At 69.0% G+C, this 57671-nt stretch carries 51 protein-coding genes and 4 pseudogenes (1 of these 55 running past the window's edge); 34 read left to right on the top strand and 21 right to left on the bottom strand.

The features are described 5' to 3' along the window. Window positions 1-326: 326 nt before the first annotated feature. On the bottom strand, window positions 327-1223 hold the full coding sequence (locus ABT006_RS10920; RefSeq protein ID WP_350705148.1) for a hypothetical protein: 897 nt from the start codon (window positions 1221-1223) through the stop codon (window positions 327-329). Between the two features lie 180 nt (window positions 1224-1403). Beyond that, window positions 1404-2126, bottom strand: coding sequence for a methyltransferase domain-containing protein (locus ABT006_RS10925; RefSeq protein ID WP_350705150.1), 723 nt, complete (start codon window positions 2124-2126; stop codon window positions 1404-1406). 55 nt (window positions 2127-2181) lie between these two features. On the opposite strand from ABT006_RS10925, the gene ABT006_RS10930 reads away from it, so the two are divergent. Then, window positions 2182-2568: a MerR family transcriptional regulator gene (locus ABT006_RS10930; RefSeq protein ID WP_350705152.1), complete on the top strand. Its 387-nt coding sequence runs from the start codon at window positions 2182-2184 to the stop codon at window positions 2566-2568. Here ABT006_RS10930 and ABT006_RS10935 read toward each other — a convergent pair. Both ABT006_RS10935 and ABT006_RS10940 read right to left on the bottom strand, forming a co-directional pair. Then, a complete protein-coding gene (locus ABT006_RS10935; RefSeq protein WP_350705154.1) occupies window positions 2563-2760 on the bottom strand; it encodes a dihydrofolate reductase family protein in 198 nt (65 codons plus the stop codon). The genes ABT006_RS10930 and ABT006_RS10935 overlap by 6 nt on opposite strands. A gap of 473 nt (window positions 2761-3233) precedes the next feature. Then, complete coding sequence (locus ABT006_RS10940) at window positions 3234-3710, bottom strand: M23 family metallopeptidase (RefSeq protein WP_350705156.1); 477 nt, start codon at window positions 3708-3710, stop codon at window positions 3234-3236. Between the two features lie 167 nt (window positions 3711-3877). Between ABT006_RS10940 and ABT006_RS10945 the strand changes: the two genes are divergently transcribed. After that, entirely contained in the window at window positions 3878-4183 is a 306-nt protein-coding gene (locus tag ABT006_RS10945; protein ID WP_350705157.1) for a hypothetical protein, read from the top strand. A 22-nt stretch (window positions 4184-4205) separates the two neighbouring features. Here the strand turns inward: ABT006_RS10945 and ABT006_RS10950 are convergent, their stop codons facing one another. From ABT006_RS10950 to ABT006_RS10970, 5 genes are all read right to left on the bottom strand, one after another. Beyond that, the gene (locus tag ABT006_RS10950; RefSeq protein ID WP_350705159.1) at window positions 4206-5159 is read right to left on the bottom strand and encodes a hypothetical protein; all 954 of its coding nucleotides are present in this window, start codon (window positions 5157-5159) and stop codon (window positions 4206-4208) included. Between the two features lie 343 nt (window positions 5160-5502). After that, window positions 5503-6093 (bottom strand): DinB family protein, encoded by a 591-nt coding sequence (locus ABT006_RS10955; protein WP_350705161.1) that lies wholly within the window; start codon window positions 6091-6093, stop codon window positions 5503-5505. A gap of 320 nt (window positions 6094-6413) precedes the next feature. Further along, on the bottom strand, window positions 6414-7289 hold the full coding sequence (locus ABT006_RS10960; RefSeq protein ID WP_350705163.1) for an alpha/beta fold hydrolase: 876 nt from the start codon (window positions 7287-7289) through the stop codon (window positions 6414-6416). Window positions 7290-7549: 260 nt separating this feature from the next. Beyond that, window positions 7550-8404, bottom strand: a complete 855-nt coding sequence (locus ABT006_RS10965; RefSeq protein ID WP_350705165.1) for a helix-turn-helix domain-containing protein — start codon at window positions 8402-8404, stop codon at window positions 7550-7552. A gap of 9 nt (window positions 8405-8413) precedes the next feature. Beyond that, window positions 8414-9274 carry an alpha/beta fold hydrolase gene (locus ABT006_RS10970; RefSeq protein WP_350705166.1) on the bottom strand — a complete coding sequence of 287 codons (861 nt, stop codon included), beginning with the start codon at window positions 9272-9274 and terminating at the stop codon, window positions 8414-8416. 317 nt (window positions 9275-9591) lie between these two features. Between ABT006_RS10970 and ABT006_RS10975 the strand changes: the two genes are divergently transcribed. The 5 genes from ABT006_RS10975 (at window position 9592) to ABT006_RS10995 (ending at window position 13381) form a co-directional block, all read left to right on the top strand. Beyond that, the gene (locus ABT006_RS10975; protein ID WP_350705168.1) at window positions 9592-10407 is read left to right on the top strand and encodes a hypothetical protein; all 816 of its coding nucleotides are present in this window, start codon (window positions 9592-9594) and stop codon (window positions 10405-10407) included. Between the two features lie 39 nt (window positions 10408-10446). Next, window positions 10447-11583: an NAD(P)/FAD-dependent oxidoreductase gene (locus ABT006_RS10980; RefSeq protein ID WP_350705170.1), complete on the top strand. Its 1137-nt coding sequence runs from the start codon at window positions 10447-10449 to the stop codon at window positions 11581-11583. 387 nt (window positions 11584-11970) lie between these two features. Beyond that, window positions 11971-12465, top strand: coding sequence for a DUF1062 domain-containing protein (locus tag ABT006_RS10985; RefSeq protein ID WP_350705665.1), 495 nt, complete (start codon window positions 11971-11973; stop codon window positions 12463-12465). Window positions 12466-12739: 274 nt separating this feature from the next. Further along, window positions 12740-13012 (top strand): hypothetical protein, encoded by a 273-nt coding sequence (locus tag ABT006_RS10990; RefSeq protein WP_350705667.1) that lies wholly within the window; start codon window positions 12740-12742, stop codon window positions 13010-13012. Window positions 13013-13114: 102 nt separating this feature from the next. Then, window positions 13115-13381, top strand: a complete 267-nt coding sequence (locus tag ABT006_RS10995; protein ID WP_350705172.1) for a hypothetical protein — start codon at window positions 13115-13117, stop codon at window positions 13379-13381. A gap of 36 nt (window positions 13382-13417) precedes the next feature. Here ABT006_RS10995 and ABT006_RS11000 read toward each other — a convergent pair. Then, window positions 13418-13642, bottom strand: a pseudogene (locus ABT006_RS11000) (hypothetical protein); the annotation flags it as partial. A 292-nt stretch (window positions 13643-13934) separates the two neighbouring features. Between ABT006_RS11000 and ABT006_RS11005 the strand changes: the two are divergent. Further along, window positions 13935-15221, top strand: coding sequence for an NYN domain-containing protein (locus tag ABT006_RS11005; protein ID WP_350705669.1), 1287 nt, complete (start codon window positions 13935-13937; stop codon window positions 15219-15221). A gap of 287 nt (window positions 15222-15508) precedes the next feature. Here ABT006_RS11005 and ABT006_RS11010 read toward each other — a convergent pair whose 3' ends face one another. Then, on the bottom strand, window positions 15509-18397 hold the full coding sequence (locus tag ABT006_RS11010; protein WP_350705174.1) for a hypothetical protein: 2889 nt from the start codon (window positions 18395-18397) through the stop codon (window positions 15509-15511). Window positions 18398-19269: 872 nt separating this feature from the next. Between ABT006_RS11010 and ABT006_RS11015 the strand changes: the two genes are divergently transcribed. Beyond that, window positions 19270-21573, top strand: coding sequence for a winged helix-turn-helix domain-containing protein (locus tag ABT006_RS11015; protein WP_350705176.1), 2304 nt, complete (start codon window positions 19270-19272; stop codon window positions 21571-21573). A gap of 548 nt (window positions 21574-22121) precedes the next feature. Here ABT006_RS11015 and ABT006_RS11020 read toward each other — a convergent pair. Then, window positions 22122-22508, bottom strand: a complete 387-nt coding sequence (locus ABT006_RS11020) for a VOC family protein (protein WP_350705178.1) — start codon at window positions 22506-22508, stop codon at window positions 22122-22124. Between the two features lie 69 nt (window positions 22509-22577). Then, on the bottom strand, window positions 22578-23426 hold the full coding sequence (locus ABT006_RS11025; RefSeq protein WP_350705180.1) for a helix-turn-helix domain-containing protein: 849 nt from the start codon (window positions 23424-23426) through the stop codon (window positions 22578-22580). 586 nt (window positions 23427-24012) lie between these two features. On the opposite strand from ABT006_RS11025, the gene ABT006_RS11030 reads away from it, so the two are divergent. Continuing rightward, window positions 24013-25191, top strand: coding sequence for a low temperature requirement protein A (locus tag ABT006_RS11030; RefSeq protein ID WP_350705182.1), 1179 nt, complete (start codon window positions 24013-24015; stop codon window positions 25189-25191). A gap of 357 nt (window positions 25192-25548) precedes the next feature. Here the strand turns inward: ABT006_RS11030 and ABT006_RS11035 are convergent, their stop codons facing one another. Then, window positions 25549-26208, bottom strand: coding sequence for a GntR family transcriptional regulator (locus tag ABT006_RS11035; protein ID WP_350705183.1), 660 nt, complete (start codon window positions 26206-26208; stop codon window positions 25549-25551). Window positions 26209-26408: 200 nt separating this feature from the next. Here ABT006_RS11035 and trxB point away from each other — a divergent pair. Beyond that, window positions 26409-27327: pseudogene (gene trxB / locus ABT006_RS11040) on the top strand (thioredoxin-disulfide reductase); the annotation flags it as partial. Window positions 27328-27437: 110 nt separating this feature from the next. Next, window positions 27438-27671: a thioredoxin family protein gene (locus ABT006_RS11045; protein ID WP_350705185.1), complete on the top strand. Its 234-nt coding sequence runs from the start codon at window positions 27438-27440 to the stop codon at window positions 27669-27671. 250 nt (window positions 27672-27921) lie between these two features. Here ABT006_RS11045 and ABT006_RS11050 read toward each other — a convergent pair whose 3' ends face one another. Beyond that, window positions 27922-28293 carry a hypothetical protein gene (locus ABT006_RS11050; protein WP_350705187.1) on the bottom strand — a complete coding sequence of 124 codons (372 nt, stop codon included), beginning with the start codon at window positions 28291-28293 and terminating at the stop codon, window positions 27922-27924. Between ABT006_RS11050 and ABT006_RS11055 the strand changes: the two genes are divergently transcribed. The 3 genes from ABT006_RS11055 (at window position 28277) to ABT006_RS11065 (ending at window position 31187) form a co-directional block, all read left to right on the top strand. After that, window positions 28277-29485, top strand: a complete 1209-nt coding sequence (locus ABT006_RS11055; protein ID WP_350705189.1) for an MFS transporter — start codon at window positions 28277-28279, stop codon at window positions 29483-29485. The genes ABT006_RS11050 and ABT006_RS11055 overlap by 17 nt on opposite strands. Before the next feature lie 73 nt (window positions 29486-29558). Then, window positions 29559-30314 carry a DsbA family protein gene (locus tag ABT006_RS11060; RefSeq protein WP_350705191.1) on the top strand — a complete coding sequence of 252 codons (756 nt, stop codon included), beginning with the start codon at window positions 29559-29561 and terminating at the stop codon, window positions 30312-30314. 6 nt (window positions 30315-30320) lie between these two features. Continuing rightward, a complete protein-coding gene (locus ABT006_RS11065) occupies window positions 30321-31187 on the top strand; it encodes a cytochrome c biogenesis CcdA family protein (protein WP_350705192.1) in 867 nt (288 codons plus the stop codon). 192 nt (window positions 31188-31379) lie between these two features. On the opposite strand, the pseudogene ABT006_RS11070 reads toward ABT006_RS11065, so the two are convergent. Further along, a pseudogene (locus ABT006_RS11070) lies at window positions 31380-31945 on the bottom strand (sigma-70 family RNA polymerase sigma factor). Between the two features lie 376 nt (window positions 31946-32321). On the opposite strand from ABT006_RS11070, the gene ABT006_RS11075 reads away from it, so the two are divergent. The 5 genes from ABT006_RS11075 (at window position 32322) to ABT006_RS11095 (ending at window position 37523) form a co-directional block, all read left to right on the top strand. Next, on the top strand, window positions 32322-32942 hold the full coding sequence (locus ABT006_RS11075) for a DinB family protein (RefSeq protein ID WP_350705194.1): 621 nt from the start codon (window positions 32322-32324) through the stop codon (window positions 32940-32942). 28 nt (window positions 32943-32970) lie between these two features. Further along, window positions 32971-34074, top strand: a complete 1104-nt coding sequence (gene mraY, locus ABT006_RS11080) for a phospho-N-acetylmuramoyl-pentapeptide-transferase (protein ID WP_350705671.1) — start codon at window positions 32971-32973, stop codon at window positions 34072-34074. 703 nt (window positions 34075-34777) lie between these two features. After that, entirely contained in the window at window positions 34778-35125 is a 348-nt protein-coding gene (locus ABT006_RS11085; protein WP_350705196.1) for a VOC family protein, read from the top strand. A 195-nt stretch (window positions 35126-35320) separates the two neighbouring features. Then, window positions 35321-36811: a WD40 repeat domain-containing protein gene (locus tag ABT006_RS11090; protein ID WP_350705198.1), complete on the top strand. Its 1491-nt coding sequence runs from the start codon at window positions 35321-35323 to the stop codon at window positions 36809-36811. Window positions 36812-36929: 118 nt separating this feature from the next. Further along, window positions 36930-37523: a GlxA family transcriptional regulator gene (locus ABT006_RS11095; RefSeq protein WP_350705199.1), complete on the top strand. Its 594-nt coding sequence runs from the start codon at window positions 36930-36932 to the stop codon at window positions 37521-37523. Window positions 37524-37697: 174 nt separating this feature from the next. Here ABT006_RS11095 and ABT006_RS11100 read toward each other — a convergent pair whose 3' ends face one another. Continuing rightward, complete coding sequence (locus ABT006_RS11100) at window positions 37698-38813, bottom strand: FAD-dependent monooxygenase (protein ID WP_350705201.1); 1116 nt, start codon at window positions 38811-38813, stop codon at window positions 37698-37700. On the opposite strand from ABT006_RS11100, the gene ABT006_RS11105 reads away from it, so the two are divergent. After that, entirely contained in the window at window positions 38716-39279 is a 564-nt protein-coding gene (locus tag ABT006_RS11105) for a hypothetical protein (protein WP_350705203.1), read from the top strand. The genes ABT006_RS11100 and ABT006_RS11105 overlap by 98 nt on opposite strands. A 373-nt stretch (window positions 39280-39652) precedes the next feature. Here ABT006_RS11105 and ABT006_RS11110 read toward each other — a convergent pair whose 3' ends face one another. The 3 genes from ABT006_RS11110 to ABT006_RS11120 form a co-directional block, all read right to left on the bottom strand. Further along, window positions 39653-41749 (bottom strand): MMPL family transporter, encoded by a 2097-nt coding sequence (locus ABT006_RS11110; protein WP_350705205.1) that lies wholly within the window; start codon window positions 41747-41749, stop codon window positions 39653-39655. A gap of 447 nt (window positions 41750-42196) precedes the next feature. Further along, window positions 42197-44062, bottom strand: a complete 1866-nt coding sequence (locus ABT006_RS11115; protein ID WP_350705207.1) for a multicopper oxidase family protein — start codon at window positions 44060-44062, stop codon at window positions 42197-42199. 131 nt (window positions 44063-44193) lie between these two features. After that, window positions 44194-44616 carry a DUF6220 domain-containing protein gene (locus ABT006_RS11120; protein ID WP_350705209.1) on the bottom strand — a complete coding sequence of 141 codons (423 nt, stop codon included), beginning with the start codon at window positions 44614-44616 and terminating at the stop codon, window positions 44194-44196. A 200-nt stretch (window positions 44617-44816) separates the two neighbouring features. On the opposite strand from ABT006_RS11120, the gene ABT006_RS11125 reads away from it, so the two are divergent. The 4 genes and pseudogenes from ABT006_RS11125 (at window position 44817) to ABT006_RS11140 (ending at window position 47218) form a co-directional block, all read left to right on the top strand. Next, window positions 44817-46064: a sensor histidine kinase gene (locus ABT006_RS11125; protein ID WP_350705211.1), complete on the top strand. Its 1248-nt coding sequence runs from the start codon at window positions 44817-44819 to the stop codon at window positions 46062-46064. Then, window positions 46061-46765, top strand: a complete 705-nt coding sequence (locus ABT006_RS11130) for a response regulator transcription factor (RefSeq protein ID WP_350705213.1) — start codon at window positions 46061-46063, stop codon at window positions 46763-46765. The genes ABT006_RS11125 and ABT006_RS11130 overlap by 4 nt, the downstream gene beginning before the upstream one ends. 7 nt (window positions 46766-46772) lie before the next feature. Then, a pseudogene (locus tag ABT006_RS11135) lies at window positions 46773-46976 on the top strand (hypothetical protein); the annotation flags it as partial. A 68-nt stretch (window positions 46977-47044) separates the two neighbouring features. Then, on the top strand, window positions 47045-47218 hold the full coding sequence (locus ABT006_RS11140) for a hypothetical protein (protein ID WP_350705697.1): 174 nt from the start codon (window positions 47045-47047) through the stop codon (window positions 47216-47218). Between the two features lie 113 nt (window positions 47219-47331). Here ABT006_RS11140 and ABT006_RS11145 read toward each other — a convergent pair whose 3' ends face one another. Next, window positions 47332-48546, bottom strand: coding sequence for a mandelate racemase/muconate lactonizing enzyme family protein (locus ABT006_RS11145; protein WP_350705215.1), 1215 nt, complete (start codon window positions 48544-48546; stop codon window positions 47332-47334). Between the two features lie 160 nt (window positions 48547-48706). Between ABT006_RS11145 and ABT006_RS11150 the strand changes: the two genes are divergently transcribed. The 9 genes from ABT006_RS11150 to ABT006_RS11190 all read left to right on the top strand — a co-directional run. After that, entirely contained in the window at window positions 48707-49819 is a 1113-nt protein-coding gene (locus ABT006_RS11150; RefSeq protein WP_350705217.1) for a substrate-binding domain-containing protein, read from the top strand. Between the two features lie 87 nt (window positions 49820-49906). Next, a complete protein-coding gene (locus ABT006_RS11155) occupies window positions 49907-51226 on the top strand; it encodes an ABC transporter substrate-binding protein (RefSeq protein WP_350705219.1) in 1320 nt (439 codons plus the stop codon). Between the two features lie 35 nt (window positions 51227-51261). After that, on the top strand, window positions 51262-52230 hold the full coding sequence (locus ABT006_RS11160; protein WP_350705220.1) for a carbohydrate ABC transporter permease: 969 nt from the start codon (window positions 51262-51264) through the stop codon (window positions 52228-52230). After that, a complete protein-coding gene (locus ABT006_RS11165) occupies window positions 52223-53083 on the top strand; it encodes a carbohydrate ABC transporter permease (RefSeq protein WP_350705222.1) in 861 nt (286 codons plus the stop codon). Before ABT006_RS11160 ends, ABT006_RS11165 begins: the two co-directional genes overlap by 8 nt. Window positions 53084-53195: 112 nt before the next feature. Next, the gene (locus ABT006_RS11170) at window positions 53196-54224 is read left to right on the top strand and encodes a Gfo/Idh/MocA family protein (RefSeq protein WP_350705224.1); all 1029 of its coding nucleotides are present in this window, start codon (window positions 53196-53198) and stop codon (window positions 54222-54224) included. Then, window positions 54221-55090: a sugar phosphate isomerase/epimerase family protein gene (locus tag ABT006_RS11175; RefSeq protein WP_350705226.1), complete on the top strand. Its 870-nt coding sequence runs from the start codon at window positions 54221-54223 to the stop codon at window positions 55088-55090. The genes ABT006_RS11170 and ABT006_RS11175 overlap by 4 nt, the downstream gene beginning before the upstream one ends. After that, window positions 55090-56634, top strand: a complete 1545-nt coding sequence (locus ABT006_RS11180) for a beta-N-acetylhexosaminidase (protein ID WP_350705228.1) — start codon at window positions 55090-55092, stop codon at window positions 56632-56634. Before ABT006_RS11175 ends, ABT006_RS11180 begins: the two co-directional genes overlap by 1 nt. After that, the gene (locus tag ABT006_RS11185; RefSeq protein ID WP_350705230.1) at window positions 56615-57016 is read left to right on the top strand and encodes a hypothetical protein; all 402 of its coding nucleotides are present in this window, start codon (window positions 56615-56617) and stop codon (window positions 57014-57016) included. The genes ABT006_RS11180 and ABT006_RS11185 overlap by 20 nt, the downstream gene beginning before the upstream one ends. Beyond that, window positions 57016-57671, top strand: partial view of a dihydrodipicolinate synthase family protein gene (locus ABT006_RS11190; protein ID WP_350705231.1) — the 5' portion only. It continues 403 nt past the right edge of the window; 656 of the gene's 1059 nt are visible here — the first part of the coding sequence; its start codon is at window positions 57016-57018; the stop codon falls past the right edge of the window. The genes ABT006_RS11185 and ABT006_RS11190 overlap by 1 nt, the downstream gene beginning before the upstream one ends.

Here is a 57671-nt window from a genome sequence, read left to right on the forward strand (position 1 = left end):
AGCGGCGGAACGGCCAACGAGAACGCACCGGGGTCGGCCGGCAGCGCGGCAGGCGTCATCACCGCTCAATGATCCGTCACGCCCATGCCGCTCACGGAACGCCCGGGTGCCCACGTGCGGCGGGATCCCATGGAAGATGCTGGTGTCCCGCCGATGGGGTCACCTCAAACGAGCGCCAGCTATGAACGAACGCTCATGCCGCGATCCGTGCGTCACACAGTGTCACCACAACAGATCAAGCCTGCGCCCGGTCCGGCCGAGTACGAATTGAGTGCACGGAGCCGCGCTCGTCGGTCAGGTTGTAGGCCCGGCGGCGCCGACCGGCGTCAGGCCATTCGCTCGGCGCCGTATCCATGGCGCATCCGGAATTTCATCGGATCGGTTCCGGTCGCCGCCACATGCGCGATCAGCAGAAACCTAAGCGATTCGGGAATGTCGGCGCGCCGCGAACCTGCCCACTCAAGGGACGTGAACAGCTCTGCGGCACCGTCAAGCTGGCCCGGCGTGAGCGACGCCGACGTCAACGCATCGAAGATCATTTCAGTCGGCTCGGCAAGCAGCATTCGGATGGGTGCCAGCTCATACCACGGCGTGCCACCCATCGTGGTCGTGTGGCGAGGCGGGAAGCCCGCCCAGGCCGCCAGCGTTCGAATGCGCTCGATGGGGTCGGGGTATCGCCTGGCCACCAGGTCGGCGAGCCTTTCCTCTGCGCCGGTTTCTCGGTGCGACGCCGCCTCGGCGGCGTTGGCAAGGGCCAGCGGCGCGGCCTTCACCCACCGGACGCGACGCGCCTCTTCCTCAGCCGCTTGGCGGGCCAGCATCTGCTGGACCTCGCGCGATCCGGTCAGGCCTCGGTCAGCCAGCCAGTCGGTCAGGCCAGGGCCGTTACGGAGGTCCGCATCGCAATTTCCGAGGCCTCTGATGCCGGTCTGGTGATGCAGCGTCCACCGGGCGATCTCGCGGCCGGCGGCATCCGACACAAGGATCGTCGGCCACCCCATACACAAACAGTGATCTCCCGTGCCGCCGTCAACGACAGCCAGCAGGGAAACCAGCTCGGCAATCTCCGTGCCCGATACCACGATCCGAGCAGCGTCGGACCGGTCGAGCTCGTCAACAGACGCCTCGATGATCAGCACTTCAGCAGCCTTGGCCAGCACACGTTCCACCAGAGCTGTGGTGGGGGCCCCGTCATCGCTGCCGAGTGTTGGCGCGTCAGTCACAGCGGCGAGCGTACCGTCCCCGCTGGGATCGCTCAGCGTGTTGGCACAGCCCAGCAGCGGGGTCCGGCGCAGCGGGGTCACGTCCCGGGGGAGTGGTGTGGGAGCCGACTTGCCACGGCGTGCCGCCGAGGTGGAGGCGGGTCATCGCGAGAGTCCCTGTGAACGACCAAGAACACGCAGTCAGGCTGTGCCCGCGGCGATGAACAGCGGCACCGTCAGCATGAGGTGGCCGTCGAGAGCGCGGCGTCGCTGTTCGTCGAGCCACGTGCGGGATTCGGCTTGGGTGACCGCACCGGTTTTCCGGGCGGCGTGGGCGAATCCGTGCAGCATCTCGACCGCGAGGGTGTCGGTGAAGACCAGGCTGTGCGTATCCGATTCGATCTCGCCGAAGCCGCCATCGCGTAGCAGCTCGTGGTATGTCCGGGCGATCGTCGGATGTGCGATCGTATCGGCCCGAGCCTGCACGATCCGTCTGGTCAAGGTCGTGTCGTCGCCCTCGATGGCCACGGTGTCCCAGTCCTGTCCGGCAAGCACGATCCGGCCACCGGGTGCGAGCACCCTGACGGCCTCACTGATCGCGGCGACCGGGTTGGACAACTGGTGGAATACCTTGTCAGCCCGGTAGCCCGTAACGTCCATGTCTCGGAACGGCAGCCGGTAGGCGGAAGCCATGCGGAAATCGGCGTGGGGGTACCGGCGACGTGCCACGCCGATCATGTCCTCGGCCGTGTCGACGCCGATCGCCCGGACGCCGTACCCGAACAGTTCCGCCACCGCCCTGCCGGTGCCGGTCCCGACGTCCACGACCGTGGTGCCGGGCCGCAGGCGTAACAGGTCGTACGAACGCCGTCGAAGCGCCACCAGGGCGGAAAGGTCGTCGGCCGAGTCGAGCCTCGCCGCCATCGCCTGTAGGTCAGATTGTTTTGACACGCCCGCTAGCCTGCTACCTAATGTCGACATGAAGTCAACCGTCGGAGTGAGCATCGGCGACGCGGCGGCCCGGTTCGGGATCGCGACGCACGTTCTTCGGCACTGGGAGTCGATGGGATTACTCGCGCCGAGCCGTTCCGGCGGCGACCGGCGCCGCTACGACGACGCCGACCTGTTCCGTATCGCCACCATCCTGCGGGCCAAGGAAGCCGGCCTCAGCCTCGCCGACATCCGTGCCGTCCTCGCCACCGACAGCCCCGTCCGTCGTCGGGAACTCCTGCGCCGGCACCGCCACGAACTAGCGCGGCGCATCGAGCGCGCCCAGGCAGCGATGGCCCTGCTCGACTGTGCCTCCGGCTGCACCCACCAAGACCTGGCGACATGCCCGCACCTTCGGGAGCACATCACTTCATAGCGCACGGCCGCAGCACGGAATGTCGCCGCTTTCGGTCGCCTTGAGGTCCGTGGCCACCTCGGCGGTCGGCTTGTCGATGATCGTCGTCCGCTCCCACGGCGCCGTGCCGAGAGTGGAGGAGAGGGCGTAGCGGCCGTCGCGGAGGGGGCTCATGTTGGTGACGACTCTGGGGTCGGCGGTCTGCTCGGTCACTTCGTGCTCCTCGTGTCGGTGTCGCGCCCCGGTGTCGTCGGTGCTAAGGCGAGACCGCCGTCGGAAAGCAGAGGGGAGAGCCGGTAGGCGAGGCGCTCACCCGGACGTACGTCGCTGACGACTCCCACCGTCCGCCCGGCGACCAGCTCGGAGCCGTCGGCGTCCTTGGCATCGCGGTACGCCAGGGCGATCCGCTCTGCCTGGAGGCTGAGCCCAGCGCGGTAGTCGGCCTTCCGCGGGCCACCGACCTGGTCCGCGGTGTCAGCGAGCCGGCTGAGCGCAGCCGTCAGCTCTCACGGGGGAGAGGGCCGGAGCGCTTGGATGCGGCGTTGGCCGGTGCGCTGGGAGGTGACCACGCCGGCGCGCTCAAGGCGCGGGCCAGCGAGACCATGCAGGCCACCTTCAGCGGCGACGGCCGGATCCAACCGGAGGGCCGTCGCCGGTGCCCGGAACCGGGGCAGTCGATCGGTGGATCAGCAGCCGGCGGTACGCGTGTAGTTCCGCGTGCCGAAGTAGAGAGCCAGGTTGCCGCTGAAGCGCACCTTGATGTCGTTGCCGTTCAGGCGCTGTTCGTAGTGCAGGTGGGATCCGGAGGAGCCGCCGCTGTTGCCCACGTACCCGATGGTGGTGCTGTAGCCGACGGACTGGCCGACTGAGACGTTGAACCCGCTGAGGTGGGCGTAGTAGGTGGTGTACCCGTTGCCGTGGTTGATCCGCACGTACCGGCCGTAGCTGGTGTCACCGAGGTTGGCGACCACGTCCACCGTGCCCGGGGCGCTGGCCTTGACCGGATCGCCGTGGTCGTTGGTCCGGTTGAAGTCGATCGCGTACTGCGGGCTGTGCGTGGTGCGGGTCTGACCGGACCACGTCTGGTTGCACGGGAACGGCGTCCGGAACGACGGCGCGGCGGCGGCGGGCGACGCCGGGACCAGGAATGCGGCGGTCGCCATCAGGGCGATGCTGAGGGAACTCGTCAGGCGGGAGCGCATCCGAACCTCCACGGTGATAATCGTCGATCCCTCTGTCGGATGATGTCAGAAAGTTCCGATGACCGAAAGACCGTCGCCGGCCCACGGCGGTCCAGCTCGTCGGCTCCGCTGAGCCGCCGGTGCGCTGGGTGGCCGGCGCTGACGCGGTCGCTGCCCTGGAGCAGAAAGACCCTGCTCGACCAGGCCGGCGCGCACCGCGACCTGTCCTCGTCGCTCGCGCACGACAACGCCTGAACGGCTACCTGCACACCGATCCGGAGGACATCGTCGGCGTCGCCATGCAACTGCGGCTGTACGACCCCACCCGGGCGGCGCACCGTGGCGGTGGCCGACAGGGTGGGGCTGGTGTTCAGCCGGGGCGACGCGCTCCGGTGCTCCCCGGCAGGCGTACGGTGACCGCCTGGCAGACCCTGGACCTGCGCACCCTGACCTGAGCCGGGCGGTGCCCCCGGCCGGTCAGACGTTCACGTGGAAGTGCACCGCGAAGTAGCCGGTGTTCGCCGTCGAGTTGGACGCCTCCACGCCGACCCACCCGTGGAACGTCCCAGTGTCGCCGATCACCTGGAGCTGCGGCTTGCGGTGCGAACCACCGGTGTAGCAGGTGCTCGACGTCAGGCAGGTGCACCAGTGCTCGTAGAAGTTCCGCCGGCCTGCTCCCGCGAGGTAGTAGCGGATCGGGGCGGAGGTCGCGCCGTTCGGGCAGGACGAACAGGTGGCGGTCGGGGGGCTGAGCCAGCTCAGGCAGTTCCCGTTGCATCGAGCGAACGACCGGAGGTCCATCCCGCTGGGGCCGGCGGCACCGGTGCTACCGCTGTAGCCGGCGTACCGGCCGGTGTACTGGGTCAGCGGGATGTTGCTGACCGGCGTGTACGCGTCGTTCGAGGCGGAACTGCCGAAGCCCCAGCCGACGGTGACCCCGTAGTTGGAGCCGACGAAGTCGAGCCGGGCCAGGTCGCTGGTGGGCTGGCTGACCGCCCAGGTTTCCTGGACGCCCCCGCTCCAGGTGATGGTGATGCTGTCACCGGAGTTGGTGTACGTGCCGCTCAGGGACTTCACGACGCCACCGGGCTGGAACCCGGCGGCCGTCCGCACCTCGCAGTCGTGGCCGGTGCAGCCGGTCGTCCGGACGCCCGTGCCGGCGGCCCCGACGACGGTGGCCCGGTTCCAGTACCAGAAGCTCTCGGTCACCGTGCCGTTGCCGAAGAAGTAGTAGGTCGCCAGCCGGACCCAGACCGGATCGGTGGCGGGCGCGCCGGCGGCGGGGATGGCCCCGAGTGCGACGCTGTAGATGCGCCGCCCGCCGGGGTAGTCCACCGCCTGCGCGGGCGCCGGCAGGACGACCGCGCCCATGGTCAACGCCAGCAGCGCGGCGGCGAGATACCGCCAGGTGATCCTCCGTCGACGACCCATACGTCATTCCCCTCATGACCGACCGGTCGACATATCGTATCTGATCGATACTGACCGGATGGTCCCGCGGCGCGGGACGCCCAGGGAGGCCGCGCCGGGTCAGGGGCCGAACGGGTCGGACCGACGTTCCAGGAGTTCGTGCAGGGTCTGCTGGCTGGTCTCCCGGACCTGGTCGGCGACCGCACCCTGGCCGTGGCTCAGTGCATGGCTGAACCGGATGCCGTACGTCCGGTCGTGGGGATGGGTTGGTGGTCCGCTCCTTGCCGCGCTCGCCAGCCGTGGCGTCCTAACCCGCCGAGGAGCGGCTGCTGAACTCACCGACTGCACCGACGGGACCGGGCTGCTATCCGAAGCGGTCAGCCAGCTTCGTCAGCTTGGTGACGTACGCCGGCCAGTCATAGTCGTGAGGGATGTTGGTGTTCTCCCGCCGCAGGCCGATCGCCGTGTCGTGCTGCTCGCGCATGATGTCGGCGTGACCGGCGTGACGAGCGAGGTCGCCGGTCACGTGGATGATGATCCTTTGCAGCGTCACGGCCTGTCGACCTGGCCGCCACCATGGCACCCGCCCCGGCGCGTCGAGCGGTAGCTGTTCGATCGTCTGATCCGCGAACACCCCGACACGGCGATACAGGTCGACCAGCCCATCCTTCGTCTCGTCCTCCCGCGCGTACCAGTCTGCCTGCGGGTCCTCCTCGAACGCCTGCATGGGAACCAGTTCCTCAGGCGTCGGGAATTCGCGCCCGAAGGTAGGACCGAAGTAGCCGGCTTCGACGTTGAGGCAATGCTTGAGGACTCCCAGCAGGTTGTTGCCGGTCGCGGTGCGGGGCAGTCTGGCCTCGCGTTCGCTCAGCCCGTCGAGCTTCCAGATCAGGTCTTCGCGAGCCGCCTGCAGGTAGTGGTGCAGCGCAGCCTTCGCATCGCCCAAGTCAGCCATGCCCGCCAGTCTTCCCTATGCGCCGAGCCGTCGTGCGAGGTGTCGCCTGCAAGATCAGCGCCCGGCTGGAGCGGTCGGCATCCTCATCGGTAGCCGTCGAGCCGGCGCTATACGGTCGCCAGGCGGGCTGCGCCACCCGCTCGTGCCGATGACAGTGCGTTCGATCTTGGCATGGGAGCTACAGCTGGCTGGCGGACGAACCTATCAGCGGAACGCCGCTCTCGTCACGCGCCGACCGGCAGGGAGAGCGTGTCCTGGACACCGCCGCTGCCCGAGGCAAGATCTGATTCGAGGCCGCCCACGTCAAGCGGCGAATCAGCTCAAGCGTTGTCGAGCACGAACGCCCGCATGAGCTCGGCGCACTCGGCCGCGTGCGTCTCCAACAAGAGATGCCCGCCGTCGTAGATGTGCGCGTCCATGCGCTCGAGGGCGCGGTGGTAGGCGAGGACCTCGTCAACGTCGAAGTACGGGTCGTGCCGTCCCCACAGCACGAGCGCCGGCGGCTGGTGAGCCAGGTGATACTCGGCGATCTCATCGAAGCGGGCGACGTGGCTGGCGTAGTCGCTGAACAGCGCGAACTGCGCGTCGATGTTGCCGGGTCGGCTCATGCGCTCCCAGTCGAGGTGCCACGACTCGGGAGGATGCAGCGTGCGCAGGTACTCGGGCAGCCCGGCGAGGTACTGGTCACGGGTGCCAGCGAAGTTCAACCAGTCCGGCAACTCGGCGCGCTTGTCGTCGGTCGGGTCGGCCCAGTACGCCTTGGCGCTGTCCCACTGCTCGCCGAGGCCGTCCTCGTGCGCGTTGCCACTCTGGACAACAAGGCCGAGGATGCGATTCGGGGCGCGGGTGGCCAGGTGGTATCCCACCGGTGCGCCGAAGTCGTGCAGGTAGACGAAGAAGCGCTCGACCCCGAGCTGGTCGAGTAGGTGCTCGATCGCCCGTGAGAGGTTCTCGAAGGTGTAGTCGTACTTGTCGACGGTTGGCGATGAGGACATGCCGAAGCCGGGAAGATCAGGCGCGATCACGTACGCGACGTCCGCCAGCGTGGGCATGACCTCCCGGAATGTGTGTGACGAACTCGGGAACCCGTGCAGCAGCAGTACGGTCGACCGGCCGGGGCGCCCGGCCTCGCGGAAAAACACCTTCAGACCGTTGACGTCAGCCTGTCGGTGGCGGACCTTCTGGATCGCCTGCATCGCGTCCTCCTCCTACGTCCGTTAACGAGGGTCATCCGCCATTGATGGCTCCGAGGTTTGATCAGCGAGGTGCCGACGATCATCGTCGCGATCCCCGCGATGGCAGTGGCATTGGCGCGCATCGAACAACAGCGTGGCACCGACCGCAGTGCCGACGGTCCCTGGCCCGCCCCACACCCCGCAGGCGATGCCCAGTGGCCGGGAGCCAGATCGTGGCAGGCAGGCTGTTCAACGATGTTCGAGGAGGTGTTCGCCACCCGTCACCGGGGGCTCCGGGTTGGCGATGAAACCGGCCACGCAACGTCGTCAATCGCGAGCCACGGCGCGGCGGCCACGGCCGTGGGCGTAAGCCCGGCAAACGCCCTGACCTCGCGGTGAAGGTGGGACTGGTCGACGTAGCCGCTCTCCGTGGCAACGCTGGCGGGGGCGTGACCCGCCGCGAGAAGGTGGGCGGCGTGGTCGAACCGTACCAGTTGGGCGGCGCGTTTGGGTGTGATGCCGAGTTGCGACCGGAAGCGGGACCACAGGCGCTTGCGGCTCCAGCCGACCTCGTCCGCCAGGCCATCGACCCGCACTCGCCCCCGGCTGGTGAGCGTCCGTCGCCAGGTGTAGGCAACTTCCGAGTCGATCGGTGGGCAGGCGCTCAGCCGTCGGCCGAGGATTTCCACCGCGATCGTGAACCGTTCGTCCCACGACGTGGCGGCGCGCAGCCTGCTCTCGGCTCGCACGGCGTCGTGGCCCCAGACATCGTCGAGGGATACGACTGTCCCGCTGAATCCGGCCGATGCGCCGAGCACCGCTGCCGCCACGGTCGGCTCCAGCCGGATCTGGAGGCACTCGCCGACCCCCCGGCCAGTTGCCCGAAGATCGCCGGGGACGAGCCCGATGACGACGCTACCGCGCTCGTGCCGGCCATGGGTGTTGTAGACGAGGCCTTCTCCCTCGCTCAGATCGACGAGCAGGGTTACGGATGGGTGTGCGACCATGGCGATGTCCACGGGCGCGGGGACCCGGTGGCGGAACCCGGCCATGCTGATCCCCGGCAGCCGACCTGACAGGCGCGGCACGGCAACCTCCACCGACGCCCAGTCGGGTGAGGTCCCGGTCGACAGCACGTGACCAGTCTATGCCTGGGGGAGCGCGGGCGGGGTTGGTGTTGCCGTGAAGCCCAGCAGCAGTTCGCTGGTCGCCTCGGGTGCTTCGAACATGGGGACGTGCCCGACGCCGGGCAGCAGCTCGACCCACGCGGTCGGCACCGCGTCGTACTGGTGCGCCGACGACGGGTCCCAGCGGGGATCGGCGGCGCCGAAGATCACCAGCACAGGGACCTCGAGGGCGGCGAGACGCTCGGGCACGCTCCGTTCGGCGATGTACTCGGTGTTGCGGCGCAGCACCGTCCTGAACACGCGGTAGGTGATGCCCTTGAGATCGGCGATCGCGTCGTCCGGGATGTCCACCGGCCGTGCGGTCGTAGCCCTGATCCCCTTGCCGATCATTGCGTCCGAACGCCTCGACCAGACGACCGGGCCGACAATCGGGCCCAACAGGACCCGAAGGATGGCCGGCTGTGGGAGGAGCGCCTCGGGACTCGGGCCGGTGCTGATCAGGGCGAGCGACCGCACCAGGTCGGGGCACTGTTCGGCAAGCGCGGTGGCGACGTAGCCGCCGCTGGAGTGTCCAACCACGGCGACGTGCCGAAGGCCGAGGTCGTCGAGCAGCGCCGCCACCCGGCTCGCCTGCGCGGGCACGTCGTATGACAACGCGGGCGGGGACTGGCCACAGCCTGGGAGGTCGACCCGGATGACGTGATGGTGGGCGGCGAGTGTCGGGACCATCGGGCTCCAGGAAGCGCCCGAGGCTCCCGATCCGTGGATGAGCAACAACGGCGGCGCCTGCAGCGGACCGTCGCGGACCACGTGCATCCCATGCGAGTGCTCAACGTCGTACTCACTCATGCAGGGGATGATGCATGGGCTGCCGGCCATCGGTCTTGGACAAATGTCGTCGTGGAACGGGCCGGGGCCGACCCTGAGCTGCACGCGGCCCGGTGCGAAGCGCTACGGCCCATCTGGCCACCCACCCAAACCACCGCCGTCCCCACCTGCCGCAGACCGCGTCGTGGAGCAGCCGGTCGGCGGCAGGTCGGGACGGTGGTGCCGCGGACAGTGCGCGCATCGACTGCGGTACGGCGGGGATCGTTCGTGCGGTTGCGCGAACCAGTTCGAGCAGCCAGCGACCGGCCGTCCCTGGCCCCTCCACAAGTGGCGTTCTGCCCGGAGCATGGCGCGTTAGTCTGCCGCGCATGGCCTACCGCGTCGGAGACGTGCTGCGTGTCTCCTGCCCGTTCACGCCAACAGTCGTCACCGGCGTCGACGAGGCACACGTCAGCGTCCGCTGGCCGTGGTGGGAGATCGACCCGGACGCGGAGGGCGTGCGCTGGAACGGCGAGGTGGCCCTGGGCCGTGCCGATCCGGGCGAGCTGTACATGACCGACCCGCCCTCTCTGCGCCTCGCCCCCGGCGATACCTGCCGAGTCGGTATCCCGGCACGGATCATCCACGTCATCGATGTTCACGAGTACGACCCGCCGCAGGATACGGGCTGGCTGCCCCGCCCGAGCCTGAGCCTGCTCATCCTGCGCGCCGGTGAGGCTCCGGACGCGGCGGCGGAGTTCCAGGGCACAAGCATCGAGCCCAGCGGCGGTGTTCCGTTCACGCTCGACCTGGTCTTCCGGCCGTACGCCTTCTTAGATACCGGCGACGACGTTGCCGACGCCGACGGCCGTGCGTGGCACTTCGATGGTCCCTGGACCTGGGCCGCTTACGACGGCGCGGGGGGCGTGTCAGCCTGGCCGCTGGCCTTGCTGACCGGCGGAGCGGATCCGGTAGCGGTCGCGGCCGCGACCGCCACCGGATCGCACGAAGCCGAAGTCGCCCGCTGGCGCCGAGCGGCCGGCTTGCAAGACGACGCCCCCAGCCCCGCTGAGCAGGCCACGGGCCCAGAGCTACCAGCGGCCGGCCCAGGTATCCGGATCTGCCGCAGACCACCGCGTCGTGGGGCGCAGCCGGCCGACGGGTGTCGACGGGCGGACGTGCCGATGACAGGACATCGCGGATAGGCGGCCGACATCGGGTCGTGTGCGACCATCGTGTCTTGCATGAGACGTCATGCCGACGAGGATGTCGCGGTTCCAGAGCCGGCTTATGGGTCGACGGAAGAGGATGAAGGCCACTTGGTGCAGGTCGTGGTCGTGGGAGCCGGGATCGTTGGTGCCGCGGTGGCGTACGAGGCCGCACGGGCCGGAGCCGAGGTTGCCCTGCTGGACAAGTCACTGCCCGCATCCGGAGTGACTGCGGACTCCTTCGCTTGGATCGGCGGCCCACGAGGGGGAGACGTTCCGGATCCCGGCACGGCCCTGCGGCGTCGGGTCCTGCAGGACTACCGGCGTCTGGAGGAAGAGGTACCAGGTCTGCGGGTGCGCTGGCGAGGCGCCCTGATGTGGGGCGAGGAACAACTTGACGACGGCTGTCTCGCGCCTGGCGAGCACGTCGTTGACGCGACGGAGGCCGGGTTGTTGGAGCCTCGCCTGAGGGTCCGGCCGATGCGCGCTCTGCACGCCGAGAGTCACGGCGCCATCGACCCGGTCGCCGCGACACAGGCACTGGTGCGTGCAGCGCAGGAGCACGGTGCACGGCTGATGGCCAACTCCGCCGTCACCGCACTGGATCTGCGTGACCGTCAGGTCAGGGGAGTGCGGACGTCAAACGGCTCCCTGCCCGCCGACACCGTTGTCGTGACCGCCGGTGTCGACGCGCCCATGCTGTGCGGGCCGCTCGGATTCGATCTGCCCGTCGCGCCGTCCCCGGCTCTGCTCATGCGCTTCACCGCACCACCCGGGCTGGTCCGCACACTGGTCGCCACCCCGCACCTGGAGGTGCGTGAGGCGGCCGACGGTCATCTGCTGGTTGCCGCCGGATACGACGGGGAGATCGACCAAGACGACCTCCGGCGCGCGGGCGAGATGATGTTGCGCCGGCTCACCGCCACCTTCGACGTCCAGGACGTCAACCTGGTCAGCGTGCGGCTCGGAACGCGGCCCATGCCCGCGGATGAGCTGCCGATCATTGGTCCCGTCCCAGGCGTGGGAGGGGTCTACATTGCCGTGATGCATTCCGGTGTCACCCTGGCCCCCACCGCCGGGCGGCTCATCGCCTCCGAGATCGTGGACGGCGTGGAGGCCGAGCAACTCGCGGGTCTGCGACCGGCCCGGTTCCGCTCACGTGACGAGTGGTGACCGCAGCGGCGGGCCGACGCGGCCAGGGCATGCTGTGCCAGGTGGTGTACTGGCGCAGCAGCCGACGCTGCTCGACGTCGGAAAACCGTTTGAGCCTTCCTTCCGCGTTCCATAGGTTGCCTGCGGCCCGTCTCAGTGAGGACAGAGGACAAACCGCGTGACCCCGCCTGCTCTTTAGACCTGACACCTTCTTCCGCTCACCTGTAGCCGACGCTCCCGTCGGTTCTGCCGGGCTGCCCTTGTGCGCCTGGTCATGCAGCGTTCGAGGCCGCGCGTAACCGGCCTCGCGTCAGGTCTAGAGAGATCAGGTCTAGAGAGATCATGTCTTCACAACCCCATACCGTGCTGCCCTGGGTCGTTCGTCGGACCAGGCTGCCGCTGCTGTCGATGCGGTGCGTGGACTGCCGGTCGGAGTCGGCCACCACCGGCGCGGGCAGGTTCCGCGTCAACGCCAACGGCAAGCTGCTGGACGTGTGGCTGCTGGTCCGCTGCGTATCCTGCGATCGGACGAGCAAACTCACCGTGCACGAGCGAACGCCGGTCAGATCCTTCGATCCGGCCGAACTCCGCGGCTACCGTGTCAACGATCCGGAACTGGTGGCGTCCAGGCTGTTGGATCCGCTGCTCGCCCGGCGCAACCGTTTCACCCTGGACTGGACGGGGGCCTGGCGGCTGGACACCCCGTCGGCATGGCTCGACGAGGCGTGGCCGGTCCGGGTGGAGGTCGTCTTCGAGGATTCGGTACCGGTGCGCCCGGAACGGCTCATCGCGCAAGGGCTCGGCCTCAGCAGGAACGAGGTGCTGCGCCGGATCAAGTGTGACATTCCGCTGCGCCGTCCGACGAGCGCCGGATTCACCTTTACCGTGATGGCCGGGGCTTAGCGGGGATGTAGCCGGGCGGGCCGTCCGGCCCGCCCGGCTTCACCCCCGAACCATGCCAATACCGGACGCGCAAGCAACACCCGTCACAGAACGGCGAAAGAACTCGTCGGGCAGGCTGTGTCCGATCGCTCGGTGGGTCGTGGTGGTCGGTGGGCAGACGGCCGGAAGTGTTCGTCCGGCAGGTGTCGATGGCCGGGGGTCATCGGTTGCAGCGGATCGGATCACCCGGACCGCGAAGGACCCGGTGAGGCTGCGCCGGGCGATCGTGGTGCTGATGTCCGCCCAGGGGCAGCCGGCCCCGGACATCGCCCACCTGCTCAAGACCAGCGAGGCCTACGTCCGGGACCTGATCCACGCGTTCAACGAGCGCCTCCAACGCCGCGGGTGGTGGACTGGACCCGGCAGCGACCGTCCCTGGCACCGCATCAGCATCGCTGCGGCGCGGGCGGGGCACTGTCCGACGGGAACGGGGGGCCGGTGGGCGCGGCGAGACGGAGATCGCTCCGGCGGTGGGCCGGTGTGCCCCGGTGGGTTCGGGTCGTCGTGATTGCCGCTGTCTGCCTCCTCGCCTACGGCGGGATCGTCCACCTGGGCGACCTGCTCGGCGTCCGGCCCGGGTGGCCCAAGCCCGTCCACTCCCACCTGGCTGATGGTCTACTTCACCTCGCTGGCCGTGTTCGATCCGCTCGCGGCGCTGTTGCTAGCGCTGCGCCGGATCGAAGGGCTGTTGCTTGGCTGTGTCGTCCTTGCCAGCGACGCGGCGGCGAACGGGTACGCCAACTACGTGCTGGACACCGTGCCGGGGACTACGCCCGGCCGGATCGGGCAGGTGGTGATCACGGCGCTCGCGGTCGCCCTGATCGCGGCGGCACCCAGGGTCGCGCCCTGGCTGCACCGGCCAGGACGCGCTGGCTAGCGTGCTATCCATGAACGTTCAACCGGGTCTGATCGGTCAGGCGGCTTTGGTGTGAGGCCGGCCCAGCGGTGTTGGCGTTCGCTGCCGACTCGGGGGCGTTCTCGGCGTTGAGCGGCGAGGACGTCGGGGTGACGGGCGTTGGCGTTGCGTCAGCGCAGGTAGGCGTGCAGGGCCCGGGTCTGGACGGTGTGGTCGCGGTGGTGGAGTTGGCGATTGCCGCAGTGGCCCGAAGTGGGCCTCGATCGGGTACGCCCAGGCCGAGATCATCGATGAGTTTGTTCGGCCGCCGATCGCCAGAAGGCCAGCCGCTCCGTCCGGACACACGAGTTGCCGTGCGGGAAGCAACTGGTGGTTGAGTGGCACTCCAGCGGTGCCGGACCCTCAGCGCCGAGGAAACAGCCATCCTTCGCGACGCGCTCATCCGTGCTGGCGGCGATGGCCCATCGAGTCGATACCACCTCGGCCCAGGGGGCCAGGCATCCGACGATCGCCAATCGACTTCGGCTTCCTCGGTACGTTGACGAGCCCTTCAGAGTGCGGAATCGTGAACGGCATGGATGAGCAGCCAGCCCTGCGGCTTCGGCGTACCGCCCTGTTTGTTGATTTCGAGAATGTTCATATTGGATTGCGCAACTCCAGCCCGGAGGCTGCCCGCATCTTTGCCACCGACCCCGGACGATGGGTGCGATGGATGGAGCAGGACCTCGGGCCCTTTCGGGTGGTGGAGGAGGATGAGGGCCCGCGTGCGCTGCTGCGCAGGATCTGCTACCTCGACCCGGCGGCGTCGCGGCAATACCGCGCCTATTTCACCCGTGCCGGTTTTCGGGTCGTCGACTGTCCCGCTTTAACCGCGATGGGCAAGAACAGCGCTGACATCCACATGGTCCTCGATATTGTGGATACCCTTGCGCATCCTACCCGGTTTGACGAGTTCATCGTCCTCTCGGCCGACGCCGACTTTACACCGGTTCTGCTGCGTCTACGGGAACACGACCGGCGCACCGCGATGCTGGTCAACGGTCCGACAGCGGCGGCCCTCCAAGCCGCATGTGACTTTGCGATCCCGGACACGATGTTCATCGAAGAGGCGCTCGGCGTGGACGGATCCGCGGATGACGAGCCCTATCAGCTGCGAGTCCCATCGCAGCCGTCAACGGACTCCCGTACCATTCTGGCAACCACCGACGGCCAATCCAACATGGCTCTACGGGCCCGTATGGAGCAGGTCGTTCGCAACCTCGTCCGCGAATCTCCCGCGCCGATCGACATGGCTACCGCCGCTCACGCCGTTCGGAAGGCCGTGGGCACCGTCGCCACCACGGGGTGGGCTGGACTCGGGACCTTCAAGCAGTTCATCGTCTCAATCCAGGACGAGCGTTTGGTGATGGACGAGACTCAGCCTGGCTGGCTACGAGACCCCACCCGGCACCAACCGGTCGCGCCGGTCGATGTTCCCGAAGTCGCCGAGCGGGTCCACCGGGTTGTCGGCGTCCCGCTGCTGAGCACGCAGGCCTACGCGGCGTTGTTCCAAGCAATCGTAGAGGAGGGCCGGGTCGATAAGGACCGGACCGAGGCCGATTCCGAACGCGCGATCCGTGTCGCCTGTGGTCGGTGGAGCCATGCCGTACCCCGCCAGGCCGTGCATTTCGTCCTGGTGGGCTTTCATTACGCGCGGGTCGACTGGCGGTCCGCCAGTGTTGTTGCGTCGGAGTTGGCTGGCGCTTTCGCAGATAACGTCCTCCGGTTGGCCGCGAACGCGCAGATGGACCTCACCGAGGAGGAACGAATTGAAATACAGACATGGATCGCGGGGGAGCGCCAGGCGGCTCCTAACCGGTGAGACGGTCCCTGGCGACTCGACGAGCTGAGCGAGCCGCCGTACGAAGAGGTACTCACGAAGGACGTCGTGACGAAACGTCAGGCTGCCGAACGGTCCGGACCGTACGGGTCTCGCGACCGAGGATGCGGTGAGGTCACCGGCGTCCTCTCACTGGGCCAGAAATGACGGGCCTCAGGTTTTCCCTCAGAAGATGGTCGCCCGAGAAGGCCGCCGCACTTCGCGAGCGGCTGCTCGGCTGATGCGGTGCCGGTCCAGCACGCGCTGGACCGGCACCGCGGTTCCGGCTACTACTTCTCGGAATCGTCGGCGGAATTTGAGCCGTTGCCGTTGCTGGCCTGGTTCATCATTCCGCCGAGGGCGCTGAGGCTGCTCGCGGCCTTTCCGGCCGGGACCAGCTTGGACGCCGCTTCGACGGCGATGGTGGCCATCTTCTGCTGGTGTTCGGCGGCGGTCTTCATGGCCTCGTTGGCACGAGCGCCGGCATCCTTGTCGTTGCTTGCTGCGGCCTCGATGCCCTTGCTGAGCATCTGACTCATCTCGGCCGCGCCGGCGATGTCCTTGAACAGGTTGGCGGTGGACAGGACCTGCATCGCCGCCTGGGTGGCGGCCGGGTCGGGCAGGGCCGCGATCGTCTGGAACTTGGCCTCACTCGCGCCGAGCTGGGCGACCTTGACGTCCACCTCCTGGTTGCGGGTGCCGGTGCTGACCGCCGCGATGTCGGTGGGCAGAATCGGGATCGGCGAGTCCTTCCAGTTCCAGAATCGGGTCAGGTCGATCTTCTCGGCGGCGTTGGCACGACCCAGGACGGCTTCGGCGAAGACGCCGTTGGTGGCGATTCCGACCTTGGCGGTGACCGACTTGCCCAGCATCGTGCTGTCCGCCGAACGCGCCTTGAGCCAGTCCTGCCGATCCTGCTCGCTGCTGAAGTTCCAGCGGAAGCCGAGATAGTTGCCGGTGGCCGCGACCGGTTTCGGGTCGAGCAGCATGCCGAGCGGGACCGCGTCACCCTTGCCGCCCGGCGGCAGGTAGGAGTAGTTGGCGAGGATGCGGCTCAGCGTCAGCTCGTCAGCGTTCGCCCAGACGGCCTGGCTGTAGTAGCGACGGTTGTCGTTGAGGTGGTCCAGGACGGCCTGCGGCACCTTCCCGCCGCGCAGATGAAAGCCGAGCGCGGCGATGTAGGTCCGGCTGCCGCTGCGGACGGTGGACCCGAGCAGCCCGCAGATCGCGGCGCCGCCGGCGTCCTCGGTCAGGTCCGGCGTGGTCGGGCCGGCGGCCGGGCCGAAGCTGACCACCCCGGTCTGCAACGTCAGGCGCAGCCCGGCGAGGCTGCCCCGGGCGGCCGTGCCGGTCCAATAGTCGATGGACAGCAGCTTCTCACCGGCCTTGAAGTCGTAGGATCCGTGCTGCAGCACGCCCGAGCCTCCGGTGTCGCCGCAGCGGTACGTGTGGCCGGGGATGACGAGCCGAACGCTGCGGATGCCGGCGTTGTCCCACCACACGTCGATCTTGGTAGGCCACCCCGACTCCGGCGGCGGCGGGTCGTCGAACGCGGTGAGCGCCTCACGCGGCGCGGTCAGCAGCCGGTAGAGCACGCCCTTGTCGTTCATCAGCCAGAACTCACCACCACCGGCCGAAACGATCTTGGCTGGGAGCGCTGCGGTCATGGGCGCGGTCCCGATCTTGCCGGGTGTCCATGTCGACGAGCCGGGCTCGACCATCATGATCTTCTTGTCGCCGGTGACGCCCCAGATGACACCGTCCGGCGCCGCGGTCAAGCTCACGATGCCCGGAGCGGGCGCCGGACGCTCGGTCCACGTCGTGCCCGTCCGTTCGAAGGTCTTGCCGTCCTTGCAGTACCAGACTCGCTCGCTGTTGACCACGGCAAGATCATCGACAGTGATGACGGACTTCTGCCAGTCGATCCCGACCTGCTGGTAGATCTCCGAGGCATTCCAATGGATGGTGGTGCCGTCGCTGCCACTGGCGACGCCCAGGCCGGCCGCGCCGTGCGGATCGGTGTGCCACGTCGTTCCGTCGAAAACCATGAGCCGGTTGTCGGGCCGGATACCCCAGACCTTGTCCTTGCCCGGCGCAATCCGCTTGAGGCCACTGGCGGGCAGGCCGGTGGTGGGCAGCGGATTCCACTGCCGCGCGACGGGATCGAAGCGCACCGGAGCCCCGTCGAGCTTCCGAACACCGTAGACGCCCATGGCCGACGCCGCGAGGTCGAGCAGGTCGATCCCTTCGAACAACTGATTGGCCGGCGCCTCCGTCGCGGTGCAACCTTCCAGCTTGCGTACGGTCGACTCGAGTGGATTGGCGTCGCGGATCCGGGTGGCCCACTCCTTCGGCGCCACGCTGGCCAGCACCTCCTTGTACCGCTGCAGGTTGTTGTGCGTGAAGGAGAGTTCCTGCAACGGGATGAACAGGCACCGCTCGGCGGTCACCGGCTTCGTCGTCACCTCGTAGACCTGCACGACCTCGTAGTACTGGACCGACAGGGCGTGCATGTGGTTGTAGTTGGTCACCACCCGGGTGGTGACCTGTTCCTTCTCCGATTGCGAGGTCTCCCGGACCACCGTCATGTGCCGGCTGCGAGCCGCGGTCGCCACCTGTTGGGTACGCGCGCTGATCTGCTGTGCGGCGTCCGAGGCGACCGAGCGGATGCCGGTGGACCGTACGACGTTCGTCGCGAAGCCGCTGTTGGACGAGTTGCTCCAGGTGCCGCCGAGATTCAGGCCGAACAGAGCCACCCCGCCGCCGCCGCCCTTGCTCGTCGACGTCGACGCCTGCTGCATCGAGGAGGTGCCGTGCTGCTGTTCCTGGGCGATCGTGTTGGCCACCTCGGAGATCGAGCGGTCCTGGGCGGTCCGGCTGGTGAGCAGGTCCTTCTCACTGGTCGCCTCGGTTCCGGTGCCGCGGGTGCGCCGCTCCCAGTCGACGACGGCGACCCTGGTGCTCTCCCCGGGCGCCAGGGCGAGACTGTGCAGCAGCCGGCCCAGCGTCACGCCCTTCACCGCCCAGCTCTGCTCGGTGGTGACGATCATGCCCTCGGCGGGGCGGTCGTAGAACGGCAGATTCTCCTCGCCGAGGTCGATGGCCCCGGTCAGTTTCCGGGGCGGTTTCGCGCCCGGTATGTCGGTCAGCACCACCGACTGGTAGCGGACGACCTCCACCGGATGATCGCCGCTGGCGGGTAGGAGGTCTGCCGGTGTTGCGCCGTCGAGGGGACCGGTCGCCGGCTGTGTGGGTTGCTGACCGTTCTGTGCTGCGGGCATGGATGAGCCTTTCCACGCGGGATCAACGAAGTCCGAAGCGGACTGTCAGGATCTTGCGAACCGATATTTGTGCAAGTCGAGAATGCGAACAGCCGGTCCGCCGAAGAATGATATTGAAATCGGAAGTCATGCTGGGCGGCGATTGAGTGGCCGTAAACATCAAGTGGCGCTCAAGTGCTGCGGACTGCCGGGCCCGCACAGCGTGTGGACGTGGTGCGCGATGCCGCGGCGGCGGCGAACAGCCTGCGTCGCATGGGTCGGACAGGACGCCAGATGGCGGTCAGAAGCACGGGACACCTCTCAGAAACTGTGGACAGTAAGAGATGGCTGAGGACCACCCGTCGACCAACTGCAAGGAGCACCGACTCGAAGCGTCAGAAACGACGGATCAACGCCATGGTGCGGGAGGGGAGGAGGATCGGGCCCGGTCGTTGGCTCGGCGGCGGATCGGCGGGGGTCGGACGCCACCCACAGGTATCGCATTCGAAGGGGTGATGGCGCATCACCCCACCCTGGATGCCCGAGGGGTGAAAAGGCGGATGATGCCCGCGTGGTTGAGGGCCCCCCTCGGACAGGTGTCGCCGGAGGCAGGAAGGTGCCCGATTGGGCTGTCAGCAAGGCGACAACGCCGGCATCGCAGCAGGCGGTGGTATCCGTTCCGTCCGTGGAGGCCCAACCCCTTGATTGACTGAGGCCACCCCCCTGTCGATACTGTGCGTGACGGATCGGGCACCGATGGTGCACGCCGGAGGTAGGGGGTGTGTCAACCGGTGCCCGAGAGGCTTCCCACCAACATGGGGCCGGGCTGGCCTGACGCGCGGCCGGCACGTCGACCCGCCGGTGTGGTGGAGGCGCTGATCGCGCCCAAGATCCATGTTCGCGCCGTGCAGCCCGAATGGGCAGGCCGCCCCAAGCTGCTTGCCGCACTTGACGATGCCGGTGCGGCGCGGCTGGTGACGTTGATCGCCCCCGCCGGGTACGGCAAGTCCACACTGCTGGCACTGTGGCACGCCCACCCGGGCCGCCGCCGGGCCCTGGCGGTGCTCGCCGTCGACGCGCGCGACAACGACCCCGTGCTGTTGTGGTCGGGCATCCTCGCCGCGCTGACCGCAGCGGCGCCGGGACCGCAGTGGACGACAGTGGCCCGGCTACTGCGCCAGACAAACCCGGACATCGACACCGCAGTGCTGCCCGCGGTGTGCGCGGCGCTCGCCCCGCAGGCCGCCACGACCGGGGTGACTGTGGCCCTCGACGACTGCCATCTGCTCACCGAACCGGCGTGTCACCGCCAGCTCGCCGCGTTCGTCGCGGCGCAACCGCCCAACTGCCAACTGCTGGTCGCCTCCCGCCGCAACCCACCACTGCGCCTGGCCCGGCTTCGAGCCAGCGGGCGCCTGCTGGAGATCGGTCCCACCGAGTTGCGCTTCGACGCTCATGATGCCGCCTGGCTGGCCACCACCGCCACCGCCGGGGTCGACCTGCGCGACGGCACCGCGCAGGCACTGATCGACGCCGGCGAGGGCTGGCCCGTCGCGGTGCACCTGGCCGCCCGCGCGATGCGGCACCACACCGACGCGGCAACGGTGCTCGCCCAGCTGACCGCCAGCCACGGCCACCTCGACGACTACATCACCGAGGAAATCCTCGACGGCCTCAGCCGGCGGCAGGCCATGGCCCTGGCCCGTACCGCGGTCCTGGAGCGGCTCACCACCGCCCTGGCCCAAGCGGTGGCCGGCGACGACCTGCCCGCCCTCGACTCGCGCCACCCAAACGGGCTGCTGCTGGTTCCGCTGGACACCACCGGTGAATGGTTCCGCCACCACCACCTGATCCAGCACGCCCTACGGCAGCGGTTGCACCGCGACGAACCGCACATGCTCGCACGCCTGCACCGCCGTGCCGCCGCCTGGCTGCTCGCGCAGGGCCGCACCGAAGACGCGATCGAGCACAGCCTGACCGCCGGCGACACCGCCACCGCCATCACGTCAATCGCCTCCGCCTACATGGCGGCGATCAACACCGGGCGGCGGGTAACCGTACGCGCGTGGCTTGACCGCCTCGGCACCGACACGGTCGCCGCCAACGCCCCGGCGGCCATCGCGGCCGCCTGGGTCGCCGCCGTCAGCGGCGACCGCCCGGCCGTCAAACACTGGCTGCGCATCGCTGAACACCTCGGCCACCCAGGACCGCTACCGGACGGCACGGCATCGGTCACCTCCGCCGCCGCCCTGGTCCGGGCCGTCTTCGGTTTCGACGGACTCAAACCGATGACCGAAGCCGCGCACACCGCCGTCGAGCAGGAAACCGACCCCACCAGCCCTTGGTACGCCATGGCCCGCACCGCCCTCGGCTGCGCTCACTACCTCGGCGACAAATCGCACGCAGCCCTCGAACCCCTCAGCCGCGCGGCGGCCAGCCACGCCGCTACCCCCATGGTGCGTACCCTCGCCACCGCGGTGCTCGCGCTCGCGCAACACCATCTGGGCCAGCACGAAATGGCCGCAGCCACCGCCGCCGCCGCAGAAGAGCTGGCCGAACGCTTCGGCCTGCAACAGGCGCCACAGGCCAACATGGCCTACATCGCCCAAGCCGCCGTCGCTATCCATCAGGGCGAGCACGACCGCGCGCGAACCCTGCTCGAGCCGACCCTCGCACTACGTCGGCGCACTCCCGGGACGAGCCCTTGGCCCACTCTCTGCGGTCTGACCCAATTGGCCGAGCTGTGCCTGAACACCGGCGATCACGTCGGCGCCGCCGCCTGCATCACCGAGGCCCGCGCTCTGATCGACGAGTTCCCCGACCCGCACAGCCCGCTGCTCGAACTCCTCGACCGACTCGACCGGCACCCCCGCCCAGCACAGCGAGCCGCCCGCCAACCCACCACACTCACCGCCCAAGAACACGCCCTGCTGCGGCTGCTACCCGCACCGATGACCCTGCGGCAGATCGCGGCGCATCGGCACGTCAGCCTCAACACCATCAAAACCCAGACCCGCGCCATCTACCGCAAACTCGGCGCCGCCCACCGGACCGCCGCCGTCACCACCGCCCGCCGCCACGGACTCATTCCCTGAATCCGCTGCTGAGCGCGACGTCAAGGTTGAACCTCGTGGACTGGCGCGGGACCGCGTGGATTTCCGTGTTTGACCTGGGTGTGGTCAGTTGGACGGGACGTCGATCCCGTCCGGGAAGGACCACGTCATGGCAGACAAGAAGACGACTGCTGCTCGGCTTTCCCAGCCGACGCCAGCGGACCCGGAGGCCGCCCAGCAGTTGCCGAGCGGGCCAAGGCCGATGGGGTGTCGCTGGTCGGGCCGGGTGGGTTCGAGCTTCGTGCCGCCGCCGGCCGGATCGCCGTCTGCGGGGACTGGCCGTACGAGCCTTCCGGCTCAGCGAGGACCTGCCGGGTATGGCAGGTCCTCGCTGAGCCTTCATCGGTACTTGGTCACCCCTCGCCACGCGCGACAGTTGTCAGTCGCGCGGGCGTCGGCGAAGCCGGCCTCGTTTGCGATGTTGATCGCGCCGGTGGTGTCGGAGGGGACTTCGGCGGCCGGGCCGTGGGTCTCGTCCTTGGCGGCGAGGAGTGGTCATAGCCTGTGTCCAACGGGTCGCCGGTCGGGCCTCAGCGTAGCTCGCCTGTGATGATCCAGAGATGGCCGAACGGGTCACGGATGCGACCCGACCGCTTGCCGTAGGGCCGGTTCTCGATAGGCACAATCACCTCGGCGCCGTGGGCGATCATGCGGTCGCCTACTCCGTCCGGGTCATCGACCTCGATCTCGAGGAGGACCGCGGATCCACCGATATCACCCGGTGAGAGCCACCCCCACGACGAGACGGCAGGCGAGACCCGGAAGGACCAACGACCGATACGGTGATCGACGACGGTGGGTCGGCCATCGTCGCCCGGTGGTGCCCGGAACACTTCCTCGGCGCCGAGGGCAACCTGGTAGAACACCGACGCAGCGTCCGGATTGGAGACGATCAGACGAGGGGAGAACGACTTCATGCCCCGATCATGGGATCGGGCGGCGGCAGAGTCTTGAACATCTGGGAACGAACCCGGCCACACCGGTCGTCAACCGCCCGCGCGCTCCTTGCCGGGTGGCCGATCATCGGCTGGCACACACCGCGTAGCCAGGCCCTCGGCGCGTAGCCAATCCATCGGGGTGCACGCGGCCATGGCCCGCCACTCGCGGGTGAGATGGGCCTGATCGGCGAAACCCGAGGCGGCGGCCACCGCCGCCAGACTGACCTTTCCGGCATTGGCGGCGGCCACGAGCCGGCCCCGGGCAGACTCGAAGCGAACGAGCCGTTGGTACTCCTTCGGCGTCACCCCGAACTCGGCACGGACCGTACTGCTCAGGTGCCGTCGGGAGTATCCGAGTAGCTCAGCGGCCTCCTGCACCCGGCTGGCCTCGGACAGGACCACCAGCGCGGCCCGCAGTTTGTCGTGGTTCGCGCGCTCGCCATGACGAGACAGGCCACCGACCAGGCAGCGCTCGACAAGTGCGCGACGGCGTGGCCAGGATCGGCAGGCCATCAGGCGCTCCGGCAGATCGGCCATCGCCGGGACGACATCGGCGAGGTCGGCGACCTGCCCGGCCAGAGCCGATGCCGGAAGACCCAGCAGTGTGCTGACACCCAGTGGGCTGAGCGTCACGTACACCCCGCGCGTGCACCGCTCTTGCCTCAGCTCGGCCGCATCCAAGTGGAGTCCGGCAACGACGGCCCGTAGCTTTTGGCGCGAGCCGGGCCGTCTGATCCACGCGAACTCGAGCGGGTCCTCCTCGGGAATCGTGATCGACACCGTGGACGATGGCAGCCCGCGATGAACGCCGACCGGACCCGGCCCAAGATCGTAGGCCGCCAGCGTCACCACGAACGGCGCCAAGACGGTGGACATGTGATCGGCAGGCACGGTCACCCTGCAACAGTACGGTGGTGGGGCCGTGCAACCGACGCTGGCCCGGTGGACGACGTAGTGGGCCCGGGCGCCGCGTGAGGCTTGAGCACGGCGAACGCCTGCCGGTAGAGAGAGTCGCGCAGCCGGTTCCCCGCCACGTGACGGGCAGGGCGAGGGCAACTGCCCGGCCGGCCCCCACGGTCGGGGAGGCCCACGAGCTGCGCGAAGCCGAGCAGGGCACTGAGGCGGGGGTTATCCCGGCGAAGGTGTCGGTGAACGCGCGGCCGACGGTGACCGCAAAGGCCAGGTGACACCCACCAGTCGTAAGGGGCGACGAAGTGTCGGTCCGCGCAGGTTTGGTTGCCCGACGCCACCCGACCCGGTGACAACACCCCCGGATCATCCATACGACAGGGGCAGAAAGTCATAGCGGGGCCGGGGAGTCCCCAACTGCAAACGATCAAGATGGTGACGGGGCGAGCCTCGACCGGTGGGTTCGCGCTCCGAGCCGGGAAACCATGGGTTCCTACTCCCACATCTGCGGTGTGATGTTCGTGTGTGGGGACGGGAGGGCTGGCGGGGACGCCGCGGTGGTCGGGCGGTAGGGATGCTGCGGGAGGAGGGCAGCGGGCAGCAGGCGACGTTCGTTGAGCTGTTCTTCGACCTCGTTATGGTTTTCGCGTTGACCCGGCTGGTCGAGCAGGCAGTGCCTGGGTTCGACAGTCAGAGCATCAGCGAGCGGTGGGCGAGTATCGGTCGTACGCTGCTGCTTTTCGCGTCGCTGTTGTGGTTGTGGACCATGACGGCCTACATCACCAGCCGTTTCGAACCGAGACGCGCGGGCACGCAGCTGGTGGTGCTGGGCAGCGCCCTCGGGCTGCTGATCATGGGCACGGCGATTCCGCAGGCGTTCGGACCCGCTGGGTTGGCCTTCGCGCTGCCGTTCGTGGCGGTGCAGGTCACCCGGGTGGCTGTCATAGCATTCGGTCTCGGCTCGCACGCGCTGCGCCGCCTGTACTCGCGAATTCTGGTCTGGTTCTGTATTGCCGCCGTGGGCTGGATTGCCGGCGCGCTCACCGAGGACGGGGCGCGGGTGGCGCTGTGGACAGCGGCCGTGGTGCTCGATCTGGGTGCCGCCCGGTTGGGGTGGCCGGTGCCCGGCCTGGGACGTGGGCGGGCCACCGTGTGGCAGGCTGGTGGTCGTCATCTCGCGGATCGGTATCCCCAGTTCCTGCTCATCGCGCTCGGGGAGAGCATCCTCGCCGTCGGGATCGTCTACACCTCTGGGCCGCGCGCCCGCTACGAGACGCTCGGGCTGCTGGTGGCGTTCGCCACGACAGTGCTGCTGTGGCGCATCTACTTCTTCCGCGCCGGGGCACTTCTCGGTGAGGCCCTCGACAAGTGCCGTGACCCTGCCAGTTGGGGGCGGCACGTCGGCTTCTCCCATGCCCTGATGGTGCTGGGGATCGTGGTCACCGCGATCGGTTTTGACCTGGTGCAGCACCACCACACCCACTACACCTACCCGCCGTGGCTGACGATGATCACTGGTGGGCCGGTGATCTTCCTGGCCGGCCGAGCCCGCCTGGAATACCTCGTCTTCGCCCGGGTGTCCGGCCGCCGGATCATCGGGATCACCCTGCTGCTGGCTCTCACCCCACTGCTGTCCCACACCTCACCGCTGGCGGCCGCCAGCCTCTCCGCCCTCGTCCTTTTGCTCGTCGCCGTACTCGACAAACGTCACGCCCGACAGCGGCCCCCCGAACACCCCAACCCGGCCGGCTGAACGACGACGAGCGGCCGGGTTGCTGGCGAAGCGCGTCCGTGCTGCGCCGTGTCTGTCTCAGGCGAGGCGACGAGCCGTCCCGAGTCTTCCTGGCGAACGTCCTGAGCTGAAGGGCGTCGCTGGCGGCTGCGACCGGGCGTGTCACCGGAATCCCGCTTGTTGGTCCTCAGCCTCGGGAGCGACGGACTCTTCCCCAGATGAGCGCAGGCACGAGCGTGACGATCGTGGAGAGCGGGACCTCACCACGCTCATCGGGACCCGGGTCGAGCAGGCGTCTGCGCGGTGGGGTTCTTGCGTGCACCTCACCACTGCAGCCTGGGGAAGCGGCGGACCCGCTGGTGGGCCGCACCGGAGTCGTCACGGTGGCGGGCACACGGGGTCGAGTGGTTTGCCGTAGTTGCCGCTGAGGTGGGAGCGGAGCGTGTCGCCGAACCCGGTGATGTCGCCGGTGCGTAGGGATGCGAGCAGGTGTTGGTGTTCGGCGATGATGGCCTCACACCGTGCGAGTAGGCGTTCCCCGTGGCTGAACAGGAGGAAGCGTTGTCGATCGGCGAGGCGGTCGTTGAGTTCCAGCATGACCTCGTTGCGGCTGGATTCCACGAACGATCGGTGGAACGCGATCGTCAGTTCGATGAAGCGATCCAGATCGCGTTCCCGGAACGCGCGTTCCTGTTCGACGACCGCTTGGTCAAGACGGTCTGCGAGCATCTCAAGCGCTTGGCTTGAGGCGCGTCGAACGGAGGTGACCTCGAGGATGAGACGGGCGTCGGCCAGGTCTTTGATCGCGCGGTCGCTGAGTCCTTGGACCAGGGCGCCGCGCTTGGGGTAGATCGTGATCCACCCTTCGTCCTGCAATCGGGCCAGGGCGGTGCGGACGGGGGTGCGACTTACGCCGATCTGTGCGGCCAGCGCCGCTTCCCCGAGCATGGTTCCGCTGGGGAACACGCCGCCGAGAATGTCGTCGCGGATCCTGCGGTACGCCTGGTCGGTGGCTGACTCGCCAGCAGCGGACGTCACTCGCGGCCCACCTCCCCTCGGAACATCTTGTTCCCGATTCAGTACAACTGGCATTCAGCCGGCATAGCATACCGGCCTGCCGCCCGATTGGCGGGAACGAGCCTCGGCATCTAGGATGCAAGTTGCGTCCTATCGGAATCCAACGCTGTCGGCAGGCGTTGTCCGGGAAGCACCCATCGGACGGGCGCGAGAGGAAGGGAGTGCCCGTGAGGCAGCTCATCATCATCGGCTCAGGGCCGGCCGGCTACACCGCTGCGGTCTACGCGGCCCGCGCGAACCTGCGCCCGCTGGTCGTCGCCTCCTCGGTCGAGGTGGGCGGTGAGTTGATGAACACAACCGAGGCCGAAAACTTCCCCGGGTTCCCCGAGGGGGTCATGGGCCCGGAGTTGATGACGCGGATGCAGGCCCAGGCGCAACGGTTCGGCGCGCAGGTGATCTTGGACGATGTCACGGCGGTGTCGCTGGCCGGCGAGGTCAAGACGGTCGAGCTCTGGAGCGGCCCTCGAGGCGCTTGCAGTGATCATCGCCACCGGGTCGGCGTACCGCAGGCTCGGCCTCGCCGATGAGGACCGGCTTGCTGGTCGCGGCGTCTCGTGGTGCGCGACCTGTGACGGTGCGTTCTTCCGTGATCGGGAGATCGCCGTGATCGGCGGCGGCGATTCCGCGATTGAAGAAGCGCTGTTCCTGACCAGGTTCGCGTCGAAGGTTCACGTGGTGCACCGGCGCGACAGTCTTCGGGCGTCGAAGATCATGCAGGAACGAGCGTTCGCGAACGAGAAGATCTCGTTCGTCTGGAACAGCGAGGTCGTCGGCATTGCCGGCGACGCCACCGTGGAGAGGCTGCGACTGCGCGACACCGTATCCGGCCGGGAGGGATCCCTGGCTGTGGCCGGAGTGTTCGTGGCCATCGGCCATGATCCGCGCGTCCACCTCGTCCACGGGCAGCTTCCCTTGACCGAACAGGGCACGATCGCCGTCGAGGGGCGCAGCTCCCGGACCGGGCTGCCCGGGGTCTTCGCCGCCGGGGACGTCATCGACCCGCACTATCGGCAGGCGATCACGGCCGCCGCTTCCGGCGCGACAGCAGCACTGGACGCCGAACACTTCCTGGCCTCTATGCCCGATGCTGTCCTCTCGCGTGCCGTGCAAGCGCGCGCGGATGCCTCCAGCCGAGCTGAACCGGACCCGACTCGCGAAGCCGCGGTCGTCTAGAGGAAGAAGGAACACCCATGTCCGCTGCGCGTCCCGTCACCGACGCATCCTTCCAGGCGGATGTCCTCGCCGCCGACAAGCCGGTCCTGGTCCAGTTCTGGGCTGCATGGTGTCCGCCCTGCCGTGCACTGAGCCCGATCGTGGAGCAGATCGCCGATGAGCACGTCGACAAGCTGAGTGTGTTCAAGCTGAATGTCGACGAGAACCCTGCGACCGCCGCGAGTACGGCAGCACCTCGATCCCCGTGTTGAAGGTGTTCTCCGCCGGGATGGTCACCAAGGAGATGGTGGGAGCGGCACCGAAGCGGGTCATCGAATCGCAACTGCTGGGTGACGTTCTCGCCTGATACGGGGCGGTGCGACCACGCGGGCCTGCCCTCCAACCCGTGGCACGCCCGCCACCACGTACGCGCCGCACGGTGTCGGCGTCGGTGCCGCGTTCTCCTCTGAGATCACCGGCGGCATCGACGCCGGCCGAGCATCAGTCGAAAGCTCACACTTTTCAGCCGCTTCCCCACCTCGGAAGTGTGCGATCCCTCGTGATCCATCCGGCATCGATCGCCCACTCGCAGCTCACCCGGATCAGCTCCTCGACGCCGGTATCGCCCTCGGCCTGATCCGGCTCGGTGTCGGACTCGGGCATGTCGACGACCTGATCGCCGACCTCAACGACGTCGTGCACCGGACCGGCGCCGCGTCTCACCTGCGGGCACCGCATCCAGCCGCTGCCCCGCCCGGAAATCCAGAACGTCACGCAGACAAGGAAGCACGTGCTAGAACCCCAATGCTCGGCCCGCGCCGACAGCGCCTCCCTCACCCGGACGGGTCCGACCATCGACGCCGTCCAACGACGCACGATGACAGTGCTCGTCATCGCGCAGATCATCGGCACCGTCGGCGTCGGCGTCGCACCCTCGATCGGTGTGCTGCTGGCAGGAGAGGTCACCGACAACGAAGCCTGGGCAGGGCTGGCCCGTACCGCCAGCACACTCGGTGCGGCGCTCCTGGGCCTGCCACTGGGGAACCTCGCCGCGCGCCGCGGACGTCGCGTCGCCCTCAGCGGCGGATGGTGGATGGCCGCCGCCGGCGGAGCACTGTTGGTCGCCGCGGCACAGTGGAGCATGGTCGTCCCGCTCTTCATCGGCCTCCTCCTGATCGGCGCCGGCTCCGCGGTGAGCCTTCAATCACGATTCGCTGCGACAGATCTCGCCGAACCCCGACACAAAGCCCGCTCACTCGCCCTGGTCGTCTGGGTGGGAACACTCGGCTCCGTCCTCGGCCCGAACCTCGGCGTGCCCGGCGAGCTCGTCGGTGCCGCCACCGGGCTCACCATCTTCGCCAGCGCGTTCCTCATCGCCGCGATCTGCCTCGCCCTCGCCGGCCTCGTCGTGTTCGTGTGGCTGCGCCCCGACCCTCTCCTCCTGCTCGATCAGCCTGCTCAGACGCCACTGAGCACTCCCGCGGGCAAGCGCCCCGGCCGCATCCGCCAGGTGCTCATCGAGCTCCGCACGAACCGGCGGGCCCGAGTGGCGATGATCGCGATTCTCACCGCCCAGGTGGTGATGGTCTCGGTCATGACCATGACCCCGGTTCACGTCGCCCACCAAGGCGGATCGATCAGCATCATCGGGATCACGATCAGCCTGCACATCGCCGGAATGTATGGCCTCTCCCCGCTCGTGGGCCTGATCGCCGACCGGCGCGGTCACCGGTTCACGATCAGCACCGGCATCGTCATCTTCCTCGCCTCGCTCGTGATCGGCGCCGTGAAACCCGACGACACCGCGTGGATCATCGTGTCGCTGATCCTGCTCGGGGTCGGCTGGTCGTTCGTCAACGTCGCCGGATCGGCACTGTTCAGCACCGCCGTCGCCACCCAGACACGTGCCGCATCCCAAGGAGGCGTCGACGCGCTCTCGAACCTCTGCGGCGCAACCGCAGCATTCGCCGCCGGCCCCCTGCTCGCTCTCACCAGCTTCTCGGCGCTGTCCATCCTCGCGATCATCACGCTCATCCCACTCACCGTCCTCATGGCCACCCGCGCACTCGCCCCGAAGGCATCGTGAGCGCGGCGCTCGCGCCCTGCCGCCGGTCACGGGGTGCCAGCCGCCCTTTGGATCCATCTTGTATCCTAGCGGGGTGACCTCTTCGACAAAGGCCTCACTGCAGGTGATGGAGGCGAAGTATCGCCGTTCACGACGGCTCAACCTCGCGCTGGGCGTGATCGCCGCGTTCCTCGGGGTAGTGGTGGCAGCTCAGTCGCTGCCCGGGCAGAGCCCGACCAGCGCATCGGCACCTTCGAAATCGGCGTCATCGGAACGGTCCGAGGAAGCGACAGGCGACCCGGTTTTTGTACGCCGGGACGCCGACGATCCGATGGCGATCGGCGAGGTCGACGCACCGGTCGTGCTCACGCAGTGGACGGACCTGCGATGCCCGTACTGCGCGGTGTTCAGCAGGGACGCTCTGCCCACGCTGATCAAGGAGTACGTCGACACGGGCAAGGTGCGCGTCGAGTTCCACGACGTGGCGTTCTTCGGCGAGCAGTCCGAGGATGCCGCGGTCGCTGCGCGGGCGGCGGCGAAGCAAGGCAAGTTCATGGAGTTCGTGACCACCGTGTACGACGCCGCACCGGAGCGAGGGCACCCGAAACTGCCCAGGGAGACGCTCATCGCGTTCGCCAAGAAGGCGGGTGTGCCCGACATCGACCGGTACACGGCCGATCTCGACGACCCGAAGCTTCGCGCGGCCGCGCAGGAGAGCACCCGATCGGCACAGCAGCTCGGCGTCAACAGCGTGCCGTTCTTCGTCGCCGGGACCACCGCGCTGTCGGGCGCGCAGCCACTCGGCACGTTCCGCGAGTTCCTCGACACGGCGCTGACGCAGGCGAAGTAGATCGCCATGGATCTCGGTCTGCTGGGTGCCTTCCTCGGCGGCGTGCTCACGCTGCTGAGCCCGTGCTCGGCGATGTTGCTACCGGCGTTCTTCTCCTATGCGTTCAGCAGTCCCGCCGCGCTTGTCGCCCGCACCGGTGTGTTCTATCTCGGGCTGGTCACCACCCTGGTCCCACTCGGGGTGCTCGCCGGGACCCTCGGCGCGTTCGTGAACCAGCACCGCTTCGTCCTGGTCACCGTCGCCGCGATCGTGGTGATCGTCCTCGGCGCGATCATGCTGCTGAACATCCCGATGCCGTTCCTGCCCGGTCGCAAGGCCACTGAGGGCACGTCGGTCGCCGCCGTGTACGCGCTCGGAACCGTCTACGGCCTGGCCGGGGTGTGCGCCGGGCCGCTGCTGGGCGCTGTGCTGACGTTCGCCGCCGTCGCCGGCAACGCGCTGTCCGGCGGAATCGTCCTGCTGATCTTCGCCGCGGGCATGGCGCTGCCCCTACTTGTGCTCGCCCTGCTGTGGGGGCGACTGCCGTACGTGAAACGCCTCGTCCGCCCGCGCGTGATCACCATCGGCCGGTGGTGGAACACCTGGACCGGCATCATCGGCGGCGCGCTCACGGTCGCCGTCGGAATTCTGTTGCTGGCCACCGGCGGCACCACCGTCCTCGGCGGCATCCTCGACGCAGCCGACCAGGCCCGCCTCGAGGGCGCCGTTCTGCAAGGCGCCAACAGGGTCCCCGACCTCCTCGTCGTCACCATCGTCATCGCCGCCGCCCTGACCGCATGGAGCCTCATGCAGGTGCGCCACAAACGCACCAGTACCCACAACGACGCCACCACCGCGTCCGCTGACCAGAAGCACGAGGCGCAAGAGGCATGACCTGCCCTACGCACCCAGCACCGAGGTCATGCTGGGCGCTTGGGCTCGGGGGAGACGTCGTTCGTGCGGGTGCCAACGCCGAAGGCACCCGAGCAACGGCCAAGGGTCGGCCCTCAGCGTCGTTCGCCGCTCATTTTCCGTGCGACCGTCTTGGCGGCGCCCCGGGTCGCGTCGCCGCAGGTAGAGCCCGGCTCAGCCTGCGGCGTCGCCCGGGTTCTGCCGTCGGCTGACCGGCTGAGTACTTATCGCGGTCACGAGATCCTCGCGGGCCCGGCCTACCGGGAGCGGATCGTGCCGACCGGACAACCGCACACCTCCGCCGCCTCGACGTAGGACAGCCCGAGGACCTGTGTGGCGACGAACGCCTCCCGTCGGCCCGCAGGCAGCGCCGCGATCAGGCGCTCCAACACCACCCGCCGATCGAAATCACTCTGCGAGACATCGGGTGTGTCGTAGGAGTCCGACATCGGCACCGTACGGGGCCGGGCCGACGCCGCCCGGACATGGTCGACAGCGACCCGCCGAGCGATACTGAGCAGCCACGTCAACGCAGACGAGCGCGCGGCGAACGACGGCAGCGACCGCATCGCCCGCAGATACGTCTCCTGCGCCAGGTCATCGGCCTCGTCCGGAGAGGCCAGTGCGGCGAGGAAGCGACGTACACGGTGCTGCGTCGCGCCGACGAAGCGGGCAGCGGCGTTCCGATCGCCGCGGCCGGCCGCGAGTGCCCACGCGGTGACGTCCGCATCATCGATCACCCTGACGTCTCCGTGTCCGGAGCCGTCAGTGCCGCCGGTCTGTTGGAACGACGACCAGCACGAGCAGGCTGGAAAGTGGTCTTGCCTGCCAACGCGCCGGTGGTGTCGGTCCGACCGCGGCGGGGCGGAGGATGCTCGTCGACAAGACCACTCTCGCAAAGCCGATCGAGGTGCACGGCAGTCGGGTGAACTAGGCTGTGAGGTGCAAAATCTGGTGTCTCAACTCCGCGAGGGCCCAGCTCACAGCTTGCCGCAGATTGAACATCGGGCCTGGCATTGCAAGATCGTCGTCTGACTGGTGCCGGCGAGTCGCGAACCACGGCGCGTTGAGGTCCGGGGCTGCTCCGCCCGCTGTCGGATGGCATGCTCGTGTCCCATGATCGATGACGTCGCGAAGGACTACCTGCATGGCCAGCTCAGGTCTACACGTCAGGCGCTGGTCTGGAAGCTCGACGGCCTTTCCGAGTACGACGTCCGGCGTCCTCTGACAGCGACGGGGACAAACCTTCTTGGTCTGGTGAAGCACTTGGCGACCTGGGAGGCCAGGTATCTTGGCGAGATCTTCGACCGCCCGTTCCCGGAACCGCTGCCGCGGTGGCAGGACGCGGACGGCAGCGACCTGTGGGCGACCCCGGGCGAGACCCGCGAGCAGATCATCGACTTCTACCAGCGTGCCTGGGAACATGCAGACGCGACGATCAAAGAGCTTTCCATCGACGCGCCTGGCCACGTGCCGTGGTGGCCGCGCCCCAACGTCAAGCTGTTCAACATCATGATCCACGTCCTTCAGGACACCACCCGGCATGCCGGACACGCCGACATCCTGCGTGAGCAACTCGATGGCCGGACTGGGGTGATGGCTGAGTACGAGGAGCAGATCGACACGGCGGCCCGGGAGGCGTACTGGGCGAAGATCGAGCGGGCTGCGCAGGAAGCGGCCGACTGCTCGCATCATGCCGACCTGTCCGACACGCATTGCCCGGTGGGGACGCCGTGAGAAATCCGGATCTCGTGGAGGTTCGCCCGTGAGGGCGGTCATCGTCGCGGCCGCGGTCGCGTTCATCATCTCCCTGTTCGGCACGCCGGTGGCGATTCGCGTCTTCACCGCGCTCAAGGCCGGCCAGCCGATCCGATCCATCGGGCTCGCCAGCAACCAGGGCAAGAAGGGCACGCCCACGATGGGCGGCGTCGTCTTCATCGTGGCGACTGTCTTCGCCTACGTCGCCGGGCATATCGCACTGACCACCCTGCCCGAGCGGCAGCTCGCGCAGGAGGGGCCGACCATGACGGCCCTGTTGCTGCTCGGGCTGTTCGTCTTCTGCGGCGCGGTCGGCTTCTTCGACGACTTCCTCAAGGTGCGCCGGCGCAACTCCGACGGACTGTCCGCCAAGGGCAAGCTGCTCGGCCAGGCGATCGTCGGCGGCGGGTTCGCCATCGCCGCGCTCTACGTGCCGAGCACCAACGGCCAGACCGTGGCCAGCGAGCACATCTCGCTCATCCGCGACATCAGCTGGCTGGACGTCGGCAAGGTGGGCGCGGTCATGGTCTTCGTCTTCGTGATCATGGCGATGTCGAACGGCGTGAACCTCACCGACGGCCTCGACGGCTTGGCCACCGGCGCGTCGATCCTGGTGCTCGGCGCGTACGCGCTGATCGGCTTCTGGCAGTACCGGCACTGGTGCGCCGACGACGCGTACGCCCGCGTTAACGACTACTGCTACCAGGTCCGTGATCCCCTCGAGATCGCCATGATCGCGGCGGCGGCGGCCGCTGCCTGCGTGGGCTTCCTGTGGTGGAACACGTCCCCGGCGCGGATCTTCATGGGTGACGTGGGCTCGCTCGGGCTCGGCGGCCTGATCGGCGGGCTCGCGGTGGCAACCCGCACCACGCTGCTTTCGATCATGATCGGCGGGCTCTTCGTCATCATCACGACGACCTGGGTGATCCAGATCGTCTCGTTCCGGACCACCGGTAGACGTGTCTTCCGGATGGTGCCGTTGCACCACCATTTCGAGTTGGCCGGCTGGAGCGAAATCAATATTGTGGTCCGGTTCTGGATCGTGGCTGGCGTCTGCGTGGCGGTCGGCCTGGGCCTGTTCTACTCGGATTACTTGGCGGTCGTTGGATGAAGCCACGCGACAAGCCTGTGTCGTGCCACCGACGCTGACGGCGTCGTGCAGACCGGTGAGCGCGGGGGCGGTGAGCAGGGTTTGAGCACGGCGAGCGCTGATGACCTCGCGTCGATGACGTGTTGGAATAGGTGAGGCAGCATCGGGCCGATGGTGCGCTCGTGGGCGTCGTAGCGGGCGACCAGGGGGATGCTGCCGGTGTGGTCGCGGAGGCGGGCGATGATTGCGGCGAGGACGCTGGCCAGTTCCGGTGTGACCAGCAGCAGTCGCTCACGGTCAGACTTGGAGGGAACGATCTACAACAGCGCGACGACCTCAGCGGTGCCCTTTCACACCGACGCGGAGTGGGTGCGGCTGCGTCGGGACAGCCCCAGGGGCATTGCGCAGTCGGATTACTCCTGGTCACCGTGTCGATGAGGTCGTGGGCTCGGCGGTTGGCGCGTCTGGTGGCTGTGGCGAGGATGGGTTCACCGTTGCTGCGGTGGTATCCGATGGTCCGGTCCAGATCCCGTGCCCAGTCCACGATCGCGACGGACGTGACTGCGCCAGCCAGCACCGCGCACACCGTCACTGCAAGGGGTAACCTGGGCGCGGGACCCGTCCGAAGGCGATCGGGTCGACCCCGTTAGGTTTCGCTGCCAGGTCTGGTCTTTCCTTCAGGGCCCGGCGCCGGTCGGGCTCGACATCGACTGAGGAGACAGACATGGCGGTAGGAGTGTTTGCGGGCATCCCGGTGCGTGACTATGGCAGCGCCCTGGAGTGGTACAAGCGGCTGCTCGGTGCTGAACCGGCCTTCTATCCGAACGAGATCGAGGCGGTCTGGCGGTTGGCCGAGGATCGGTACGTGTACATCATCCAGGATCCCGACCGGGCCGGTGGAGCTGTCAGCATGATTTGGGTCGACGACCCAGTCGCCGAGGTTGCGAGGATCTCCGGACAGGGCCTGGAGCCGGTCGACGTTGAGAAGCACGACTCGGTCTGGAAGTACGTCTTCCACGACCGCGACGGCAACGAGACCGGAATCGGCGGAGAGGTCTCGACGACCGGATGATCACGGGCCCCGCGCTGCAGGCGTGGTGACCTCAGACCGCCATTCCCCCGTCCCCCCGTCGTTCAATCGAGCGCCAGTGAATTGCCATGCCGTGTGCCGTTGACCCACCCGACGGGGAGCGGGGCGGGACCCGGGTGTCGAGGCGCTGCGCCGACGGTCGCCTCGGAATCCGACACAGCCGGGCCGTGGCAGGCGGTGGCGGACGCGATCGAACGGGCACACCACGACCAGATTCTGGGCTCGGGCTGGACTGGCTTCTTCGAGACCGCCCGGCGACTCGCCGTTGCAGGTGTGCCGTTGCAGGTGTCGCCGAGCGCGGTCTGGTGCCTGGTTGCCGCGATGGTGGCGACCAGGTCGGCCGAGGCCGCGCCATGGGCGCGAACGCTCGCCCGGCTGGCCGGGCATGTGCGTTGCCTGGACTGCGGCGTGGTGTGGGCGATCGCCGACGTCATGAGCGATGCGAATGACGCCGAGCCGGTCGACGTCGCCGACGATGCGCAGAGCCAGTACGCGGGCGCGCAGGGTGTGCTGTTCACGGTGGACCGAAACGACGAGGTCGACGAGCCGCAGTCCTGCGGGGGTGTCTCGTCGGCGACGATCGCCGACGGGGTCGCAGGGTTCCCGGCGCCCCCCGATCGGGAACTGCTCAGGACGCAGGTCGCGGTGCGTACGATGTGGCGCTCCGATGCCGGCCCGGTCGATGCGCTGACGCTGGTGGCGGGCCGACCGTCAGTCATCGCGGCGGCTGGCAGCGATGCGGCCAGGTTGTGGGACGTCGTTTCCGGGTCGCCGATCGGGCCGCCGCTCGACGGCCCGGCCGTGGCGGTGGCGTCGGTCGCGTTGCCCGACGGCCGTGCCGTCATAGTCGTAGCTGGCGACGGCGGCACTCTGCGTTGGTGGGATGCCTCGACCGGTCGACCACTGGACGGCCCGGTGGCCGCCGGCACGGCACAGATCGGGTCGCTCGCCCCAATCCTCATGCCGACCGACCCACATCCGGGAACCGTCGACTGGCTGGCAAGACTCCGCGACGGCCGTACCGTGCTCGCCGTCGGCGACACCGACGGCGCGGTCCGGCTGTGGGACCCGGTGACCCGCAACCCGCTGACCGAGCTGTTCCATCGTGCCGGCCGCCCCGTGGCCGCAATGACGGCAGTCGACTTCGTCAATCAGCCGCCGTGGAGCGGCACCGACGTCGTCACCGTGTACGGCGACTGCACCGTCGACGTGTGGGGGTCGACAGCCGTTCACGGCGGCCGTTCGACGATGGCACCCGACTCGCGCAAGCTCGTCGCGATCGGCCACCAACGCCTCATCGGCGTTGCCGTGTCACCTGAACGGCTCGGGTATCGCAAGCCGGTCCTGCTGGCCGACCGCAACGGCGCGGTATCGATCTGGGAGACCTTCGGCGTGCGGCTGGGCGACCCGTTGCCGCCCGACCTGGCCCACCGCGACGTGGTCGGCATCGTCGCTCTACCGGCGGCCGGCGACGGCATCGCCGTGGTGACAGCGAGCCGGGCGGACCGCAACCTACGGGTGTGGGAGCCGCTGCGTGGCAGCGTTGCCCTCGTGCCACTCGACATCCGACCGCGCTGCCTGCTCAGCGCTGGTGACGTGCTGATGATCGGGCACGACGACGGACTCCTCGCCCTGTCCCTCGCCAGCGGTCTCATCGAGGGACGGTGACCCTGTTGGCGTGTAGTGGGAGCTGACGGTGGGTTGGCCGGTGTAGTTCGGGCCGGCCGCCGCCGATGCAGGCCCGCTGTCCCGACGCGCGGCCGTAACGCACTGGCAGGCCGTCGAGTTGCTCGCCGCCCGACACCCCGATGTCGACACGGATGCCTCCGTGCTGTACATCGATCACGGTGACGTGTTGACCTCGGCCGGGACGGCGTCGGCGATCGATGCATGCCTGCACCTCGTCCGCAGCAGGCTCGGCGCAGCGGCGGCCAACCGGGTGGCTCGCAACCTCGGGGTGGCCCCGCACCGTGAGGGCGGGCAGGCGCAGTACATCGAGCGGCCCCTACCCCCGCACTCCTCCGACGACCCGATCACCGAAGTGCTGGAGTGGGCTCTGCGGCACCTGGCGGAACCCCTTACGGTCGAGCGGCTGGCTGGCGTCGCTCACATGAGCCGGCGCACCTTCATCCGGGCGTTCCAGGCATCTACCGGCGTCACCCCGGCCGTCTGGGTCAAGCGTCAGCGCCTCGACGAGGCCCGTCGACTGCTGGAGTCGACGGAACTGTCGATCGATCAGGTCGCTGCCGAATGCGGTTTCGGCAGCAGTGTCACGCTGCGGCGGAGCTTCGCCGCGGCCTTCGACACCTCGCCGTCGGAGTACCGCCGACGGTTCGACACCCGTACCGCAGGCAGTCGTGCCGGAGATCCGCGCCGGTAGTGCTCGGACGGAGGCCGGATCGAATCAGTCCCCGGGTCTCTCGCCGGCCGTCCGTGAACTTGGTCAAGGCACGAGGCACCTGGGCACGCCCGTCTCTGCCTGGTAGACCGCCGGTCTCAAGGCTCCGCAGCCGGTGAGGATCCGCAACCGGATCGGCCTGTGGTTGAGCGCCGCCTATTGTGCGTGCCAGGTGGCGGCGAGCAGTTTGGTGGCGAGCCGGGGCGGTGTCGCGCGCAGCAGGGTGTCGCGCAGCCACGCGACGGCGCCGGTCTGCGAGGTCATCCGTGATTGTCGGGATGCTGCGGCCATCAGTCGACTGGTACGGGGCCGGCGTTCGGCGTCGTAGCGGAGCAGTCGTTCGGGAACATCGGCCGGGTCGGCCTCGGTGAGGTGCCGGGTCAGTGCGGCCGCGTCTTCGAATGCTTGGCTGGCGCCCTGTCCGAGATCGGGGGTCATCGCGTGGGCGGCGTCGCCGAGCAACGCGATTCGGCCGACCGCGAACGACGGCAGGGGCGTGGCTAGGCGTGCGATCGCGTCGACGTAGATCGCGGTGAGCGGCGTGGCCTTGATCAGCGCCGGAACCGCCGGATGCCAGTCGGCCATCAGAGCCAGGACCTGTTGCCGCGCGTCGTGCGCGGAGGGCCGCGCTTCGGGCAGCACGGTGTCGGTGAACCAGTACAGATCGCGCTCACCGACCGGGAACAGTCCGAACATGGCGCCGGTCCGGCGGTCGATCATGATGCTGGCCAGCAGTTCGGTGACGTCGAGCCCCGGGGGCGTGTGCAGCATGCCGCGCAGATCCAACCGGCCGATCTGCCGTACTCCGGGATGGACGGGAAACAGCTGACGGCGCAGACTGCTGCCGATGCCGTCGGCCACGACCACCGCATCCGCCGTGGTCATCGGCTGGCCGTCGGCGACGACGACCACTCCGGCCGGATCAGGCTCCAGCCGTTGCACTGGCGCGGCGGTGTGCACCAGGTGGGCGGGCAGTGGTGCACGCAGTGCGCGGTGCAGTTCCGCTCGGCTCACCACGTGCGCGGTCCCGACCGTCCGTTTGGCGTGGACCGCGTCCGTCACCAACAGCGGCCGTCCGCGCCAGTCGCGTAATCCGCCGGTGGTGGCACGCATCGCCTGGCCGCGCACGTAGTCACCCAGGCCGAGCGAATCCAGCGCCCGGACTCCGTTGGGCATGAGCACCACCCCGGTGCCCGCCTCGCGAAGCTCGGCGCCGCGCTCGTACAGCGTCACCTCGTGTCCCTGTCGATGCAGCCCGACCGCCACGGACACCCCGCCCAGGCCACCGCCTACCACCACGACTCGCACGAACTCACCTTCACTACGATCGGGCCGACGCCACCACACCGACACGGCAGCCCCGGCGACGCGCGCAAGCCTCGCGGACCGACTGGCGGCCCTGCTGACCGACGCGCTGCTCACCGCAGCCACCACGCATCGGACCCGGTACCGAGCGATCTACGAACTCCAGCTGGAGGCGGTACGCCGGCCGGCCCTCGCCTCGGCTCTCGCCGGTCTGCAGGACAGCTCGATCGGTCTGACGGCCGACCACCACGGCGCCCTCGGCCTGCCCATCCCCGCCGAGGCGATTCCGACGCTGGTCACGCTCTACGGCGGCACGCTGTTCGTCCTGGTCACCACGCCGGTCGACTGCATCAACAGGCAGCTCGTCGAGCCGCTCGCCCGCGCCATCGTGCGCGGTGCGCTGCCCGATGTGGGCGGCTCGACGACCCGGTGAGCTGAGACAGCCTGCTGAGCCGGCCCAGAGTCGCTGCTCAGGGCAGCAAGCCGGTGGGGCGATCCCCTTCCACGCGGAGTGCTCAGTGGCGCCAACGGACGTCGAGCGCCGTCCGAGTGACCTGGTGGGAGGGTGTGAGCAGGTCGGGGCGGTAACGACCCCCTCGTCGTGGGCGTTCCTTCGCATGGCGTTGGTGCGGCCCCATTGCGACGTCGTCGACGTCGAGCAGCACCTCGTCGGTGCGTTGCCTGTTCCAGACCTGTCGCTTGGTGAGCCGACCCCCGAAGGACGTCCCGGGCGCCTCGTGGCGGGCAGCAGGTCGAGTGCGGGTAATCCCACCCGAGGGTTCCCCGCACTCGACCCGTGCAAGCGGTCAGACTCTGGCCTCTTCCCCGACCCTGGCCGGTGAAGCCGAGGCCGTCGTCGGTGTCCGGCGTCCGGGCATCCACCAGTTGGCCTTGCCGCATAGTTCCATCACCGCGGGGACGAGGATCAGCCGGACGATGGTGGCGTCGATGAGCACGGCGACGGCCATGCCGAGGCCTCCCTGCTTGACCGCGATGTCGGGTCCGAGCAGGGAGGTGGTGAAGACGGCGATCATGATGGCGGCCGCGGCCGTGATGACCTTGGCGGTCCGCGCCAGCCCTTGGGCGACGGCGGTACGGGTGTCGCCGGTTCGCTCGTACTCCTCACGAACCCGTGAGGAGAGGAAGACCTGGTAGTCCATGGACAGGCCGAACAGGACCGGGAACATCATCATCGGGACCCAGGTCGTGACCGGCATGGCGGCGGGGAACCCGAAGGCCGGGCCGAGCCATCCCCACTGTACGACCGCGACGATCACGCCGTAGGCGGCGCCGATCGACAGCAGGTTCATCACGGCGGCCTGCAGGGCGATCGTGACCGACCGGACCAGCGCGATCAGCAGCACCATGGAGATCGCGATGACGACCGCGATCATCAGGGGCAGGCGCGAGCCGGACTCCTCGGCGAGGTCGATGGTGCTGGCGTTCGGTCCGCCGACGTGGACCCATTGGCCGCCGGGTGCGGTGGGCAGCACGTTGTCGCGGAGCTCGTGCACCAGGTCTGCGGTTGCCTCCTCCTGGTACCCGGTCGTGGGGAAGGCAGTGAAGGTGACGGCCTGCCCGTCGTTGCTGACTCGGGGTGGCGTGGCGTAGGCGATGCCCTCGGCCTTGCTGACCGCCGCGACCACGGGACGCAGGTCGGCGTCCTTGGAGTCGACCTGGGTGGCGAAGATCAGGGGTGCTCCGTAGCCGGGACCGAAGCCCTCGGAGAGGATCTCGTACGAGATGTAGCTGCTCCGGTCGCGGGGCTGGACGCTGGCATCGGGCTGGCTCAGCCGCATCGACAGCGTCGGGGCAGCCAGCACCAGCAGGCTCACGCCGGCGAGGAGTGCGGCGACCAGTGGCCTGCGCTGCACCACGCCGGCCCAACGCTCGGCGAGCGTACGGCGCTCCTGGGAATTGGCACTGACGGGCCGGGTCCGGCGGGACGCGCGACGAGGCAGGCGCAGCGAGTTGATCCTGTATCCGGTGAAGCCCAGGAACGCGGGTAGCAGCGTCACCGCGGCGATCATCGTCACCAGCACGATCACCGACGTGGCGACGGCCACTCCGGTCATCAGCCGCTGTCCCATGACGACCAGGCCGAGCAACGCGATCACGACGGTCGTGCCGGCGAACAGTACCGCGCGACCGGCGGTGGTGACGGCCTTGACCGTGGCGCGCTCGGGTTCGTCGCCGTCCCGGAGGCTGTCCTTGTAGCGGGTCACGATGAACAGCGCGTAGTCGATGCCGACGCCAAGCCCGATCATCGCGCCGAAGGCCAGAGTGAAATCCGGTGCGGGGACCAGATGCCCTACCACCTTTGTCAGCGCGAGGCCGCTCACAATTGCCAGGAGGGCGGTCACGATCGGCAAGCCCATTGCCACCAGCGAACCGAAGGCGATGAACAAGATCACTGCTGCCGCCAGGATGCCCACGCTCTCGGCCGGACCCTGCGGAGGTGTCTCGGCCTTTTCCGCCATGTATCCGCCGAGCCCGAGCATGACGCTGTTGTCGGAGGCGTCCTTGACCATGTCCACCAAGGGCTTGACCTCGGTCTTGGTCACGTCCTTGTCGCTCAGCGGGATGGTCGTACGGGCGATACGACGGTCCTCCGTCACCAGGTTCTCGCCCTGGTAGGGGGAGGTCACCGGTCCGGTGATGGGTGAGGCGTCCAGATCGGCGATGACCTTCTCGATCTTCTGTCGGGCGGCGGGGTCGTCGATTCCCTTCCCTGCCTTGATCGCGAGGGTCAGCCTGTCCCCTTGCTGCTCGGGGAAGTGCTTCTCGATCAGAGCCTGCGCCTTGGCGGATTCGGAGTCTCCGCCGGTGAAGTTGTTGTCGGGCGCAGCGCCGTACCCGAAGCCGACGATCGCCACGGCGATCACGCCGACGATCCAGGTCAAGAGGACCAGGCGACGGCGCCGGTAACAGAACCGGGCCAGTCCCGCCAGAGCTCCATCCGTACGGGGAGCCTCGGATGTCATCATCTTCTCCTCAAATGGTCGAGCGTTGCGCTCGATCGTGCGGCCGGTGTCTTCCCCACCGTTCGCCGCGAACCGTCAATTTCCGTTCCGAGCTCATCGGTGTTCATTTCGGCGCCACGACGACAATGCGCGTCAGCAGTGGCGCCTTGCCTCCTGGTGCGTTTCTCGGGGACGAGAACCGCCGACTCGGCGAGGTCTTCCAGCACGCCGTTGATGAGGGCCAGGTCGGCGGGGGAGAGGGACGGGGCTCGACGGGGCCAGCCGATGCAGCTCGGCGTCGATGATGGCCCGGGTGTGCCGATGGACCAGGGCAAGGAGGTTCGACGTGAGATCGTCCGCGCGGACTGGCGGGCGGGCCGGGCCAGATCAGTGGCCATGGCCCGCGCTTCCGCCATGCGCACCGGCGAAGGGCGTGGTGACGCCGTCGTAGTGGAGTCGCAGCATCATGCCCTGATGCGCGTGGGGCAGGTTGTGGCAATGGTTCATCCAGATTCCGGGATTCGTGGCGCGGAAGGCGACCTCCCACGTCTCGCCTGGCCGGACGTCGAAGGTGTCCACCCACAGCGGACTGCCCGTCGACCGCGTCCCGTCCCTGGACAGGACCAGCACGGGATGGCCGTGCAGGTGCCAGGGGTGCGTTTCCAGGCTTCGGTTGACGACGGTGAACCGGACAAGGTCGCCGTCGACGACCAACTGGTCGGGGATGGAGGGGTGGCCTCGGCCGTTCACGGTGTGCGCATACGTCGGTTGGCCGTCGACCAGGGCCACTCCTCGGTCGAGGACCATGGTGAAGTGCCGATCGGCGTCGCGGATGTCGAAGGGTACGGCGGCTGGAACTCCGTACCGCAGCAGGTCGAGCTCCGGCAAGTCGGACGTGTCCTCAATGTGCGCGTCATCGGGAACATCACCATGCGGGCGTAGGCGCAGTCCACCATTGCGGTCGTCGTCGACAACGAGTGCCACGGGCGTGTCCGGCATGAGGAACACCAGGTCGTATCGCCCGCCTGCGGGCAGGTGCAGCCCGACATTGCTGACCTCGCCGGGCTGGTTGAGGTCCCGGCCGTCGACGGCCGCCACCCGGAACGGGGTTCCGGCGAGGACGATCCGGTGTGGATCCGAGTCGGTGTTGATCAGTCGTAGCCGCGTGGGCGTGCCGGGTGGTGTGGGGCGTGCGGTTTGGCCGTCCCTGCCGGCGATCGTGACGGTGCCGTTGAACGTGTGCACGGGCAGGGTCAGATCCAGATGCTCCGCCGCGGCGTGCTCGTCGGCTCGCCGTGCGTCGCGCGGTCTGACGACGAGGGTTCCGTAGAGCCCCTTGTGTACGCCGAGGTGGGACGCGTGATGGGTGTGGTACCAGTAGGTGCCCACCTGGTCGGCGCGGAATCGGTAGACGAAGTTCTCACCGGGCCGCACGGTCATCTGGGTGACACCCGGCGCACCGTCCTCCCCGCACGGCACGTCGTAGCCGTGCCAGTGCAGGGTCACGCCGTCGGAGATGTCGGCGTTGCGCAGCCGCACTTCGATCAGGTCACCCTGGTTCGCCGTGATTGCCGGGCCCGGGACCTCGCCGTTGTAGGTCCACGCGTCGATCTCTCGTCCGGACGGTAGCCGTACGGTGGCCTTCTTCGCGGTCAGCACGTGCCGCCGCACGGTGCCACCCGGTGCTGGTGAGCTGGCGCCCCGTAGGTGCGCCACCGACAGGGCCGCGCGGGAGGAGCGGCCGCGGCCCCCTCCCAAGGTCACCGATTCGGCGGCGGGGAGGAACGACAGCCCGGTGCCGGCACCGGTCGCGGTCACCACGAACGCGCCACCGGTCCAGGCGATGAGCCGGCGGCGCGAGATGGCGCGTCGGGCCTTCGGCGCCTGTACGAGGTCCGCATCAGCGGTGTTTCGAGCGGGAGCCGTGACCGCTCGCGCGGTCAGCAACGCGCCGGCGCACACGAGCGAGATCGTGATCAAGGCCGTGCTCGGGGTGAGCGGGTACCCGACCAGGAAGGTCACCACAAGACCGGCCAGTGCCGCATAGCCCGCGGTGAGCACCGAGACCACGGCGCCTGCCGACCTACCGTCGCCTCGCCCCCGCCTCGCCGCGAGCAGTCGTGGGCCGGCAAGCAGCACGGCGGCGGCCGCGGCGGCCCCCAGCATCGGCAGCCCGAGCAGCACCTTTTCCTGTACGAACCACCAGCCCCGGCCGGCCAGCATCGCCACCGAGACCACCCGGACCAGCGTCACGAGCACCGCCGCGACGAGGGCGGCGAGTGCCAGCCGGGTGTGCCGGAGCGCCAGGGTGACGCCGGCCGCGAACCACGTGGCGATGCTCAGCAGCGCGACGAGGTGGTCCAGGATGATCCACAGCCCGGTGGTCATGGCGCCTGTGGCGTCGGTGCGGCCGGCCTCGACAGCTGCCTCGCCTGGCGGCCGATCATCCCGGTCACCGCCAGGATGGCGAGACCGTTGATCGCGTGCAGACCGAAGACCAGCTCGCCGGCGGTCGTGCTGCCGCCGGTGCCGTCGAACGCCGCGGCGATCCCCTTGATCACGAACTGGACGACCGCGAGCCCGGCGACCAGGCCGCTCAACCCGATAAGCCGCCCGGGCATCCGGGCGATCGCGGCGACGACGGTCACCAGGACCGCGATCAGGACGATTCCGCCGCCCAGCGCGCGGTGCGGCTGGAAGGACTCATCGTTGGGTGCCGTGTCGAAGGCGCCGCTGGCAGCCAGGAAGAACTGTGCGACAACGGCCAGCATCAGCAGGGCCGCCAGGCCGGCGAAAGCTCTACGCACGGCGCGCTCCTCGAGGTCGGTGACGGTGATCGTTCATGGCCGAGATCGTCGCGCCGGTGCGGCGGTCCTGGCATCCGACAGCGGACGGCTCCGTCTACGCAATTGGGCGTAGCCGGCTACCGTCTCGCTACGCCGGTCGGCGTAGCAGGTCGCGCGTCTGCGCGGAACGCTTCTCGGCGTGAGAACCGTAGGATCGCGGCATGGAACATCGCGCGATGCCGTTTCGCCTGCCTGTGCTGGCGCAGGACGTGGTGCTCGCGCTCTTCATCACCGTGATGCAGGTGCAGGGAACGGTCGTTCTCGCCGCCGCCAGGGGGACAGAACAGCGGTCGCTCGCCGACTTCGGATACCTCGGATTCGCGCTGCTGGTGGTAGGTGGCCTGGTCGTGTCGGTCCGCCGCTCGTGGCCGGTTCCGGTGTTCGTCACCGCCGCGCTCGCCAGCTTGGTGTATTACGCTCTCGAGTTCCCGGACGGTTACGGCTGGCTCGGGCTCTTCGTCGCCCTGTACACCCTCACCGCCTACGGTGACGGGCGCCGGTCATTGGTGGTCGCCGGTGTGGGTATCGCGGTGCTCGCCGTCGGGTGGCTGGTCGCCGCGGCCGACATCGAGCCACGCGCCGCCATCGGCTGGGTGTTCTTCCGGATCGGTGCGTCGGTCATGAGCGCAGCCCTCGGCGAGTCCGTCCGATCTCGGCGGGTCATCGCAGCCGAAGCCCAGGTGCGTGCTGAACTGGCCGAACGGACTCGCGAGGAGGAAGCGCGAGCGCGGGTCGACGCAGAACGGCTCCGGATCGCGCGCGAGGTCCACGACACCGTTGCGCACGCCATAGCAATCATCAACGTCCAGTCCGGGGTCACCGCGCACGTGCTGGACAAGAGGCCGGAAGTGGCACGCGAGGCGCTGCAGACCATCGAGCAGACCAGCTCCCGGGCGCTGCGAGAGATGCGAACCATCCTCGGAGTGCTCCGTGACGACAACAACGGACGCGTGCCGTATCCCGGGCTCGAGCAGGTCGACGAACTCACCGCCAAGGCACGCGACGCCGGACTCGACATCAAACTCGAGCAGTCCTTGCCCGCGACACCGCTGCCGAGCGCAGTGGGGATTGCCGTCTACCGAATCCTGCAGGAGTCGATCACCAACGTGATTCGCCACGTCGGCCCGACTCGGGTGACGGTAGCGTTACACCAAGGAAACGACGTCTTGGAGATCCGCGTGACGGACGAGGGCCGCTGTGCCGCCCCAGGTGACGCCCCCACGGATCCTCAACCTCCGGCCCGGCATCGGCCCAGCACCGGCAGCTCGGCCAGGCCCGGCCACGGAATCCTCGGAATGCGCGAGCGCTGTCAACTGCTGGGCGGAGACCTCGACGCCAAACCGACCCCGACCGGAGGGTTCGAAGTAACGGCACGGCTGCCCCTCGTACCGACAGGGTCGCGCCCATGAACGCCGCGGCCGAGTCACCGTCGACCAACGCTCCCGTCAAGGTGCTGCTCGCCGACGATGAGGGTCTCGTACGATCCGGGTTCAAGGTCCTGCTCGACCTCGAGGACGACATCACGGTCGTGGGAGAAGCCACCAACGGCACCGAAGCCGTCGAGCGGGCCCGCGCGACCCGCCCCGACGTCGTCCTCATGGACATCCGAATGCCAAGGCTGGACGGGATCCAAGCCACCGCCCAGATCGCCGGGATGCAGGGGTTGGAGCAGGTCCGCGTCCTCATCCTCACCACCTACGACACCGACGAGTACGTCTTCGAGGCATTACAAGCCGGTGCCAGCGGCTTCCTGCTCAAAGACGCCGGACCGGCCGAACTCCTGCATGCCATCCGGGTGGTCGCCGCCGGAGACGCGCTGCTCGCGCCGCGGATCACCCGACGCCTTATCGGCCAGTTCACCGCGCAACGAGCCGCCACCCAGGCTGCGGAGGACCGGCTGGCGGTGCTGACCCAGCGCGAGCGCGACGTGCTAGCCCTGGTGGGGCGGGGCCTGAGCAACAACGAGATCGGTACCGAGTTGTTTCTCAGCCCAGCCACGGCGCGCACCCATGTCAGCCACGCGATGGCGAAACTGGGTGCGCGCGACCGCGCGCAACTGGTTGTCATCGCGTACCAAACAGGGCTGGTCAGCCCAAATATGCGCTCCTGACTAAATCATGTTGGGCGTGTCCTCGGGACGTGGAGGACCGTTCTGTCCGAACGTGAGGAGGGGTGAACAGCCGCCGTGGGTCGTCTCGGACGAACTCTGGGTCGAGATCGCACCGCTGCTGCCACCCCGTCCGCGCCGGCGGCATCGGTTCCTGGGCCGCAAGCCGCTCGATGACCGCAGGGTGCTGTGCGGGATCCTGCTCGTGCTCGACACCGCGATCCCCCTGGGGGCGACGGCGGCTGTCTGCTGGTCGACGTGCGGCCCGGCGGGCATGGCAGGGTGGGCGAGTTCTACCCCGAGGAGGGCACCGGCTTCGACGGTTGGCCCGCGTCGATCGCGGAACTCTTGGAGGGTGTGGCGCGGTCGTTGGAGACCGGCGATCCCTACATGCAGCATTACCGCCCGGTCGTCAATGCCGGCGGCCGCCTGGACTGGACGATCGAGACGCCGTAATGGCCCGGCCGACCGGCAGGTGCGGTGATGAGCGCGTCGCGGACCTGGGCGGCGCTGTGGCCGGCGGGCGCGGGCACCCCAAGTCGTCGGACCCGGCCTGGACCTACTCGGCATCACCTGCCCGACTTCGGTGGGATCCTGACCGGCGGATCGGCGCGGAGCACGTCGACGGCCAGGGCTCGTACCGCGGCTTCGTCCACGTCAACGCCCAGGCCGGGGCCGGTGGGTACCGCGGCCTCCCCGTCGCGTACCTCGACCGTGTGCCCGCCGACGTAGGCGGACTCGATGAACTGCCGGCCGTTGAGGTCGACGGGCGTGTCGATGCCGAACGCCGAGAACAGGTGCAGCGAGGCGGCGAAGCCGAGGTCGGAGTCGGTGAGGCCGGAGCCCATCAGGCGTACCCCGCTGTCCTCGGCGAGGGCGCACATCCGCCGGGACAGGGTGAGGCCGCCGCTGCGCTGCACCTTGGCGATCGCGACATCGACCGCGTTCAGGCGTACGAGGGTGGCGAGGTCGCTGGGGTGGCGCAGACTCTCGTCGAGCGCGACCGGCACGGGGGAGTGGTCCCGCAGCCGTTGTAGCCCGGCGATCTGGTTGGCCGGCACCGGCTGCTCGAACGCGGCGACGTCGAGTTCGGCGAGCCGGCGGGCCACCTGTAGTGCCTGGTCGACCTGGTACGCCTGGTTGGCGTCCACCCAGATCGCCGCCTTCGGCGCCGCTCGCCGTACCGCCTCGACGAACGCGAGGTCCTGGTCGATATCGGCCAGCCCGATCTTGACTTTGAAGGCCGTGTACCCGAGGGCGTGGCCCTCCGTGACGCTGTCGGCGACCGCCTCGGGGGTCTTGGCGGAGATGATCCAGCCGAGTGGGATCCGTTCGACGCGACGTTGCCCCCAGAGCACTCCGAGCGGGACGCCGACCGCCCGTCCGGCGAGGTCGTGCAGCGCGATGTCGATCGCGGACTTCGCGATCGGCGCACCGATCGTGAAGCCGCGGTTGATGACCCGGTCGAAGGTTGCCGTGACCGCGTCGAGGTTCCACGCCGGTGCGCCGAGGACCGCGGGCGCGAGGTAGCGATCGATGGTGGTGACGATGCTCTCGGTGGTTTCGTAGGTCCAGGACGGCGTCGGGGTGGCTTCGCCCCAGCCGACGACTCCGCCCGCGGTCACCTTCACCAGCACCCGCCGGCTGGGCTGCCCGACGGTCGCGACGGTCCCTCCGGCGATCTCGAACGAACGGATCGTCGGGAGTTCGACCACGAAGGTCTCCACCCGCTCCACGACGAGACCGTTCAGTGCCCCGGTGCGCTCGGACCCAAGAGTCGGCATGCCGTACCCCACCTTCCGTGGCATCTATTTGGGAATGAATTCATTCCCGCTAGTCGATGGCAATCCGGAGCATACCTGCCCGGCGAGCCGCGTAAAGCAGGGAAAATTCTTGCCGGGAGGGATTGACGGAGGTGTGTCTGCTGCTCAAGAATCCTCAGCCATGACCGGCATTGATGGTTTGGATTCATTCCCTCATGGGACGAAATTCCGAGCCCTGGCGGCCTACCTCCGGCAACAGATCGCCGAAGGTCGGTGGTCGGTCGACGCACGCCTGCCCACCGAGCAGGAGTTCGCCCACACCCACGAGGTGGGGATCAACACGGTCCGCCGCGCGATCAACCTGCTGGTGGACGAGGGGCTGGTACGTCGTCGCCAGGGCTCCGGCACCTACGTGGTGGCGATACCAGCGCAGGTCGGGCGTAGCGCCCGCTTCGTCGGAGTGCTCGTACCGTCCACCTCGTACTTCTACCCACGGGTGATCGAGGGCATCGAGCGGGTGATGACCACCGCCGGCGTCCGGATCATCCTTTCCAGCTCCGAGTACGACCCGGATCTGGAGGCGCAGCAGATCAACCAACTGCTCGCCGCAGACGTCGACGGCCTGCTGCTCGTGCCCAACCTGCACCTGATCGAGAAGCCCCAGCAGTACGTCGACCAACTGCACCGGCTACCGGTCCCGTACGTGCTCGTGGAACGGCGGCCGCCGGCTCCCGCGCCGGACGACGCGACGCCGTACGTCTGCACCAACCATCTCGGCGGGGGCTACGCCGCGGTACGGCACTTCGTCGAGCTGGGGCACAAGCGGATCGGCCACCTCGGCCGGATCCGGACCGCAACCGCCGACATGGTGGCGGAGGGCTTCGACCGCGCGGTCGCAGACTTCGGCCTGCCTCGTCTCCCGGCAGCCGCGGTCCGACGTGAGGAATGGACGTCCGACCAGCTCGCGGCGTACGCACAGATCTGCAGGGACAACGAGATCACCGCGGTGTTCTGCCTCGGCGACCGGGACGCCGCGGGACTGCTGCCCCACGCGCGCCGGCTCGGGCTGACCGTGCCGGACCGGATGGCGGTGATCGCCTACGACGACGAGGTCGCCGACCTCGGCGAGGTGCCGCTCACCGCCATCTCCCCTCCGAAGACCGAGGTGGGCAAGCTCGCCGCCGAGGTCCTGCTGCGACGCATCGAGCAGGGCGCCTCGGCCCCCGTGCACCAGACCCAACTGCAACCACGCCTGGCGATCCGAGCCTCGTGCGGCGCCGCCCGCGACCGGTAGTCCGTGACCGGCCGATGGCCAGGCGCACCGTCGAGGCGGTGACCCGAGACCGCTGCCCGCCGGGCGACCAACACAAGGAGATCCACGATGAGGATGCAACGCTTCTCGCCAGGCCGGCGTCTCGTCGCCCTGGCAGGCGTCGCGGCGCTCGCCGCGACAATGATCGGCTGCGGCGCGAGCGACGAGGAGAGCGGCGGCCAGGTGACGATCAGGCTGGGCTACTACGCGGAAGCGGGCGGCCCGGCCGACAAGACGATGCGCTCGCTCGCCGACGAGTTCATGAAGGCGAACTCCGGCGTCAAGCTGGAGCTGGAATCGGCGCCGTACACGGACTTCTTCAAGCGGCTGCGCACCCAACTCGCCGGCGGCAAGGGGCCTGACGTGTGGCTCTCCGACGGGGTGCTGGTGCAGGAGTACGCCGGCCGCAACAGCCTGCGTGACCTCAGCGACTTCGTGAAGACCGTCAACACCGACGACTACTACGGCGTGGACCTCAACCGCGACTCCGACGGCCACATCTACGGCTTCCCGCAGGGCGCGCAGACCCCGGTGCTCTTCTACAACAAGAAGATGTTCGCCGACGCGGGCGTCGCCGAGCCGACCGGAGACTGGACGTACGACGACCTCACCGCGGCCGCGAAGAAGCTGACCCGGGACACCAACGGTGACGGCAAGCCCGACGTGTGGGGGATGCGCGTCTACTCGCCCGGCTTCACCGAGAGCTGGTGGCCGATGGTCAAGGCGTTCGGTGGGGACGTCGTCGCCGACGGGGGGCGGAAGGTCGTCGTCGACAGCCCGCAGAGCCGCGCGGCGCTGGACTGGATGCTGAACGCGATGTACACCGAGAAGGCCGGCCCCGACGTGGTCACGACCAAGGCGCTGGGCAGCCCGCACACGATGTTCGCCAGCAACCGGGTGGCGATGCAGTTCGGCATCTACGCCCGCACCATCCCGGCGAACGCGGCGAAGATCGACCTCGGCGTGGCACCGATGCCGAAGGGCCCGGCGGGCCGCGGCCACGTGGCGATCGCGAACTCCTGGGTGATCAACAAGGCCGCGAACCAGCGGAAGGCCGAGGCCGCCTGGAAGTGGATCACGTACTTTGCCTCCGAGAAACCACAGACCACCTGGGCCGGGATCGGCGAGGCGATCCCGATCAACAAGAAGGTGGCCGCGTCCGACGTGTTCCTGAAGCCGGGTACCCCGCCGGCCGACCGGCAGGCATTCCTCGACGCCCTCGCCGACGCCGACGACCTCGGCCTCAACCCGGTGTGGACCGAGTACACCACGGCCGTGGCGAACCAGGTCGACCGGGCGCTCGCCAAGGAGAGGCCCGTCGGTGACGCGCTGACCGAGGCGCAACGGGAGGCGCAACAGATCATCGACCGCTTCTACGCGAAGAAATGAGTCAGTCCCGCCAGACGGAGGGAGGAGGTGGCGCTGTGACGACCATCGAGGACCGGGTGGAACAGGGGCGTCGCCCCTCCCCCCGGGACGGAAGGAGAACCGGGGATGAACGGCCGGGCTTCGGTCAGCGGGCATGGGCGACCGTGTTCGCCTTCCCGTACCTGGCGCACCTGGTGGTACTGACCGCGTGGCCCGTACTCGCCCTGCTCTACTTCAGCCTCACCGACTACGACACGCTCTCCCCACCGAGGTGGGTCGGGCTGGACAACTTCCGCCGCCTGCTCGGTGACGAGGCGTTCTGGCGGAGCCTGCTCAACACCGCCTACTTCGCGGTGCTGTTCGTACCCACCCAGACGATCCTCGCACTGCTGCTCGCGGTCGCGCTGAACCAACGCCTGCGATGGATCTCGCTACTGCGCAGTGCGTACTTCGTGCCGGTCATCTCGTCGTGGGTCGTCGTGGCGTACGTCGCCGACGCGGTCTTCAACCCGCAGTTCGGGATGGCCAACACCGTACTGGGGTGGCTCGGCCTGCCCCAGGCGACCTGGCTGCAGAGTCCGGTGCTCGTCATCCCGACGCTCGCCCTGGTCGCGGTCTGGAAGGGCGTCGGCTACATGATGGTGCTCTTCCTCGCCGGGCTGCAGAACATCCCGGAGGAGCTGTACGAGGCCGCCAAGATCGACGGCGCATCGGCCTGGCAACGGTTCCGCCGCGTCACCCTCCCCGGGATATCGGGAACGACGTTCCTCGTCCTGGTCCTCTCGACGATCACCACCCTGCAGGCCTTCGAGCAGGTCTACGTGATGACCGGACCGATGCGGGGCCAACCGGCCGGCCAGCCGAACGGGGCGAGCGAGATGACCGTGCTCTTCATGTACCAGCAGGGCTTCGAGTTCTTCAACATGGGCTACGCGTCGGCGGTCGCGTGGGTGCTGTTCGCGCTGATCTTCCTCCTGACGCTGGTCCAGCTCCGCCTGCAGAAGAAGTGGGTGCACTATGCCTGAGACCGGTCAGCGCGGCCGGGTCCGGCGCCGCCAAGACCGACGTGGACACCCGGCCGCGTACCTGTTCGTCGGCCTCGGTGCGGCGATCATGGTCGTTCCGTTCGTCGCCTCCGTGGCCAACTCGCTGAAGAGCTTCGCGCAGTACGTTGCGGTGCCGCCGATCTGGATCCCGGACCCGCCGGAGTGGTCCAACTACACGCAGGTGTGGGAACGCGCCCCCTTCGGCCTGTACGCCTGGAACAGCTTCCTCATCGCGAGCCTTTCCGTGGTCGGCAACGTGGTCACCAGCGCGATGGTGGGCCACGCGCTGGCCCGGATGAAACTGCCGGGCAAGGACGTGCTGCTCGCCGCGGCTCTCGGCACCCTGATGCTGCCCACCGTCGTGACGATCATCCCCAACTTCATCCTGTACAAGCACCTCGGTTGGCTCGACACCATGCTGCCGCTGGTGGTGCCGTACTGGCTGGCGACGCCGTTCGGGATCTTCCTGATGCGCCAGACGTTCCTCGCGATCCCCCGCGACTTCGAGGAGGCGGCGGCGCTCGACGGAGCCAACCCGTGGCAGGTGTTCTGGCGGGTCCACATGCCGCTCGCCAAGCCGGCACTCGCGACACTCGGCGTCTTCACCTTCATGGCGTCCTGGGGCGCCGTGCTCGAGCCCACGATCTACCTCACCTCGCCGGAGAACTACACCCTGCCCATCGGGGTGATGAGCCTGCAGGGCCAGTTCATGGGCAACGACCAGCTCGTCACCGCCGCCGCGCTGATGTCGCTCCTGCCCATGCTGCTGCTGTTCCTGCTCGCCCAGCGCTACTTCGTTCGCGGCGCGATGGCCAGCGGTCTCAAGGGCTGATCAGCGGTCGCCCGCCGCCCCGCCACCACGAGCGTGGGGAGGGGCCGCCCCCGAGCGCCCCCGACCACCCTCGCCCTACCGACACACCTGTCCTGATCGAAAGGAACGTGCAGTGACCGAAACATGGGGGAATCGACCATTCCGCGTCGGCGTGATCGGGGCGGGCGGCGTCGCCGCCCTGCACCTCGACGCGGCCGCCGGCCTGCCCGAGGTCGAGGTCGCCGCGGTCTGCGACGTACGGCTGCCGGCCGCCGAGCAGCTCGCCGCCCGGTTCGGCGCCCGCGCGTATGCCGACCACGCCGTGATGTTCGCCGCCGGCGAGCTGGACGGAGTGCTGATCACCGCGCCGCACACGCTGCACGCACCGATCACCGTGGACGCCGCCGCGGCCGGACTGCACGTCCTGGTGGAGAAGCCGATGGCCACCAGCGTCGAGGACACCCAGCGGATGATCGACGCCTGCGCGACCCACGGGGTACGCCTTGCCGTGGGCCACGTGCTGCACTTCCTGCCGACGGTCCGCGAGGCGTGGCGGACCCTGCGGTCGGGAAGCCTCGGCCGGCCCGTGGTGATCACCGAGCGGCGTACCGCGCGGTACGAGCGGGGTTCCCGGCCGGACTGGTTCTTCGACCCGACGCTCGCCGGCGGCGGCATCGTGATGAACGTCGGCACACACAGTATCGACAAAGCTCACTGGCTCGGCGACGCGCCCGCCGTCAGCGTGCACGGGTACGTCTGGCACCAGCCGGGCGTCGAGGTCGAGACCGAGTCGGTCGGCCTGCTGGAACTGGCGAACGGGGTACGGGTCATGCTCTCGGTCACCGGGACCGGCCTGCCGTTCCACGACGAAACCGAGGTGGTGTGCGAGCACGGCGCGCTGCGGTTGTCCCGGCGCGACGGGCTGTGGACGTACCAGGGGGACGACGCGGTGCAGGTGGTCACGCCCGAGCAGGACGACATCGTGGCGGCGTTCCGGGAGCAGTTGGCGGACTTCGTCGCGAGCTGCCGCGACGGGCGGGTGCCGGCGGTCGACGCGGCGTACGGGCAGTCGGTCGTGGCCACCGCGCTCGCGCTGTACGAGTCGGCCGAGCGTGCCGACACGGTGCGGATCCCCGGTCTGACCGTGGAGGTGGCGGCGTGAGCGAGCGGAGCGAGCGAACCATTCGGCTCAGCAGCGTGGCGCCTGGCGGCGTGAGCGGCGTCGACACGGTACCGACGTGGGCAGCGGGCCGACTCGCGTTCAGCACCCTCGGCTGCTCGACCGAGCCGGTCGAATCGGTGCTGGAGCTGGCCCGGCGTACCGGCTGCCACGGCGTGGAGCTTCGCTGCGCCGAGGGCGAGCCGGTCGCGCCCGACACCCCGGCCGGCATGCTGCGCGAGACCGGGAAGCGGTTCGCGGACGCGGGTGTCGAGCCGATCTGCGTCGCCTCGTACGTGCGTATCGCAGCACCGGACGGTGACCCGGTCACCGACCTGCTGCACCACGTCGAGATCGCCGAGCACCTGGGCGCCCGCTACGTGCGGGTCTTCGGCGGCCGGGACGGCCAGGCCGACCCGCATCCGGTGGCGGTGCAGCGGCTCGGCGAGGTGGCCCGGAGGATCGAGAGTGGGCCGGTGACGATCCTGCTGGAGACCCACGACGTGTTCTGCTCGGCACGCGCCGTCGCGGCGGTGCTCGCCGAGGTCGATTCGCCCGTGGTGGCCGCCCTGTGGGACGCGGTGAACCCGTGGCGGGTGGGGGAGAGCGCCCGCGAGGCGGCCGACGCGCTGGCGCCGTGGCTGCGACACGTACAGCTCAAGGACGTCCGGGCGACCGACGACCTGGCTCCGGTGCTGCCGGGGCACGGCGCGGTCCCGCTGGGCCAGATCCTCAGCGAGCTGGAACGCCTCGACTACCGGGCCTGGCTGTCCCTGGAGTGGGAACGGGCCTGGTTCCCCGAGGCGCCGCCGCTGGCCGACGCGCTCGGCGCGTTCCGAGCGGTACTCGCCGCGCACCGGGCGGCGTGATGACCTCGTTGATCCCGTATCCCGCGGCGATTCGCCGGCACTCCGGTGCGCTGCATGTCGCCGGGCCGGTGCCGGTCGTGGCCGTGCCCGAGGCCGAGGGGGTCGCCGACTGGCTCGCGGAGGTGCCCGGGTTCACCCGCGCCGTGCTGTCCGACGCCCCGGTGAGCCTGGCCCTCGACGATCGCCTGGCACCGGAGGGCTACCGGCTCACCGTCGACGAGCGCGGTGTGGAGATCACCGGAGGCGCGCCTGCCGGGGTGTTCTACGGCGCCCAGACGCTGCGCCAGCTGCTGCCGGACGGCGCGTCCGGCCGGACCGTCAGCCTTCCTTACCTCGAGGTGGTCGACGCCCCCCGGTTCGGCTGGCGCGGCGTGATGCTCGACGTGGCGCGGCACTTCATGCCCAAGGAGTTCGTGCTGCGCTTCATCGACCTGCTCGCGCTGCACAAGCTCAACGTGCTGCACCTGCACCTCACCGACGACCAGGGCTGGCGGCTGGAGATCCCGCGCTACCCGCGGTTGACCGAGATCGGGGCGTGGCGCGCCGAGACCCTGGTCGGACACGCCCGCCACACCCCCCGCCGGTACGACGGGGTGCGGCACGGCGGCTACTACACGCGGCAGGACATCCGGGAGATCGTGACGTACGCCGCGACACGGTTCGTCACCGTCGTGCCCGAGATCGACAGCCCTGGCCACTCACAGGCGGCGATAGCGGCGTACCCGCAGCTCGGCAACACCGGCCGGCAGCTCGACGTCTGGACCGACTGGGGGATCAGCGAGCACGTGCTCGACGTCTCCGAGACGACGCTCGGGTTCTACCGCGACGTGCTCGATGAGGTGATGGCGCTCTTCCCCGGGAAGTACCTGCACCTCGGCGGCGACGAGTGCCCCACCGGGCAGTGGCGGGCCAACCCGGCCGTCACGGCACGCCTGGCCGAGCTGGGACTGCCCGACGAGCGAGCACTGCTCGGCTGGTACGTGGGAGAGCTCGCCAACTTCGTCACCGACCGCGGCCGCCGCCCCGTCTTCTGGTACGACACCGAAACCGCGCTGCGGGTGCCGAACGCGATCGCGATGCCGTGGCGGGGCGACGGCGCGGCCATGGCGGCCCACCAGGACGGCCACGACGTGGTGCTCGCCTCACACGAGCACCTCTACCTCGACTACTACCAGAGCCAGGACCGGGACATCGAACCGCTCGCGATCGGCGGGCACACGCCGCTGGAGCGGGTGTACGAGTTCGACGCCGACCAGCCTGTCGGGGCGCTCGGCGCCCAGTGCCAACTGTGGACCGAGTACATGCCGCGGCCGGAGGACGTGGAGCGCATGGCGTTTCCCCGCCTCTGCGCGTTCAGCGAGACCGTCTGGTCGACCGCGCCCCGGCACCCCTTCGCCAGCTTCCGCGACCGGGTCACGGCGCACCTGCCCCGCCTCGGCGCGGCGGGCGCGACGTACCGGCCGCTCGATGCCATCCCGTCGCCCCGCACCGAGCCACAGCCATCCCTCAAGGAGGCACCGACCGATGCCCATTCACGTGGCTGACGCCCCGCCGCGCAGCCTGGCCGCCCTCCGGGAGGCCCTCTCGACGCCCAGCCAGGAGGTGGTGGAGAGCCTGGCACGGGTGGACGGCGACCTGATGCTCCTCGGCGTCGCCGGAAAGCTGGGACCCGAGCTGGCCCTGATGGCGCGACGCGCCCTGGACCGGGCCGGCCGGCAGGCCCGGATCATCGGGGTGGCCCGCAATCCCGGGCCCGAGCTGGTGGAGCGGTTGCGTGGCGGGGGCGTCGAGCTGCTCCGCGCCGACCTGCTCGACGACGCGGCGCTCGCCGGCCTGCCGGACGTGGCGAACATCGTGTACCTGGCCGGCCGGAAGTTCGGCACCGACGGCGCCGAGCACCAAACGGAGCGGGAGGGGCGTTTCTGATGTCGGCAGCACTACCGTTGGATGTCGGCGCCGCGCTGCGCGAAGGCGTCGTGATCCCGGCTCACCCGCTCGCGCTCGACGCCACCGGGCGGCTCGACGAGCGCCGACAGCGTGCACTGAGCCGGTACTACCTGGACGCCGGGGCGGGCGGCCTGGCGGTCGGGGTGCACACCACCCAGTTCGCGATCCGGGATGCCGGGCTGCTCGAACCGGTGCTACGGATCGCCGTCGACACGGTGCGGGAGGCGCCGCGCGACCGGCCGGTGGTGCTGGTCGCCGGAGTCTCCGGCACCACCGACCAGGCGGTCGCCGAGGCCAAGCTCGCCGCCGACCTCGGCTACCACCTCGCCATGGTGATCCTGCGCGGGTTGGCGGAGCTGACGGACGACGAGCTCATCGCGCACATCGCGGCGGTCGGCGAGGTGCTCCCGGTGTTCGGCTTCTACCTCCAGCCCGCGGTCGGCGGTCGGACGCTCGGGTTCGACTTCTGGGCCCGGCTCGCCGAACTGCCCTGCCTGGCGGCGGTCAAGATCGCGCCGTTCGACCGGTACCGCACCCTCGACGTGGTCCGGGCGGTCTGCGAGTCCTCACGGGCGGCGGAGATCGCGCTCTACACCGGCAACGACGACAACATCATCGTCGACCTGCTCACCAC

Source organism: Micromonospora sp. NPDC002717, assembly GCF_040295705.1.
Lineage (GTDB): Bacteria > Actinomycetota > Actinomycetes > Mycobacteriales > Micromonosporaceae > Micromonospora.

Coding starts and splice junctions, on each gene's coding strand:
- ABT006_RS11185 (WP_350705230.1), top strand. CDS start 56,615: ATGCCCATTCACGTGGCTGACGCCCCGCCGCGCAGCCTGGCCGCCCTC.
- ABT006_RS10985 (WP_350705665.1), top strand. CDS start 11,971: ATGCGGTGCGTGGACTGCCGGTCGGAGTCGGCCACCACCGGCGCGGGC.
- ABT006_RS11145 (WP_350705215.1), bottom strand. CDS start 48,546: ATGCCGACTCTTGGGTCCGAGCGCACCGGGGCACTGAACGGTCTCGTC.
- ABT006_RS11065 (WP_350705192.1), top strand. CDS start 30,321: ATGGATCTCGGTCTGCTGGGTGCCTTCCTCGGCGGCGTGCTCACGCTG.
- ABT006_RS11150 (WP_350705217.1), top strand. CDS start 48,707: ATGACCGGCATTGATGGTTTGGATTCATTCCCTCATGGGACGAAATTC.
- ABT006_RS11155 (WP_350705219.1), top strand. CDS start 49,907: ATGAGGATGCAACGCTTCTCGCCAGGCCGGCGTCTCGTCGCCCTGGCA.
- ABT006_RS11005 (WP_350705669.1), top strand. CDS start 13,935: ATGGATGAGCAGCCAGCCCTGCGGCTTCGGCGTACCGCCCTGTTTGTT.
- ABT006_RS10930 (WP_350705152.1), top strand. CDS start 2,182: ATGAAGTCAACCGTCGGAGTGAGCATCGGCGACGCGGCGGCCCGGTTC.
- ABT006_RS10950 (WP_350705159.1), bottom strand. CDS start 5,159: ATGGGTCGTCGACGGAGGATCACCTGGCGGTATCTCGCCGCCGCGCTG.
- ABT006_RS11050 (WP_350705187.1), bottom strand. CDS start 28,293: ATGACGAGCACTGTCATCGTGCGTCGTTGGACGGCGTCGATGGTCGGA.
- ABT006_RS11020 (WP_350705178.1), bottom strand. CDS start 22,508: ATGAAGTCGTTCTCCCCTCGTCTGATCGTCTCCAATCCGGACGCTGCG.
- ABT006_RS11030 (WP_350705182.1), top strand. CDS start 24,013: ATGCTGCGGGAGGAGGGCAGCGGGCAGCAGGCGACGTTCGTTGAGCTG.
- ABT006_RS10975 (WP_350705168.1), top strand. CDS start 9,592: ATGGCCTACCGCGTCGGAGACGTGCTGCGTGTCTCCTGCCCGTTCACG.
- ABT006_RS11055 (WP_350705189.1), top strand. CDS start 28,277: ATGACAGTGCTCGTCATCGCGCAGATCATCGGCACCGTCGGCGTCGGC.
- ABT006_RS11105 (WP_350705203.1), top strand. CDS start 38,716: ATGAGCACCACCCCGGTGCCCGCCTCGCGAAGCTCGGCGCCGCGCTCG.
- ABT006_RS10995 (WP_350705172.1), top strand. CDS start 13,115: ATGGTCTACTTCACCTCGCTGGCCGTGTTCGATCCGCTCGCGGCGCTG.
- ABT006_RS10955 (WP_350705161.1), bottom strand. CDS start 6,093: ATGGCTGACTTGGGCGATGCGAAGGCTGCGCTGCACCACTACCTGCAG.
- ABT006_RS11165 (WP_350705222.1), top strand. CDS start 52,223: ATGCCTGAGACCGGTCAGCGCGGCCGGGTCCGGCGCCGCCAAGACCGA.
- ABT006_RS11130 (WP_350705213.1), top strand. CDS start 46,061: ATGAACGCCGCGGCCGAGTCACCGTCGACCAACGCTCCCGTCAAGGTG.
- ABT006_RS10940 (WP_350705156.1), bottom strand. CDS start 3,710: ATGGCGACCGCCGCATTCCTGGTCCCGGCGTCGCCCGCCGCCGCCGCG.
- ABT006_RS10980 (WP_350705170.1), top strand. CDS start 10,447: ATGAGACGTCATGCCGACGAGGATGTCGCGGTTCCAGAGCCGGCTTAT.
- ABT006_RS10970 (WP_350705166.1), bottom strand. CDS start 9,274: ATGGCCGGCAGCCCATGCATCATCCCCTGCATGAGTGAGTACGACGTT.
- ABT006_RS10925 (WP_350705150.1), bottom strand. CDS start 2,126: ATGGCGGCGAGGCTCGACTCGGCCGACGACCTTTCCGCCCTGGTGGCG.
- ABT006_RS11085 (WP_350705196.1), top strand. CDS start 34,778: ATGGCGGTAGGAGTGTTTGCGGGCATCCCGGTGCGTGACTATGGCAGC.
- ABT006_RS11075 (WP_350705194.1), top strand. CDS start 32,322: ATGATCGATGACGTCGCGAAGGACTACCTGCATGGCCAGCTCAGGTCT.
- ABT006_RS11045 (WP_350705185.1), top strand. CDS start 27,438: ATGTCCGCTGCGCGTCCCGTCACCGACGCATCCTTCCAGGCGGATGTC.
- ABT006_RS11180 (WP_350705228.1), top strand. CDS start 55,090: ATGACCTCGTTGATCCCGTATCCCGCGGCGATTCGCCGGCACTCCGGT.
- ABT006_RS10990 (WP_350705667.1), top strand. CDS start 12,740: ATGTCCGCCCAGGGGCAGCCGGCCCCGGACATCGCCCACCTGCTCAAG.
- ABT006_RS10960 (WP_350705163.1), bottom strand. CDS start 7,289: ATGCAGGCGATCCAGAAGGTCCGCCACCGACAGGCTGACGTCAACGGT.
- ABT006_RS11125 (WP_350705211.1), top strand. CDS start 44,817: ATGGAACATCGCGCGATGCCGTTTCGCCTGCCTGTGCTGGCGCAGGAC.